This is a genomic window from Niveispirillum fermenti (genome assembly GCF_052474395.1).
The window spans coordinates 1220344-1278014 of record NZ_CP156679.1; the positions used below are offsets into that span (position 1 = coordinate 1220344).

Here is a 57671-nt window from a genome sequence, read left to right on the forward strand (position 1 = left end):
CCACGGCCTGCACGCAATGACCCGTGGCTTCGGTCACCTGGCGGATATCACTGGCCTGGCCGGAAACGGTGGCGATGGCCTCCTCCGTCTGACGGGCCAGGCTGCGCACCTCCGCCGCCACGACGACAAAGCCACGCCCGGCCTCGCCGGCCCGTGCCGCCTCGATGCTGGCATTGAGTGCCAGCAACTTGGTTTGTGCCGCAATCATCTGCACCAGACGGACCACCTCACTGATCCGGGCCGTGGCGTCCGACAGCGAGGCCACGGTTTGCGCCGTCTGCCCGACGCGCAGGGCGACATCGTCGGTCACTTCCGTGCTGCGCTGGACCTGCCCGGCGATGGACTGGCTGGCTTTCTCCAACTGCTCCGTCGCGGCGGCCACGGCCTGGACATTCTCCAGCGCGCAGGCCGCCGACGCCGCCATCACCGATGCCGCCTCGCGCAGGCTGGAAGCCGTGCGGCCAAGCTGGTCGGCATCGGCCGCCATCCGCTCCGCCTCCTCCACGACGCCGGCTACCGTGTCGTCGATATCGCTTTCGATGCGATCGGTCAGCGACAGCATTTCCGCCTTCAGCCGGTTGGCCTCTCCCGTCTCGGCATAGGTGGAAATGGCCAGTTCCATGTCGAGCAGGCTGGCCCGCACGACGGCCCCCAGTGCAGCCCGGGTGCGCGGCCGCGACCAGCCCCGGTCCAGAACGACCGCGAACAATTGCTCCAGGAAATGCGCATAGGCGCCGACATACCAGCGCGGGGCCAGGCCAATAAGGTCATGCGCGCGGCCGACACGCCGTGCCTGCTCGAAATAGGCATCATCGAAGCGGCCACTGAACAAGGCGCCCCAATGCCGTGCCTGTGCCTGGGTCAGGTGCGCCACCTTTCCCGCATCCGCGATCAGGGGTGACAGTTCGGGTTCCTGCGCCAACCTTTCATAGAAATTTCCGGTAATGGCGGGCAGGGCCGCGGCGATATCCGGCCCGATGGCACGCAGCAATTCGCAAGCGTCGCCATCAAGACGGAAGAAGCGTAGGCGTTCCTCGACAACATCCGTGTCGGTCGCGCAATCCTTGGGCATGTCCGGGGCTCCGAAACGGCAAGGTTGGTTTCGTCGCGCGCACCCTATCCACGGGCGGCACCCTGTCGCATTGATACAACGCAATTGTCGATATAGGTTGGGTGGTTAGCATTTTGATTTATATATTCCGTACAAGCCCGGAATATTGACGCATTATTTTCCTGATACAGGGCCAATCATTCCATTGCGGCCCCAAGCTGCAAGCGCAGATCGGCCCTGACAACGTTAACCGGCACTTGCAAATGCCCTTCATTACGTGAAATTTTGGGGTCGGGCCTGCCGGCCCCAAAGCGCCACCTTCGTCCAACAGGTGTTTTATCGTGGCAGACCGCAAGCCGACGATCATTGACGTCGCCCGCGCCGCCGGTGCGTCGATCAAGACCGTTTCCCGTGTCATGAACAATGAACGTTATGTCAGCGCCGAAACACGCGAACGTGTGTTGAAGGTAATGGCGGAGTTGCAGTTCCAGCCCAACAAGTCAGCCCAGAGCCTGAAGGGCGATAAATCCTATCTGATCGCCCATGTCTATGGCGATCCGGGCGGGCCCTATACCGGTCAGATCCAGATGGGCCTGCTGACACGGTTCCGTGACCAGGGCTATCACCTGCTGATCGAGGAGATCGATTATCGTGGCGACGACGTGGAGGAGAGGGTCAGCAAACTGCTGAACCAGTTGAACCTGGACGGCGTCGTCCTGACGGCCCCTGTCACCGACAACGACACCGTTCTGGGCGTCATCGAGCGCGCCGGCATCCCCTATGTCCGCGTCACGCCGCAGCATGAGCGCGCGGGCGGCTCATCGGTGCGCATCGATGAGCGGGCGGCCAGCAACGACCTGACCCTGCACCTGCTGGCCTTCGGCCATCGCCGCATCGGCTTCATCAAGGGGCCGGAACATCATGCGGGCACGCAATTGCGCTATTCCGGCTATTGCGACGCGCTGCGTGAATACGGGCTGGAGCCCGATCCGGAAATCGTCGAGCAGGGTGGGTTCACCTACCGGTCGGCCCTGCCCTGTGCCCGGCGTCTCCTGTCGCTGCCGGAACCGCCGACGGCCATCGTCGCCTCGAACGACGAAATGGCGGCCGGCGTGCTTTCGGTGGCGCATGACCGTGGGTTGTCGCTGCCGGGCGACCTGTCGGTCGTGGGGTTCGATGATATCGAACTGGCCGAGATGGTCTGGCCGCCACTGACCACCGTCAAGCAGCCGATCCAGGAACTGGCCGACGCGGCGGCGGAAATTCTGGTATCCATCCTGACACGCAAGCGGCAGCCGGGGGAGCCGGCGCCGGCCGCCAACCGCGTCCTGCCCCATCACGTCGTCATCCGCCGGTCGACCGCACCGCCGGCCCGGCGGTGAAGGGCCGTCAGAAATCCCGTTCGGCGCGGCAATGGTCGCGCAGGAACTGCGCATGGTGGGGCAGTCCCGCCACCTGCGCCCGCAATAGCGGGGCGGAACGGTCCAGTGTCTCCGTGATCACGCTCATCGGCAGCTTCTCCACCAGGGCCTGATAGCGGGCCGGCCGCACACCCATGCCTTCATAGACCGACTGCCAGGAGGCGGCACCGAACAGTTCGTCCAGGCCCTGGCGCAGGATGCCCGTCGCCTTGAAAAGATCCATGCGGGCACGCAGGCTGGCCGGCACCGGCGTCCGCTGTGCGGCCCGCCAGAAGGGCGTGTCGTCACGACGGGACGTGCAGTAATGCAGCACGATGAAGTCGCGCACCTCCTCATATTCCGCGGCGACGCGGCGGTTGAATTCCACCGCCAGCGACGGATCGCAATCCATGTCCGGGAAAAAGCGCAACAGGTAGTCGACCGCGCGGTAGACCAGATGGATGGCCGTGGATTCCAGCGGTTCGATGAAGCCGGCTGCCAGCCCCAGCGCCACGCAGTTCTTTTCCCACATCCGGGCTCGCATGCCGGTCTTGAAGGGGATGATGGCCGGCTCCGTCAGGGCACGGCCTTTCACCTGCCGCATCAGGGTCGCCACCGCCTCGTCATCGGACAGGAAGCGGCTGGAATAGACATAGCCATTGCCGGCCCTGTGCTGCAACGGGATGCGCCAGCGCCAGCCGGCATCCTGTGCCTGGGACAGCGTGTAGGGGTGGACGTCGGCGTCGTCCTCGGTATTTTCCGTCTGCACGGCAACGGCACGGTCGCACAGCAGTTCCTGCGACCAGTCGACATAGCCGACCCCCAGGGTCTGGCCGATCAGCAAGGCGCGGAAACCCGTGCAATCGACGAAGAAATCCCCGTCGACATTCTTGCCATTGGCGAGATCGAGCCCGGCGATGGCGCCATCGGGCCGGGTGCGGACCCGCGTGATGCGGCCTTCCGTCCTGGTGACGCCACGTTCCTCCGCATACCGCCGCAGATACTGGGCCACGCGCCTGGCATCGACATGCAGGGCGTAGGCCGCCGACGCGATCATCGTGCGCTGCGCCTTGAACGGCAGCATGAAGCGCATCTGGTCGGCCATCAGCGTGGCCGGCGCAAAATCCTGCAATTCCGATGGATGGCCCGCCGCCTTGGCCCGCAGCCAGCATTGGTAGAATTCATGACTGTCGATCAGCCCGCCCAGACTACCGAACGGATGGTAGTAGGTACGGTCCTTGTCAAACCAGTCCTCGAACCGGATGGCCAGCTTGAAGCTGGCATTGGTGGCCTTGATGAAATCCTGTTCGTCGATACCCAGGTTGCGCAGCAGCACGACAAAGGGCGGGATCGTGCTTTCACCGACGCCGATGGTCCCGATCTCATCCGATTCGACCAGTTCGATGGCCGTGCCCGTCCCCTTCAGCATGAAGGACAGCATGGCGGCGGTGATCCAGCCGGCCGTGCCCCCACCGGCAACGACGATCCTGTTCAACGGCTTCATGGCGTTCCCCTTGCCCTCTGTTCTTGTTTAAAGGTCGACCTTGGCATAGCGGTCGATGAATTCCTCATGCGTCGGGCAGTCGGCTACGGCGTCCGCAATGCCCTTGCGCATCCCGGCCAGGCCGCGCGACAGGCTGGGCAGGTCCATCCCGTCGAGCCCCGGATCATAACCGTCGGGCAGGCAATCGAACCCGGCGTAGATGGCGAGCCAGCTTGCCGGCTGGAACATCTCCCAGCGGTATCGGACCATGTGGCCGCGGCGTTTCCACATCTCCACCTTGCCGGCCAGCGTGTCGGGCAGCGCCACCGACCGGCAATCGCGCCAGAATGCCGTGTCGTCGCGCCGGTTCAGCCAGTAATGCAGGATGATGAAGTCGCGGACCCGCTCCATCTCCCGCCGGCTCCAGTCATTATATTCATCGACCAGGAATGGATCGATCTCCCGGGCCGGGAAAAGCTGCTTCAGCTTTTCGATACCGGTTTCGATCAGGGCGATGGAGGTGCTTTCCAGCGGTTCCAGGAAGCCCGAGGACAGGCCGATGGCAACACAATTGCCTTTCCATGCCTGCCGGCGCCGGCCGGGGGTGAAGGTGATGCGGCGGGGCGCCATCTTCAGGTCGGCACCGACGGCCGCCAGCAATTCGGCCTCCGCCGCCGCGTCGCTGATATGGCGGCTGGAATAGACATAGCCATGGCCCGTGCGGTGCTGCAAAGGGATGGTCCAGCGCCAGCCGGCCTTGTGCGCCGTGACGCGCGTGAAGGCCGGTGGCGGCGATGTCACATGGCCCTGTGCCGCCAGCGCCCGGTCGCACAGCAGCCAGTGGCTCCAATCCTCATACCCCGCCTTCAGCGCGCCTTCGATCAGCAGGCCGTGGAAGCCCGAGCAATCGACGAACAGGTCGCCGCGGACCGTGTCGCCATTGTCCAGCAGAAGACCGGTGATGTGGCCGCTGCCGGCGTCCGTTTCCACCTTTTCGATCCTGGCATCGATGCGGCGGACACCGGCCCGCTCCGCCGTCCGGCGCATCAGTTGCGCAAAAAGGCCGGCATCGAAATGCAACGCCCAATCGAACACCGACAGGGTGCTGGGCGGGTTGGGGGACGGGGTCGTGAAGCGCCCGGCCCGCGCCAGCGCCACGGCCAGCGAATAATCGCCCAGGTCCGTCGCCTCCCCCCCGGCGCGCAGGCGCAGCCAATATTGATGGAACGGAATGTTGCGCAGGTCCTGGCCGAAGACGCCGAACGGATGGATGAAGCTGGACCCGTCATGCAGCCAGCCGTCGAACCGGATACCCAGCTTCACGGTGCCATGCGTGGCCTTCAGCACATCCAGATCGCGCAGGCCCAGCGATTGATAGAAGCGGCGGATGGTGGGGATCGTCGCCTCCCCCACCCCGACGGTGCCGATGGCGGAACTTTCGATCAGGGTGATCTTCAGGCCGGAACCGCGGAAATGCTCGGCCAGGGAAGCGGCCGTCATCCAACCCGCCGTGCCGCCGCCGACAATGACCAGGTCGCGGATACGATTGTCGGGCTGCATGGCATTTTCCCTGGCAATGATCGGACAAGTGTAAAGAGGATCGCAGAATAGGAAAAGGCGCCGCCTTGACGTGGATCACGTCCCGACGGCGCCCCGGAATTACGCTAGCCGATGGTTACCACTTGAAGCGGACACCCAGCGTGTAGCGGCTTTCATACTCGTTCTGCCAGACGAACTGGGTTGGTCCCCCTGTGAACTGCACGAAGTAATCCTCGATCTCGCCGGTGACGTTGGAGCCGTTGGCATAGATCGTGATCTGCTCATTGATGTTGTAGCTCAGGTTCACGTCAACGAACTGGGTGCTGCTCTGATAGACCGGGAAGTCCTTGAACACATTCTCAAGGCGCTTGCTGCGGTAGTTATAGGCAACGCGGGCCTGGAAATGGTCGTCCTGGTACCAGCCGACCAGATTGAACTGGTGCTTGGAATTGTCGTTGAACGGCACCTTCTCGCCCGAGGTCAGCGTCTGCTCGCTGGGCGACAGGGTATAGTTGGTATCGACACCGAAGTTGGAGAAGAAGCTTTCATCGTCCAGGAAGTCCTTGAAGGACAGCTTGGCACCAACCTCGACACCTTCCACGCGGCCACCCTCACCCTGTTCCGGGCGGGTCACCGGCACGGTACGGCGGATCACGCCGTCCTGGTCGGGGAACCGGCCGTCAGTTGTGGTGCGGGTGACGACGTAGCTCTTGATGTTCATGCGGAACACGGCGAGGTTCAGCATGCTGGCCCGGCCGATATAATATTCGATGGCCGCGTCCCAATTATCCGAACGCCACGGATCCAGTTCAGGATTGCCGCTGGATTCCGCACTGGTGACTTCGCGGATCTTCGTGCCGTCGGGGCGCACCTCGCCATCCGCCGTATTGATCTTCAACGCCCCGCCATAGCGCAGCAGGTCCAGCGGCTGCATGGTCTTGCTGTAGCTGGCGCGCAGACGCAGGTCGTTCGTGACGTCGTAGGTCGCATTCACGGCCGGCAGATAATCGTAATAGGTGCGGTTGGAGACGACATCACCGGCATCGATATTGGTGTCGCCATAGTTCAGGGTGTCACCCGTGATGTTCTGGCGAACCAGCAGCTCGGTCCGGATGATCTTCAGGCCGGCATTGCCGGACAGGCGGCCCCATTCGAAGTTGGTGTCGATATAGCCGCTGTCTTCCGTCAGGCTGACATCATAGGACTGGCCCGGCAGGATGACGCGGTCGGCACCGCCGAACACCTTCTTGTGGAAGGCGACCGGATCGTCAAAGTCACGCGGATCGATCGCCCAGAAGCCGGGGATGCCCTTCGTGATCGAACCGAGATTATCGACCCAGATAACGTTGTTATAGGTGTCCAGGCGCGTCGGCGCGTTGACCGTATAGCCCTGAAACACCAGTTGTCCGGTCACCGGATCGGGCACGAACTCACCCGCCTGGCACTGGTTCTGGTTCATGACGACGTCGATGGCCTTCCACTGGGCCGAACAGCCCGACGTGTTCGGCTGGCCCTGGTCGTTGACGCCGACACCCTCATAGAAGTTCGAGAAATGGTGGAACTGGGCGATCGAGACCGACCGGTCGCTGCGGCGGATGCCGACATCGACCCTGTTCAGGAATCCACCCAGCGGCTCCTCGAAATCATATTGGGTATCGATGCGGTAGACGTTCAGGTCGGACGTCGCCTCGTTGTTACCTTCCGAGGAGAAGGCGCCGATGGCATAGCTGTCCTTGTTGGCCATATAGTCGGTCAGCGACTTGCCGGCACCCAGACCGCCCGAGATGGGCCGGTCGAAACCGGACCAGACCGGGTGCTTGCCCGAAATATCGTAATGAAGCTGCGGGTTCTGCCCATAGCCCAGCGGATTGGGATCGACATAACGCCCACCCAGGCTGCCAACGATGTCGTTGGTGTAGCGGCCGGGAAATTTCGATGCGATGGCGGCCGGATAGAAGGTACCGCGGGTACGGTCGGCGGCCGTCTGGAACAGGTTGAACCGCCCCGGCGCATACTGCCAGTTCGACAGATCGCCCTGCGCCTGTCCGTTCAGCGACAGACGGTCCGCATCGGCGCGCACGGCACGCGCCTGCACCTTGAGCGGGCCGCCATTGTCATAGTTCAGTTCGAGATTGTAGTTCTTCGATTCCGACTTGTTGACGCGGTTGACGGAGAAGGAGTTCACCCACCAGGCATTGATGTCGTACTCGTCCACCGCCAGCCAGTCACTGCCGGCAACCGGGGTCGAGGATGTGGGGGTTGCCCAGACACCGAAGGCATCGCCCGACCAGCGGTTGGAAATGTTGATGCCGGCCGCGCGGTTATATTCGTCCATCTTCGTGTAGAAGCCTTCGGCCACGAAGGTGAAGCCTTCGCCGAGATCGGCCTCGAACGCGGCGGAAACGGACAGGCGGTCGCGCTCCGTCTCCTTCTTGAAGCTTTCAAAGCCGTGCGGCGAGATGAACTGGTTCGGCGCGGTGCCACCCCAGTCATTGTTGCCCGAGAGGCCGCCCGTGCCGGGCCCCGGTGCCAGACCGGAATAATTGTTGCCCAGGTTGGCCTCGCTGCCGGCGGCGGAAACCAGCACACCGATACGGTCGCCGCGCCAGGCCAGCAGGCCGTTGGCCAGCCAATCCTTCTCCTTCGTGTCCTTGCCGGTCTGCCCCTCAACCGCGCCCGACGCAGAGAAGCCATAGGGCATGTCGGAGGGGCGGCGGGTACGCAGGTCGATGGTGCCGGAAACGCCCGACAGGGCGTTGCGGGTGTCCGTGGTCTTATAGACGACCACGGCGTTCATCAACTGTGCCGGCACGTCGGTCAGGTTGGGCTTCGCTTCGCCCTGGTTGCCGGCCGAAAGATACTGCTCACCATTCAGCATGGTGATGACCTGCGGCAGGCCGCGCACATTCACCGTGCTGCCTTCGCCCGCGTCACGGCGGATCTGGATACCGGGCACGCGCTGCAAGGCGTCGGCGATGGTGACGTCGGGCAGCTTGCCGATATCCTCCGACGAGATGGCATCGACGATGGCCGTCTGGTTGCGCTTCACATCGACCGACCGCTGCTGCGACGCGCGCACGCCGGTCACGATGATTTCGTCCAGCGTGTCCTGCGCAGCCGGCGCGGCCTGTGCCAGGGCGGTGGAAGTCATCGCCAGGGGCGACACCCCCGCGAGCAGAGCCACGGCCAGGCCGCGCCCAAGCATAGAATGCATCCCTGTCAAGAGATCCTCCCTTATAAGCAAAGTATTTCCGTGTGGTTTTTGGCGCCAGCATGCGCAGGGGCGTTCAGACAGAGGCGCCCCGGGGCCTTTGTCTGTTCGGATATTGCCGAATTTGGCTTTCAGAAGCCGATCGTTTCCCCACCCATCACCGGCGTGTTTTCCACACGCTCCCATCCTTGTGTTTCCGAATGTACGGACACCCGCCCTGATGTCAAGCACTATATGTCATCGTTGTCATATGGGGTGACAGCGCAGACATGGACTGTCCCAGGCGGTGAATGGCCTCCCCGTTCCCCGCGAGAAGAAAGCCGGTCCCGCAACTGCACCACGCAGGCGCAAAAACCAATATTTAACAATGTATTAACTGATCAGCAACATGACGCACCCGCGGCGGCGCCAAATTCTGTTGCCCAGATGTCACGCACAGCAAAGGAGATTGTCCGGCTGCGACAGACAGAAATCAGACAACGTTGTCCGTTTTGGCTGACAAGGAGGCCGAGACGATGATATCGTCCTTCTACAACCGTCCGCGACCCATGCCGGACGGACGATCGGGAGGTCGGGGCAGCAGAGCCCCGGGGATGCGCATGACGTCCCGACAGCAATTTTTCCAGGACGGGAAAAGAGCGCGATGCCCATCGATCCTGGCCGACGTCACGCCTTATGAATAAGAAAGAGACCCCAAGAATGCATGACAGAAAGATACGGGCCTTCATGTCCACCCTGATGCTGGCCACCGCGCTTGCGGCGGGTGCCGTCCATGCCGCGGAACCGGCGCCCCCGACCGTCGCCCTGTCGGACCGGCCCTGGATGGATGCCAGCCTGGCCCCAGAGGCCCGGGCAGAGCTGCTGTTGCGCCAGATGAGCGTGGCGGAGAAGAAGACACTGGTCTTCGGCTATTTCGGCTCCCCCTTCAAGGAACGGAACTATACCCCGCCCGCCGGCATCCGCATGGGTTCGGCAGGCTTTGTGCCGGGCATCGACCGGCTGGGCATCCCGCCGCAATGGCTGACGGACGCCGGGCTGGGCGTGGCGACACAGCGCGATTCGACCGAACCGATGCGCGAGCGCACATCCCTGCCCGCCGGCATCGCCACGGCGGCCACCTGGAACCCGGCGCTGGCCAGGCAGGGCGGCGTGATGATCGGCCGGGAGGCAAGGCTTTCGGGCTTCAACGTCATGCTGGCCGGCAGCCTCAATCTGGTGCGCGAGCCGCGCAACGGCCGCAATTTCGAATATGGTGGAGAGGACCCGCTTCTGGCCGGCGTCATCGTGGGGGCCCAGATCGCGGGCATCCAGTCCAACAACATCATCTCCACCATCAAGCATTTCGCCCTGAACGCGCAGGAGACGGGGCGTTTCGTGCTGTCCGCCAACATTGACGAGGCGGCATCGCGCATGTCGGATCTGCTGGCGTTCGAAATCGCCATGGACCGCAGCGATCCCGGCTCCGTCATGTGCGCCTACAACCGCTATGAAGGGCATTACGCCTGCGAGAGCGACTTTCTGCTGAACCAGGTGCTGAAGCGGGACTGGGGCTACAAGGGCTATGTCATGTCCGACTGGGGTGCCGTCCACTCCACGGCCAAGGCGGCCAATGCCGGGCTGGACCAGGAATCGGGCTATGTGTTCGACAAGGAACCCTATTTCGGCCCCGAACTGCTGGGTGCGGCGCTGGCCGACGGATCGGTGCCCATGGAACGGCTGGATGATATGAACCGGCGCATCCTGCATGCGCTGTTTGCCAACGGCGTGTTCGACCATCCGGTCAATGTGGAGGATCACCGGATCGATTATGCGGCGCATGCCGCCATCACCCGCGCCGATGCCGAGGAAGGCATCGTGCTGTTGCGCAACAAGGATGGCCTGCTGCCCCTGGATGCCGGGGCGCGGCGCATCGCCATCATCGGCGGCCATGCCGACAAGGGCGTGATGGCGGGCGGCGGCTCGTCCACGGTATTCGGGCCGGGCGGCAATCCCGTGCCGGGGCTGGGACCGCAGCATTTCCCCGGCCCGGTCGTCTTCCATGCCAATCCACCCCTGGACGCCATCCGGGCCCGCAACGGATCGGCCGCCGTGCGTTTCGATCCGGGCAGCGACCCCGCGGCCGCGGCCGCCCTGGCCGCCGACAGTGATATCGCCATCATCTTCGCCAACCAATGGACGGGGGAGGCCATGGATTTCCCCCTGACCCTGCCCGACGGGCAGGATGCGGTGATCGAAGCCGTGGCGAAAGCCAACCCGCGCACGATCGTCGTCCTGCAGACGGGCGGCCCCGTCTTCATGCCCTGGCTGGACCGGGTCGGCGCCGTCATGGAAGCCTGGTATCCCGGCACCGCGGGCGGAGAGGCCATCGCGCGCGTCCTGTTCGGGGAGGTGGATGCCAGCGGCCGCCTGCCTGTCACCTTCCCGAAAAGCCTGGACCAGTTGCCCCGGCCCAAACTGGACGGTGAGGACCTGCCCCAGGACACGCCATTCGACGTGGATTATCATGAGGGGGCAGCGATCGGTTACAAATGGTTCGACAAGAAGGGCCTGACGCCGCTGTTCCCCTTCGGCCATGGCCTGTCCTACACCAGCTTCGCCTATAAGGATCTGACAGCAGTGCAGGGCGATGACGGCACGCTGACCCTGTCGGGAACGGTCACCAACACGGGCCAGCGTGCAGGCAAGGCCGTGCCCCAGCTGTATGTCGGCCCCCGCGATGGCGGCTGGGAGGCACCGAAACGGCTGGCCGGCTGGCAGAAGCTTGACCTGGCACCGGGCGCTTCGGCCCAATTCTCCGTGCCGGTCGACCCGCGCCTGCTCGCCATGTATGACACGGCCGGGCGGCAATGGGTCGTGACACCGGGCCGCTACCGCGTCTGGCTGGGCGCCTCCGCCACCGACCTGCCCCTGACGGCGGACGTGGTGCTGAAGGGCGCCAGCCTGCCGGCCAGCAAGGCACAATAGGCAGGAGGGCGCGCGGGACGGGTGACGGTGGCGCCATTACCTCACAGGTAATCGCAAGCGCCGGCCCGGCACGGCCATGATGGGCCCATCGCAACCGATGACGATGGAGAAACATCATGGGTATCAACGCCTTCACCCGCCAGTTGCTGCTGCTCGACGCCGGTGCCTGCCTGGGCTCCGGCCTGTTGCTGGTGGCGGGTGCCGGCCTGCTGGAACCCTGGCTGGGCCTGCCGCGCTGGCTGCTGCTGGAAGCGGGGATCGTTCTGTTCCCCGCCGCCCTGCTGGCCGCCTATGCCGGCCGCCGCACCGGGGTTGGCACGGGGCCGGCCCGTGCCATGGTCGTGCTGAACCTCGCCTGGGTCGCCGGAAGCATCGCCCTGCTGGGCCTGGGCTGGACGACGCCGCTGGGAACCGGCTTCATCCTGATCCAGGCCGTAGGCGTTGCCGGGCTGGTGGCCGGCCAGATTCTGGGGCTGCGCCGGTCGGCAGCCGGGCTACGGCCCGCCCCCGCGGCATAGACGGCGGAAGCAAGGGCGGGATCAGGCGTAATGGGCCGCCAGATCGTCAAACAGACGGGCATAGAAGGCGTCGGTATCCTTTACCCGGACCGCCACCTCCACCCCACCGGCGCCGTCCGGCAGCATCAGGCCGGCGCCGAGGCCCGTTCCCTCCTGCACCACATGTGCCTGGGCCCGCACCGTTTCGAACATTTCCGGATAGAACAGGCACGCCACGGCCGTGGGATCATGCAGAAAGGCGCCATCGGTGTGGAATTTCGGCTTGTCCAGGTGGTAGGGGGCGTTCAGCATCAACGCGACCTCCTGCCCGAACAGCGGCAGGGCGCGGGCCCTGGCCAGCCGGGCCGGGTCGCTGACAAGCTGGTGCGTCACATCGGCGGGGGCAAGCAGGACAGGCACCCCGCCGTTCAGCACCGATTGCGCCGCCGCGGCATCCATCCAGAAATTGAACTCGGCCCAGGGGGTGACATTGCCCCGCCGCACGAAATTGGGGGGTAGTGGCGCGAAGGACCCGCCCATGGCCACGATCCGGTCGATGCGGGCATAGGCATCGGGCGCTTCCCGCCGCAGCAGGGCCAGGTTGGTCAAGGGCCCCGTGGCCACCAGGATGACGCTGCGCACCGGATGGGCCCGCAGGGTCTGCGCCATCCAGCCGACCGCATCATGGGATGCCAGCCGCCGCAGGGAAGGCGGCAGGCGCAATTCCCCCAGCCCCGTCTCCGAAAAGGCGCCGTCGCCCGCCGGCGGATCGTCCCGGTCCAGCGGCGCCCGCGCCCCGGCATGGACCGGGATATCCGGCCCGCCAATATAATCCAGGAAGGCCAGGGCGTTTGCAGCCGTCCGGTCCAGGGTCACATTGCCGTTCACGGCCGTGATGCCCAGCACACGCGCCCGCTTCGGCAGGGCCAGCACCCACATCCAGGCCAACAGGTCGTCGGTGCCCGGATCACCATCCAGGATCAGGGAGAGGGGGCTGCCCATGGCCATCTTCTTCGGTTAAGTACCGACCGCCAGCATAGGCCGGCGGGCATGCAAGATAAAGCGGTCAGGCGATCCGCCCGCTATCCGGCGGGCTGCTGCTTGCGCCGCGCCTGCCGGGCGGCATCCAGCCGATCCTGGGCCTGGTGGACCAGCGCGGCCGGGTCGGCCATGGCGGCGTCGAAGATGGCCAGGCCCGCCGACAGGGTGACCTGGCCATGCGGGCTGCGCTGATGGGGCAGGGCCAGCGCCTGCACGGCATCCAGCACCCGGCGCAGCCGTTCCTCCGGATGGCCGGCATCGTTATCGGTCAGGATGATGGCGGCCTGCGCCCCACCCAACCGGTAGACGCGATCCCCCTGCCCCACATGCCGGGCAATGACCCGGAACAGGGTCCGCAGGACCTGATCGCCGGCGGCCGTGCCATAGGCATCGTTATAGGCCTGGAAATGATCGATATCGGCCAGGACCAGGGCGAAGCCTGAACGGGCCTGCCGCCGGCCCAGATCGAAGATGGATTGCAGATCGGACTCGAAGGCACGGCGGTTGTGGATGCCGGTCAGGGGATCGTGCAGGCTCCATTCCTGCAATTGCCGGTGGGCCGCCTCCAGCGCCTCGGTCCGCAGGGTGACCAGCCCCTCCAGCCGGGCGTTGGCATCGCGCACATGCCCGGCCATGGACCGGAAGGATCGGGCCAGCAGCCCGATCTCGTCCCGCGCCTCCAGGGGCAAGGCCTGGGTCCCGTCCGCAACCGCGGCATAATCGCCGGCCGCCACCCGCTCCGATGCGGCCTTCAACTGCAAAATGGGGGCGGCCACCTGCCGCCGCAGCAGGACGAAGACCAGCCCCAGCATAGCCAGGAAATAGGCCGTGCCCATCAGCATGATGGCGCTGGCCGCCTGATGCGCCGTGTCCGCCACCAGCGCCATGGGATAGCGGGCGATGAACCACCAGTCGGGCCCGTCCAGCCGCGTGACCGCCAGATAGGCCTCGTCGTCTTTGTCCACCACGATCCAGACATTGTCGTCGGACGACAGATCGGTCACCCGGCCGGCAATGCTGTCGCGGATCAGGGCATGCGTGCGCAGCAAGCCGGGATCGCCCAGCTTTTCCAGGTTGATGGTGGCCAGTTCCTGCCTCAGCCGGTCCATCCACAGCGGATGGGCCACCAGATGACCGTCGGCCGCCAGCACGAAATTGTAGGAGCCGGGAAGATGATCGGTGATCAGCCGGTCCATCAGATCCTGCACCAGCACATCGTGACCGGCATTGATCAGATGCCGCCCGGCATGGTCGACGGGAAGCTGGTAGGTGACCATCCAGGCCTTGGCCGTATGGTCGTGATAGAGCGGGGTCCAGACGGGCCGGCGCGCGGGATTGGCTTCCTGCAAGGTGGAATTCACGACGGAAAAGGCCGTCATGTCCAGATCGGCCCGCACCTCCAGCCCCCAGGCAAAAGCCGGCCAGTACATGACCATGGCATTTTCCGGCATGCTGACGGTTGTATTGATGAAACGGTTGCTCCAGGCCGGGCCGTATTCACCCAGCAACCGGTATGTCAGCACCATCCGCCGTTGCAGTTCCGGCGATACCGCCCGCAGCTTGTTGCCGATGAAACCCGACATGCCCTGGCGGTAAAGGCCGTCATCATCGATCACCCCATCGAAGAACGGCCGGCGCGTGCGGACCGCGCCATCGGCATCCTTGTAAAAATAATGATCGAACGCCGCCGCCGCCTTTTCCGCAGGCAGGATGGCCGGATCGGTGTAAAGCGACAGGAACCGGTCGCGGAAGGTTTCCATGTTGGCCGCCGCCAACTGGAAGATGGCGCTTTCCGTGCGCCCGCGTTCCAGAAGATGGGCCTTCAGCGTGCCCAGCGCCTCCCGCTCGGTCCGGTCGTAGATCGTGGAATAGCCGATGGCCGTCAGTACCAGAACGACCAGCATCGACCATAAGGCGAGGTGAAGCACAAAACGACGAAGCAGCGAACCGGAAAGGGCCGTCTCTGTTCCGGCCACCGGATCAATTCCCGAACGCTGCTGCACATCGACCTTCCCGGTGTATTCGCGTCGGAAAAGGTTATCGGAGTATGTATTCCAGGGTCAACCCGGACGCACGGGTTGTATCTTCCGGATACTGGGGGGTCAATGGATGGCGGAGCCGCCGGGGGCCGCGGCCTGTCCGTCCGTCAACAATCCCTTTTCGCGGTAGAAGCGCTCAGCCCCTGGATGCAGCGGTACGGCCAGTCCCGACAGGGCCGTGGCCAGTTGCACCGACCGGCCGCGCGGGTGGCCATTATCCAGCATGGACCGTGTCTGCTCATTCCACAGGGAAGCGGTGATGGCATGAACCAGATCCGGTTTCAGGTCACCGCGGACCAGCCATTGCGCACCCACCCCCAGGCTCTGCGTGGCCGGCACACCGTCATACACATCCGCCTCGATCCGGCTTTCGGTGAAGTGCGGCAGACGCTTGACCAATTGAGCCGCCCGCTTGTCGTCGAAGGGCAGCAAGGCGATGGGGACACGCCGGGCCAGATCGGCGACCGAGGGCAAGGGATAGCCCCCGACGATGATGAAGGCGTCCATGTCACCCGCCTCCAGCCGGTCGCCACCGGCCGCCGGGCTGAGATAGAAAGGCTTCACCGTGCGCTCGGACAGGCCATAGCTGGCCAGCAGCGCGCGCGCCGTCACCAGCGTGCCGGACCCCTGTTCGCCCAGCACGACGCGCTTGCCGCGCAGGTCGGCGGGCGTCTTGATGCCGCTGTCGGCCCGCACGACCAGATGGATCGTTTCGGTGTAAAGATTGGCGATGGCCCGCAGATCGGCATAGGGCGCCTTGTCGAACGGACCCTGCCCCTCCAGCGCAGCATGCGCGATGTCGGCCTGCACCAGCGCCGATTCCAGCCGGCGGGATCGCATCAGACTGATATTCTCCACCGCACCCGACGTGGCCTGGGCCACGACGATCAGGCCGGGCACGCCACAGGAACCACCCCGCTCGCACGGGCGGGACCCCGGTGGATTGCTGACGGCATTGGCCAGCAGGCCGCCGATCAGGAAATAGGTGCCACCCGTCGTGCCGGTGCCGATCTGGAAGAAGCGGACCTGCTCGGCCCCCGTATTGGCGATGGACGTGCCCGACAGGGCACCGGCGGCCAACAGGCCCAGCCCGGCACGCAGCAAGCCCCGTCGGTGCAGAACGCCGGTATCGGCGTCACCGGAGGCATCAACGGGCGGGAGGGGTTCGCATCGGGGTCCGGCGGGGGACGGCATGACGGGCACGTCCATCTTGTTGTTGCAGGATGAGAATACCATCGTGCGCCCCGCCGCAGGGGGAAGCAACCGGAACGGGGGCGAAATGGTATAGAATTGGCCGAAAGTCGGGGGCTGTGGCGGATATCCAACGGTTTTGCCACAGACCGGTCACAGAATGGCCTTTCAAAGGACATTCAGCAGCATCAGCAGTCCCACCAGCCCGATCACCACCCCCAATATGCGCGACGCCTTGCCCGCCCCCAGCGGATAGAGCGTCGCCGACAGGCCGACGCCGGCCGTTACCAGTAGAAGGCATCCCGTCAGCATGCCGGGCCAGAACAGCAGATGCCGCGTGACGGGCCCGCCCCATTGCGACAGGCTGATGCCATGCAGGGCACCGACAATGGCAGCCCCGGCCAGACCCGCCAGCCGGGGCAGCGTGACACCGGCGACCAGCAGCCCGCCCAGGACCAGCAGCGACGCTTCCAGCGCCAGCGCCGCATAGGGCACCACCACGCCGGCCCGCGTCAGCAGCGCGAAGCCCAGCCCCGCCAGCAGGGCAGCCACCGTCCCCCCGCCCGGCGTTCCGCGGCCCTGCATGTCGAGCCAGAGTCCCAGCCCCAGCAACCCCAGCAGATGCACATAGGTCAGCAGCGGGCCCGCCAGCCCGGAGGAAAAGCCCTGCGGCACGGAGGCGGCATGCGCCGGCATTGCCACAAGCAGGCAGAGGCAGGCGGGGGACAGGACATGGCGGGCTTGCATCAGAACAGGTCCGTTCAAACGGGCGGAACGGTCCTTGATGACCGGCCGGACCGGCCGGGTCAAGCCTGCGGGCTCAAAGCCGGACCGGCCGGACAGTGTGGCGGTGCAGGCGCGAACGGTCCTGCAGCACCCGGACGCCCGCTGCCACGGCCGGGACGGAGGGCCGATAGTCCAGCGCCAGCAGGATGCGCGACACGGCCCCGTCGGGTCCGGCGAGCGGCAGGCCGAGCCAGGCGGCCTGCACCGTGCGCCCCGCATCCGGGCCGGCCGCGAACTCCTCATATACCGGTGCGCGGCCATGGGCCACGGCCAGCAGGAACCGGTGCGCCGTGTCATAGAGCGCGGGGGGATAGACCTCGTCCAGGAAACGGCCCGTGATGTCACGCCCCGTGGCGATGGCCGCCGCGGAACCCATGAAAAGGCCGAACAGCCGCCCGTGCCCGTCCGCGGGCCCCGCCACAAGCGCCAGATTGGGCAGCAGCGTGCGATCGATGGCGGCAAGGTCCAGCGCCCCGACAAGGGGCAAGGCCGCCCCGCCCGCCGCGCGCCGCCACAGCGCCAGGGCCGCGCGCAGGGGCGGCTGTGTCAGGTCGGCGGCATCGATGGGATCGGCGGATGAAAACATGGGGCCAGGGCTGTCACAGGGGCAAACGGCCCCTGGTTACCCCCGCCGCGTTGCAGGGATATGACGGACGCATGGCGTTATCGCACGCGGGCTGCGCGCATTTTCCGCGCCCATGCCCCCTACCCGCCCGCGCCTTAGCGCGCTATGAAGAACCCGATGGACGGGTGACGGAAGCCGGAGATCGTTGAAATGAAGCTTTATGGTGCGTTGCTGAGCCCCTATGTCGCCCGCGTGCTGCTGGCCGTCCGGTTCAAGGGACTGGACATCCCGCTGGTGCCGGCCCCCGGCGTGGGGCTGAAATCGCCCGAATATCTCGCCATCAATCCCTATGGCAAGATGCCGGCCCTGGAAACCGACGGCACCGCGATCATCGAGTCCGAGGTGATCTGCGAGTTCCTGGACGAGCGCTTCCCCGAGAGGAAGATCCTGCCCGGCGACGATCTGGCCCGCGCGCGGGCCCGCATCATCAGCCGTGCGGCCGATCTTTACATCCTGCCCGCCCTGCTGGGCCTGCTGGGCCAGATGAACCCCGTGTCCCGCGACGCCAGGCTGGTGGCCGAGAAGATGGCGGAACTGAAGCGCGGACGTGACGGGCTGGAAACCTTCATCGACGGTCCCTGGTGCATGGGCACCGGTTTCACCCTGGCCGACTGCGCCATGGTGCCGGCCTGTTTCTTCCTGGAGAAATTCCTGCCGGCCTTCGGTGGGCTGGACGTTTTCGCCGACCATCCGCGCATGGGGGCTGTGTGGCGCCATGCCCAGAACGATCCCATGGTGGCCGACCTGCTGAAGCAGATGAACGGCGCCTTGGATGATTTCATGCGCCGCCGCGCCGCCAACGGCTGATCCCTTCGAAAGAGCCCGCCCGGGAGGTTCGCCGGGGCGGGTGCTGGCACCATTCCGGCCCTGTAAAGCGGCACCAGGCCACCGTTGACCGGCGGTCCTGTTGGGCGCATTTTGCCCGCCTTGTTCCCGCGTTCTGCGGGGACCAGCGATCCAAAGCAACAATCACAGAACAATTCGGAACAAGGACGGGAATTGACCATGGTGAAGCCGGTTAAGCTGGCGGCGGCGACCGCCGCGACCCTTGCCCTGCTGGTGGGCGCGGCCCAGGCGGACGAGGGCATGTGGACCTTCGACAATGTGCCGGCGGCAGCCATCGGCAAGTCGACCGGCTTCACGCCGGACGCCCAGTGGTTGAAGAAGGCCCAGCTTTCCTATGTCCGCCTGGCCGGCGGCTGCTCGGGCAGCTTCGTTTCCGGCGAAGGGCTGGTGATGACCAACCACCATTGCATTTCCGATTGCATCGCCGAACTCTCGTCCGCCCAGAAGGACTATCAGGCCGACGGCTTCCTGGCCCGCAACCGGGCGGAGGAGAAGCAGTGCGCCGGGATCGAGATCAACCAACTGGTCGATATCACCGACGTCACGGGTAAGGTGGAAGCCGCGACCACCGGCAAGACGGGCCAGGATTTCGCCAATGCCCGCCGCACCGTTCTGGCCGATCTGGAAAAGGATTGCGCCGGCGGTGACGACAAGCTGCGCTGCGACGCCGTGACCCTCTACCAGGGGGGCCGCTACAGCCTTTACAAGTACAAGCGCTATCAGGATGTGCGCCTGGCCTTCGCGCCGGAAGCCGCCGCCGCCGCGTTCGGCGGCGATCCTGACAATTTCAACTTCCCGCGCTATTGCCTGGATATGTCGCTGTTGCGCGTCTACGAGGACGGCAAGCCCATCGCCAGCCCCAACCATTTCAAATGGTCCCGCGAAGGCAGCAAGGAGGGCGAGGCCAGTTTCGTCATCGGCAACCCCGGTTCCACCAGCCGCCTGCGCACCATCGCCGAGCTGGAATTCATCCGCGACAATGTCGCCCCGTCCTTCCTGTTCTGGGCGCAGGAGCGCCGTGGCCGCCTGATCGAGTTTGGGCGCGAGAATGATGACCGCCGCCGCGAGGCGCTGGACGACCTTTCCGGCACTGAAAATGGCGTGAAGGTGTGGCGCGGCCGGCAGATTGCCCTGGCCGACAAGGATTTCTTCGGCGCCAAGGTCCGGGCGGAGCAGGAACTGCGCGCCAAGATCGCCGCCGATCCGAAGCTTGCCGCCGAAGTCGGTGATGCCTTCACACAGATCGAGCAGGCCCAGGCCCGCTATGCCCAGCTTTACCCGCGTTTCATCATGCTGGAACGGTCCCGCGCCTTTGATAGCGAGCTGGCCGCCTTCGCCCGCCTGCTGTTGCGCGCCGGGGACGAGCGGGGGCTGCCCAATCCCGAGCGCCTGCGCGAATATGGCGACAGTCGCCTGCCGGCCCTGAAGCAGCGCCTGTCCAACCCGGCCCCGGTGCATGCGGAGCTGGAAATCGCCCTGCTGTCCTTCTCGCTGACCAAGCTGCGCGAGCAGTTCAGTCCCGACGACCCCATCGTGAAGGCCGTGCTGGGCAAGCGTTCACCCGACCAGGTGGCCGAAGCCGCCGTGAAGGGCAGCAAGCTCGGCGACCCCGCCGAGCGCCTGCGGCTGTTCGAGGGCGGCAAGGCGGCCATCGACGCTTCCGACGACCCCATGATCGCGCTGATGAAGCTGGTGGACCAGGCCGCCCGGCAGGCCCGCAAGTCGGTGGAGGAGGAGGTCGACGCCGTGGTGGAGCAGGCACAGGCCCGCATTGCGAAGGCGCGCTTCGCCCTTTACGGCGACAGCATCTATCCCGACGCCACCTTCTCGCTGCGCCTGTCCTACGGCAAGATGCAGGGCTGGACGGAGCCGGACGGCCAGGAGGTGGCACCCTATACCACCATCGCCGGGCTTTATGAGCGCGACACGGGTGCCGCCCCCTTCGCCATTCCGCCGAGCTGGGAGGCCGCCCGCGGCAAGGTACAGATGAGCACGCCCTATAACGCGGTGTCGACCAACGACATCATCGGCGGCAATTCCGGGTCCGCCGCCATCAACGCCAAGGGCGAGGTGATCGGCCTGATCTTCGACGGCAATATTCACAGCCTGTCGGGTGACTACGGCTATGATCCGCGCCGCAACCGGTCCGTGATGGTCGATGTGCGCGGCATGGCCGAGGCACTGCGCACGGTCTATGACGCCAGGCACCTGACCCGCGAGCTGGGCGTGCAATAAGCCCCCAGCGGCCCCGCCGCCGACACCGGACCATGACCTGATATCAAGCCGCCGGGTGACCCCCGGCGGCTTTTTCCGTTGGGCCGGCGGGATTGCGCCTTCCTTATTTATGAAATTTGATTTATTAAATATGACATCGCTGTCTGCATTGGCTTCAATCCCATGCGGACCCGCAAAACGGCGCCCGAAGTCGCCGATAAGGGAAGGAAAAGTCCATGAAGAAGGCAGTTGGGGTCCGCGCCCTTCGGGCATCGCTTATGACAGCGCTGGCAATTGCAATGTCCGCTCCGCTGGCGCTCGGCCAGGCCCATCAGGGGCTGGGGGGAGCGGGCGGGCTGGGACCCGGCGGGTTCGGCCCCTATGATGTTGAATTCCCGGCCGGCGGCGACGGGCTGGCCAAGCCGGTGCGTGACGATCGTGCGCCGGCCCCGGCACCCGTGGCGGCCGGCACCCCCTTCACCCTCTATGGCTGGGTACAGGCGGACGAGGTGGGACGCGGCCGGTCGCTGCTGGGCGGCTTCGCCACCGCCGACGGCACCGCCCCGGCCTATTTCCTGATGCTGGAGAATGGTCGCCCGGCCCTGCTGGCCGGCGACAGGGTGATCAGCGGCGGAAGGGCCCTGTCCCCCGGCCAGTGGGTCTTCCTGGCCGCCAGCTTTGACGGCACGCGCGCCCGCCTGCATGTCGACGGGCGGGAGGTGGGGTCGGGCGCGGCCGCAACACCGGACGCGCTGGCGCAATTCATGCTGGCGCCGCGCCGCAGCCTGACGGCCGCCTTCGTCGCAGGCGATGCCGTGCCGTTCGCGGGGCGGCTGGCCGGCTTTTCCGCCGTGCCGCGTGCCCTGGCACCGGCGGACCTGCGGGCGTTTGCCGATATCCGGCCCGTCCGCGACCTGACCAATTTCGAAAGCGGCGCACCGACCTGGCCCGTACAGGTACGGCAGATGTACGGGCAGATCGCTCCGCAGGACCCCTGGACGCGGCCCAGGTCCCGGACCCCCTTCTCCGCCCCCGTCGCCAAGCCGCTGGTCGCAACACCGGCACTGGCGCCGAAAGCCCCCGGCGAATGGGTACTGGGCGCCTGGAAGCTGGTGGAAGCACCGAAGATCACGGCCCATGGTGCGGCCGTGTCGCAACCGGGCTTCGATGCGGCATCCTGGCATGCGGCAACGGTGCCCGGCACCGTCCTGACGACGCTGGTGGATCGCGGCGTCTATCCCGATCCCGATTACGGCCTGAACAATCTGGCCATCCCGGAAAGCCTGAACAAGCAGGATTACTGGTATCGCACGGAATTTACGGTCCCGTCCGACCAGGCCGGAAAGCACCTGCAACTGTCGCTGAACGGCGTGAATTACCAGGCGGAGGTCTGGCTGAACGGCCACCGTCTGGGCGAGATGAAGGGTGCCTTCATCCGCGGCCGATTCGACGTGACGGGTCTGGCCCGGCCAGGCCAGCCCAACGCGCTGGCCATCCGCATCAGCCCCCCGCCCCATCCCGGCCTGCCGCATGAGGAAAGCCTGACATCCGGCGTGGGGGAGAATGGCGGCATGATGGCGCTGGACGGCCCGACCTTCGTCGCCGCGGAAGGCTGGGACTGGATACCGTCGGTGCGCGACCGCAACACAGGTCTGTGGCGCGACGTCACGCTGACCGCCACGGGCGACCTGCGCCTGGGGGACACCAGGATCGTCACCGCCCTGCCCCGCCCCGATAATTCGGTGGCGGATATCAGCGTCACCGTGCCGGTGGAAAACCTGACGGACCGGACGGTGAGCGCCAGCATCACGGCCAGTTTCAACGGCATCACCGTGACGAAGCAGGCCGCCATCGCGCCGGGTGGCGGCACGATCGCCCTGACGCCTGCGGAGTTTCCCCAACTCGCCATCCGCAACCCGGCGCTCTGGTGGCCCAACGGCTATGGCGAGCCGGCACTGCACCGGATGCAGGTGGCCGTGACGGCGGATGGCCGGCCGTCCGACAGAAGGGAAATCCGCTTCGGCATCCGGCAGGTGACCTATGAATTGTCGCTGATGGACAAGCAGGGACGGCTGCGCCGGGTGGAAGTGGACCTGACGGAAGCCAAGGCGCGCGGGGAGCGCATCATCGATGTGGCCCACGAGGCACTGCGCCGTGTGCCGGACGGCTGGGCCGCCTCCCTTTATCCGGGCGCGGAGAATTCCCCCGCCGTGACCCCGGCGGACGCGGCGGAACTGTCACCACACATGGTGATCAAGGTGAACGGCGTGCGCATCGCGGCCCGGGGCGGCAACTGGGGCATGGATGACTGGCGCAAGCGCGTGGAGAAGGACCGGCTGGAACCCTATTTCCGCCTGCACCGCGACGCACATGTCAACATCATCCGCAACTGGGTGGGCCAGAATACGCAGGAGGAGTTCTTTGAACTGGCCGACGAATACGGCCTGATGGTGATGAACGATTTCTGGGCCAGCACGCAGGACTATCAGCTTGAGCCGCAGGATGTTCCCCTGTTCATGGCCAACGCCGCCGACACGGTGAAACGCTATCGCAACCATCCGTCCATCGTGCTGTGGTTCGGCCGGAACGAGGGGGTGCCCCAGCCCATCCTGAACGAGGCGCTGGCCGACATGATCTTCGATCTGGACGGCACGCGGCATTTCACGGGTTCGTCCAACCGCGTCAACCTGGCCGGCAGCGGCCCCTATAATTACCGCGAGCCCGACAGCTATTTCACCGAGCATGCGCGGGGCTTCTCCGTGGAACTGGGCCTGCCCTCCTTCCCCACACTGGAGGCGTTCAAGGCCGCCGTGCCGGAAAGCGAGCATTGGCCCATTTCCGACACCTGGGCCTATCATGATTGGCATCAGGGCGGGAACGGCGACGTCGCCACCTTCATGCAGGCGCTGGCCACGAAATTCGGCCCCGCCACCAGCCTGGAGGATTTCGAGCGCAAGGCGCAGATGCTGAATTACGAAGGCTACCGCGCCATCTTCGAAGGCTTCAATGCGGGGCTGTGGACACGGCATTCCGGCCGCATGCTCTGGATGACGCAGCCGGCCCGGCCCAGCACCATGTGGCAGATCCTGAGCCACGACTATGACACGCACGGCGCCTTCTACGGCTTCAAGAAGGCATCGGAGCCCGTGCATGCACAGTTGGACCTGCCGGACCATCGCATCACGCTGGTCAACAACACGCAAGTCCCCCGCACGGGCCTGACCCTGGAAACCCGTGTCCAGCCCGTGGGGGCCACCGCCTGGCCCGTGCGCAGCACCGAAGGCATCGACATTCCGGCCGGCGGCGTGGTGCATCCGTTCACGCTGGACCTGGGGGAAGGGTTGGCCCGTGACAGACTGCTTCTGGTCGCGCTGGAACTGAAGGACGGGGCCGGCACCGTGCTGTCGCGCAACGATTACTGGGTCGCCGCCGACGCCCCGGCCCACCAGCGGCTGAACGAATTGCCGCCCATGGCCGTCAGCCTTTCGGCCCAGGGCCGGGTGGACGGCAAGGGTGAAGTGGTGCTGGACGTGACCCTGTCGAACCCCGGCGGCAGCCCGGCCCTGATGGCGAAGCTGACGCCGCGAAAGGCGGATGGCAGCCGCATCCTGCCCGTCTATGTCAGCGACAATTACCTGACCCTGCTGCCGGGCGAGACGCGGCAGGTCCAGGTGACCTATCCGGCCGCGGCCGGCGGGACGGGGGCACCATCACTGGGCCTGCGCGGCTGGAACATCCAGCCCACCAGCGTCACGGTCACCATTCAGCCCTGACGGAAGCGCCAGCCCTGACGGGAACGGCGGTCGAAGGGTGTTCCCCACGACCGCCGTTCCCAGCCTATTCCCTGGTCCGTTCCACCGGGCTGAAACCCACGGGGCTTTCCGCCGCCAGCCAGGCGAAGCTGGCGAAGGCCGCGACGGACTGGTCCAGCTTGCGCGGGTCAACCTTGTCCAGCGTGTCATCGGCCGTGTGGTGATAATCGAAATAGTCAGTGCCATCCAGGCCCAGACCGGCGGTGGCCATGCCGAAGGCCGTGGCCAGCGGTCCGATATCGGGGCCCCCGCTGCTGGGGCCACGTCCCGGCACGATGCCCAGCGGGGACAGGGCCCGGCCGATGGCATCGATGACAGGCCTGGCTTCCGGCCGCACATCGGCGTTGAAGGTGATCACGGGACCGGCACCGAAATCCGCCTCCGTCCCGATCTGGTGCCGCTCCTTGCTGCCCGAAGGGCCGCCCGCACGGGCCGCGGCATAGGCACGGGCGCCGACCAGTCCCAGTTCCTCCGCCCCGAACAGGATGAAGCGGATGGTGCGGCGCGGGGGCTGCGGCAGGGATTTCAGGATGCGGGCCGCCGCCAGGACGATGCCCACACCCGCCCCGTCATCCAGCGCGCCTGTCCCCAGGTCCCAACTGTCCAGATGCGCGGCGATGACGACGATCTCCTCCGGCAGTTCACGACCCCTGATCTCACCCATGACATTGGCATCCGACAGCGGACCCATGGCCTGGCTGGCCAGCGTCAGCCGCACCGTCACCGGCCCGCCCAGCGCCAGCAGCCGGTTCAACTGGTCGGCATCCGGGTTGGACAGGGCGGCGGCCGGAATGGCCGCGACATCGGGAGAATAGCGGGTGGTACCGGTGTGCGGGAACCGGTGGCTGTCCGTGCCGATCGAACGGATCAGCAGCGCCAGCGCCCCCTTGCGCGCCGCCTCCGACGGACCGCGGCCGCGGGCAACGACCGCCTGCCCATAGCCGCCGCCATCCTGCAAGCGCGCCATCTTCTTGTCCACGAATGCGATCTTGCCTTCCAGGCTACCATCGGGCGCCGACAGCAGATCGTCCAGCGTGTCGAACCGTGCGATGGCGCCGGTCACCCCGTCCGCCGGCGTCGCAACGCTGTAGCCCAGCGCCGTGACATGCAGGTGCTGTGGCGCCGGTGACAGGATGGCAGCCGATTCCAGGCCCCGCTCCCAGCCTTCCACCGTGAAGGGCTCAACCCTGACATTGGCAAGGCCCAGTTCCTTGAACCGCGCCATGGCCCAGTCATGGCCGGCCCTTGCCGCCGGAGTTCCGGCCATGCGGGGGCCGACACGCACGGTCAGCGATTCCACGAAATCGAAGGCGCCCGACCCGGCCAGGGCCCTTTCCTGTATCTCACGCGCCACCGCCAGCGTCGCCGGGGCATAGGGACCGGCATCGGCGGCCCGCACCACCGGGGTCCAGGCCAGCATCAGGCCGGCGAGCATCAGGGAACCGAAACGTTTCAACGCACTGCTCCTCCTAAAAGGACGGCCGGGATGCGCCCGGCACCCCGATTTGGAAGCAAGCCTACCCCATGCGGGGGAGGGGATCGAAATCTTTTGCGGGATTGCGCCCCTCCGGCCTCGCCACCATTGATGGCGGGAGCCATGTGGTAACACCCCGCGTCATGCTCTGGCCTTTGGGATAGGGCGTCAAAACCCCTCACAAAAACGCTTGACGCCCATACCGAAAGCGCGCACCATCAAATCGTAACAAAGACATGGAGGGTTGTTTTGAAGATATCGACGCCCCCGACGCAGTGGGCGGCCCAATCCTGAAAGGGTGATCGACTGCGTTCCGTAACCTGGGAGGGTGTGTAAAAGCATGACCCCACCGCAGCAAGACTTTGCGATTACTTGAATTATCGCAGCAACCATCCTGGAACCGCGATTTGACATAGGTCCTGTGGTTCCGGTTTGAAGGATACCCCCGTAGGCGCATCCAGCTACGGGGGTTTTCTTTTGCGCAAAAGAAAATTCTGCCTGCGCCGGTCCCGCTGGCCTCAAGACATCGGGTGAAAGGTGTCGACCTCAAGACGTCGAGGCAAAGCCGTCGGGTGACGGGCGGGCCCGCTCCTGTTCGGGCTTCGACTGTTCGGGCTTCGATCCGCCAGACATATCGTTTAGGCTGCCGCATCCGCCCCCCCCCCCCGGCCCCGATAATCCGACGCCCTGCCTTGAACTTCCTGCGCAAAATCCTGGCCCCAAAGGCTCCGGCCCGCGCCAAGCGCCGCCAGCCCGTCGTGACGCCGCCCCGCACCCTGGCGCTGGACACTGTGCCCGTGCCGGTGGAGGTGCGCGTGTCGGCCCGGTCCCGCCGGCTTTCGATGCGGGTGGACGTGGCGCGCAACATCGTGCGCGTGTCCACCCCGCCGCGCGTGCAGGATGCCGATATCCGGCTGTTCGTGGAACGGCACATGGATTGGCTGCACCAGCGCCTGTCTGCCGTGCCGGACAGGATGCCGTTCCTGCCTGATGCTACCATACCCATCCTGGGCGTGGACCATGTCATCCGCCATGTGCCGGGCGGGCGGCGCACACCGCGACGGGTGGCCCTGGCCGATGGCGGGCATGAGCTGCAGGTGGGGGGAGAGGCCGACTTTGTGCCCCGGCGGGTGGCCGATTACCTGAAGGCGGAGGCCCGGAAGCTGGCCGCGGCCCGGTCGCAGGAAAAGGCAGAACGTCTGGGCGCCCGCGTGGCGGCGGTCAGCGTGCGCGATACGCGCTCGCGCTGGGGGAGCTGTTCACCCGGTGGCCGGCTTTCCTTCTGCTGGCGGCTGATCCTGGCCCCGGAGCCTGTATTTGACTATGTCGTCGCACATGAAGTGGCGCATTTGCAGGAAATGAACCATTCCGCACGCTTCTGGGCCGTCTGTGCCAGCCTGACGAATGGCGATGTCACCGATCACCGAGACTGGCTGCGCACCAACGGCGCCCGGCTGCACCGCTATGGCGGATAGGGTCCGGTACTGGCCGGCGGCACTGGCCGCCCTGGCGGCATTATCGCTACTGACCGGCCTGCCCGCCGTGCCGGGGCATGTATTGGCTGCGGCCCATCGCGGGCTGGTGCTGGAACTGCCCCTGCTGCTGGCTTTACTGGCGCTGCTGCACGTGCGGCCGGGGCCGCGGATCGTCTGGGCCGTAGCCCTGGGCTGCTGGCTGGTCCTGCTGCTGCGGCTGGCCGACATGGCGGCCCTGATGACAGCAGGCCGACGGTTCGAACCCGCGTTCGACCCGGCCCTGATCCCCGCCCTTTGGGAGGTCGCGGCGACGGGACCGGGCACGGTCATGCTGGGGCTGGGGCTGCTGGCGGGCACGGGGGGCCTGCTGCTTCTGTGCCGCTGGCTTTCCGGGCTGCTGCTGCGGCCCTTGCAGGAGAACCGCGGGCGGGCCGGCACCCTGGTGCTGGGCATCGCCTGCCTGCTGGCTGCAATGGCGGGCCCGGGCTGGCTTTTGCAGCCACCCGATCGCGGCCCGGCCGGCGCCATCATCGAACAGGCGGACCGCTGGCGGGAAGCGGCGCGAATGCAGGCACGCATGGCCGCCGATCTGGCGCAGGACCCGTCATCCGGCATTGCGGATGCGGACCTGTTCGCCCTTCTGCGGGGCCGGCCCGTTATCCTGGCCTGGGTGGAGTCCTACGGTCTTTCGGCCCTGACCGACCCACGCCAGGCCGATATCGTGGGTGCCCGGCTGGCGGCGCTGGATGGCATGCTGACCGATGCCGGCTTCCATCGCCGGTCGGGGCTGGTGGACAGCCCCGTCATCGGCGGGCGGAGCTGGCTGGCCCATGGCACGTTGCGCGCCGGCATCCGGCAGGACCAGCCCCTGGCCCAGCGGCTGGTCCTGGATGCGGGGCGCTGCGGCCTGAGCTGCGCCCTGAACCGCGCCGGATGGCGCACCCTGGCCGCCATGCCGGGCCTGTCCATGCCCTGGCTGGAAGGGCCGGCATGGGGCTTCGAGCAGGTCATGGACAGGGCGGCCTTCCCTTATGCCGGGCCTGCCTTCGGCTGGTCACCCCTGCCCGATCAGGCGCTTCTGGCCACGCTGACGCCGGAACGGCTGTTACCGGCCGCGGGGCCCGCAGCAGGGCCGGCCGCAGAGGATGAACGCCCGCTCTATCTTGAAATCGTGCTGACCAGCAGCCACGCACCCTGGACACCGCTGCCGCCCTGGCTGGACGGCAGCGACGGCGCGGCGGATGGCACCGCGTTCTCGCACGCCGACCTGCGCCCGGACTATACGGACATGGCGGGCGGCTATGCCCGCTCGCTGGATTACAGCCTGCGCGCCCTGGGGGACTGGCTGGTCGGACAGGCGCCGCCCGGCGCACTGATCCTCATCCTGGGCGATCATCCGGCACTGGACTGGATTTCAGCCGGCCAGGGACATCGCGTGCCCCTGCACATCCTGTCACGCGACGCCGATCTCTTGCGCCGGCTGGACGGGCTGGACCTGGCGGACGGCATGGTCCCATCCCCCACCGCCGCGGCACTGCCCATGTGGGACATATACCCCCAATTGCTGTCACGCTTCAGCACACAACCCTTGCAACGACGGACGATCCATGCCGACATGCGGGGGCAACCGGGAAGGGGCATGCCATGATCGACAAGCTGGAACTGTTCCTGGCCCTGGCCCGCGCCCGCCATTTCGGCCGCGCGGCGGAAGAAATCGGCGTGTCCCAGCCCACCTTGTCGGCCGGTGTGAAGCATCTGGAGGATATGCTGGGCGTGCCGCTGGTGGTGCGCGGGTCGCGGTTCCAGGGCTTCACGGCAGAGGGGGAACGGCTGCTGGAATGGTCGCGCCGGCTGGTCGGGGACTGGCGGTCCATGCGGCAGGATATCGAGGCGCTGCGCAAGACCGTCTGCGGCCATTTCCGGCTGGCCGCCGTGCCAACCGCGCTCGCCATGGTGCCGAAACTGACCACCGCCGTGATCGACAAGCATCCCGGTGTGGATTTCCTGATCCTGGCATCGAATTCCCAGAAGATCATCGAACAGGTGGAGAATCTGGCCATCGATGCCGGCCTGACCTATCTGGACAATGAACCGGTCGGCAATTTCGTCAAGATACCGCTCTACCGGGAGCGGTATCACCTGATCACCGGTCCGGACAGCCAGTTCTCCGGCCGGACGGAGGTGCGCTGGGCCGAATTGCAGGGCATCCCGCTTTGCCTGCTGTCGCCCGACATGCAGAACCGCCGCATCATCGACCGCGCATTGCACCGTGTGGGCGTGAAGGCGGAGGTGGCGGTGGAAAGCAATTCCATGACGGCGCTGGCCGCGCATGTACGCACGGGCCGGTGGATATCCATCATGCCCACGGTCCTGATGGAGGCCCTGGGCCTGCCCGTGGAACTGGCCGCCATCCCGCTGATCGATCCCGTGATCGAACACACGATCGGCTTGGTGATGATGGACCGGGAGCCCCATTCACCCATGGCCGCTGCCATGATCACGGCGGCCAAGCGTCTGGCGCAGACGCAGGGACACTGAACCGGCCGCCCCATCGACGAACGGCGGATCAGCCCAGGATGCCGTCAAGTGCCGCCAGCAGCTGGTCGCATTCGGCGTCCGTCCCGATACTGATGCGCAGGAAGTCGCCGATGCGGTCCTTGGCGAAATGCCGGACCAGGATGGCCCTGGCCCGCAAGGCGGCAGCCAGATCGGGGCCCGAACGACCCGGATGACGCGCGAACACGAAATTAGCCGCCGACGGCAGGACCTCGAATCCCCGTTTCCGCAAAGCCACCGTCAGCCGTTCCCGGCTGGCCATGATCAGGGTGCGGTGATGATCGAACCATTCCCGATCCAGCCAGGCGGCCGTGGCCCCCGCCAGGGCCAGCCGGTCCAGCGGATAGGAATTGAAGCTGTCCTTCACCCGTTCCAGCGCGTCGATCAGCGGCCGCTGCCCCACGGCAAAGCCGACACGCAGGCCCGCCAGTCCCCGCGATTTGGAAAAAGTGTGGACAACCAGCAGGTTGGGGTATTTGCGCACCAGCGCAATGGCGCTTTCGGCGCCGAAATCCACATAGGCTTCGTCGATCACCACCACCTGGTCGGGATGCTCGTCCAGCAGTGCCTCGATCCAGGCCAGCGGGCGGGCGATGCCGGTGGGTGCGTTCGGATTGGGCAGGATGATGGCGCCACAGGGCTGGCGGTAATCCTCCAGCCGCACCTGGAACCCCTCGTCCAGCGGCACCAGCCTGGCGGTGATCCCGTAAAGCCGGCAATAGGTCGGATAGAAGCTGTAGGTGATATCCGGGTAGAGCAACGGGCCGTCATGGTTCAACAGCCCCTGGAACACATGGGCCAGCACCTCGTCCGAACCATTGCCGACAAACACTTCCCCCACATCCAGCCCATAGGTGCCGGCGATCGCCTGACGCAACGGCAGGCTGGTGGGGTCGGGGTACAGCCGCAGCGCATCACCATTGGCCGCCGCAATGGCGGCGACGGCGCGGGGCGACGGGCCATAGGGGCTTTCGTTGGTGTTCAGCTTCACCAGCCCCGCGATCCGGGGCTGCTCCCCCGCCACATAGGGGCTGAGGGTATGAACGATGGGACTCCAGAAACGGCTCATTCCAGATACCAGCCTGTGGTGACGGGGAACACCGGTTCCCGACCGATGTTCAAAGCCGTGGCAGGATAGGCAGTCGTCACCGCCATTGCACGCGGCGGATTCCGTCCCCCGCCATGCCGCAATGACGCGGCCCCAGCAAGGGGACCGCCAGGACCGGCAATATTTCGACCTTTGCAGCAAAAACATGGTTAACGGCAGCGCCGCATGCATTTCCGATGCACCAACAACATGGGCGCAGATCAATCCACCAACCATAACAATAACCTGTCTGAAAGCCCGGCAAATCGATGCATACCGAGGTAACGATCAGGATGTGCAATCGCTCAACAAAACAATCCCATTGATCAAGGGGGCGTTTCGGAAAACCCTGCAAGGGTGATTGCCCGCTGGAGTTCCCAATGACCCCCCCATTGCCTTGGGACGAGCGCCACGCCGCCGATATCATTCATCGGCACCTGCATCTGGAGGGTCCCACCCTCCCGATCCTGCATGCGCTGCAGGAGGCGTTTGGCTGTGTACCCGATGAAGCCGTGCCCATGATCGCCGACGCGCTGAACCTGTCGCGTGCGGAAATCCATGGCGTGGTCACCTTCTACCATGATTTCCGGCACGAACCGGCGGGCCGCCATGTCATCAAGGTCTGCCGGGCCGAGGCGTGCCAGTCCCTGGGCGCGGAGAAGACGGCAACCGCGCTGCTGGAGCGCCTTGGCATCGGCTGGGGCGAAACGACGGCGGATGGCAATGTGACGGTGGAGGCGATTTATTGCCTGGGCCTTTGCGCCTGCGCCCCGGCCGCCCTGATCGACGGCGACCCGGTGGGCCGGCTGGACGGGGCCAGGCTGGCCGCCGCCGTGGAAGAGGTGCGCTGGTCATGACCCGGATTTTCATTCCCCAGGATGTGGCGGCCCTGGCCGTGGGCGCGGAAAAGGTGGCAAAGGCCATCGCGGCGCAGGCCGGCGACGGTATCACCATCGTGCGCACCGGATCGCGCGGTCTGTTCTGGCTGGAACCGCTGGTGGAGGTGGAAACCCCCGCCGGCCGCATCGCCTATGGCCCCGTGACACCCGCCGATGTGCCGGGCCTGTTTGCCGCCGGCTTCCTGACGGGTGCCACCCATCCGTTGTGCCTGGGACGGACGGAGGATATCCCCTGGCTGGCCCGGCAGAACCGCCTGACCTTCGCCCGTTGCGGCATCATCGATCCGCTGTCGGTGGAGGATTACCGGGCGCATGGCGGCTTCAAAGGCATTGCCCGCGCCCTGGAACTGGGGCCGTCCAACACGATCGAGGAGGTGGTGCGATCCGGGCTGCGCGGGCGCGGCGGGGCCGGTTTTCCCACGGGCGTGAAATGGCGCACCGTGGCAGCATCCCCCGCCGACCGCCGCTACATCGTCTGCAACGCCGATGAAGGTGACAGCGGCACCTTCGCCGACCGCATGATGCTGGAAGGCGACCCGCTGGCCCTGATCGAGGGTATGGTCATCGCCGGCTATGGCGTGGGCGCAAACAAGGGCTATGTCTATTCCCGGTCGGAATATCCGCATGCCAACCACATCTTCGCCCGTGCCCTTTATGTGGCCCGCAAGGCGGGGCTGCTGGGTCCGTCGGTTCTGGGCACGGATTTCGGCTTCGACATCGAACTGCGCGTCGGTGCCGGCGCCTATGTCTGCGGGGAGGAAACGGCCCTGCTGGAAAGCCTGGAGGGCAAGCGCGGCCTGGTGCGCGCCAAGCCGCCTTTGCCCGCCATCAAGGGCCTGTTCGGCCGGCCGACGGTGGTCAACAATCTTCTGTCGCTGGCCACTGTACCCACCATCCTGGCCAATGGAGCACAGGCTTACGCGGATTACGGCATGGGCCGGTCGCGCGGCACCATGCCCATCCAGATCGCCGGCAATGTGAAGTTCGGCGGCCTGTTCGAGGATGCGTTCGGCATCACGCTGGGCGAGATCGTGAACGAGGTCGGGGGCGGCACCCTCACGGGCCGGCCCGTGAAGGCGGTGCAATGCGGCGGCCCTCTGGGTGCCTATTTCCCGCCGTCGCTGTTCGATACCCAGTATGATTACGAGGCGTTCACGGCGCGCGGCGGCCTGATCGGCCATGGCGGGATCGTGGTGTTCGATGACAGCGTCGACCTTGCGTCGCAGGCGCGCTTCGCCATGGAATTCTGCGCCATCGAGAGTTGCGGCAAATGCACCCCCTGCCGCATCGGCTCAACGCGGGGGGCGGAGGTCATCGACCGTATCCGCGCCGGGATCGACGTGGAGGCGAATATCGCCCTGGTGGAGGATCTCTGCCAGACGATGAAATTCGGTTCGCTATGCGCATTGGGCGGCTTCACCCCCTATCCGGTCCTGAGCGCCCTTCACCATTTCCCCGAGGATTTCCGGCGCGGGCATCTGCCCGTGGCGGCGGAATAGGACGGGCACGATGACCCTCATCCACGAAACCGATTTCGGCACCCCCGCGTCGCGCTCTGAGAAGCTGGTGACGCTGACCATCGATGGTCAGTCCGTCACGGTGCCGGAAGGCACCTCCATCATGCGCGCGGCGATGGAGATGGGGACGCAGATCCCCAAGCTGTGCGCCACCGACACGGTGGACGCCTTCGGATCCTGCCGCCTGTGCCTGGTGGAGATCGAGGGGCGGGCCGGCACGCCGTCCTCCTGCACCACGCCCGTGGCGCCGGGGCTGAACGTGAAGACCCAGACCCCGCGCCTGAAGCAACTGCGCAAGGGGGTGATGGAGCTTTACATCTCCGACCATCCGCTGGACTGCCTGACCTGTGCGGCGAATGGCGATTGCGAATTGCAGGATATGGCCGGGGCCGTGGGCCTGCGCGAGGTGCGCTATGGCATGGACGGGGCCAACCATTTCAAGGCCGACAGCCCGCTGTCGATGCCCAAGGACGAGAGCAATCCCTATTTCACCTATGATCCTGCCAAATGCATCGTCTGTTCCCGCTGCGTGCGGGCCTGCGAGGAGGTGCAGGGCACCTTCGCCCTGACCATCGAGGGGCGCGGCTTCGACAGCCGCGTATCGCCCGGCCAGCATGACGCCTTCCTGGACAGTGATTGCGTGTCCTGCGGTGCCTGTGTGCAGGCCTGCCCCACCGCCACCTTGCAGGAAAAATCGGTCATCGAGATCGGGCAGCCGGAACATTCCGTCGTCACCACCTGCGCCTATTGCGGCGTGGGCTGCGCCTTCAAGGCGGAAATGCGGGGTGACGAGCTGGTGCGCATGGTCCCCTACAAGGATGGCAAGGCCAACCGGGGCCATTCCTGCGTTAAAGGGCGGTTCGCCTGGGGCTATGCCACCCACAAGGAACGCATCCTGTCGCCCATGATCCGCGACAGCATCGATCAGCCCTGGCGTGAGGTCGGCTGGGAAGAGGCGATCGGCTTCACTGCCGACCGGCTGAAGAATATCCAGGCCAGATATGGCAAGGACAGCATCGGCGGCATCACTTCGTCCCGCTGCACCAATGAGGAAACCTTCCTGGTGCAGAAGCTGATCCGCGCGGGCTTTGGCACCAACAATGTCGATACCTGTGCGCGCGTCTGCCACTCCCCCACCGGCTATGGACTCAAGACCACCTTCGGCACCTCGGCCGGAACGCAGGATTTCGATAGCGTGGAGGATACCGATGTCGTCATCGTCATCGGTGCCAACCCGACCGACGGGCATCCCGTCTTCGCATCGCGCCTGAAAAAGCGGTTGCGCCAGGGGGCGAAGCTGATCGTCATCGATCCGCGCCGCATCGACCTGGTGAAATCGCCGCATATCAAGGCGGAGGTGCATCTGCCGCTTCGCCCCGGCACCAATGTCGCCATCGTGACGGCGCTGGCCCATGTCATCGTGACGGAAGGATTGGCGGACGAGGAGTTCGTGCGCGAGCGTTGCGACTGGGCGGAGTTCCAGGAATGGGCCGCCTTCGTGGCCGAACCGCGCAACAGCCCGGAAGTGGTCGGGCCGATGGCCGGGGTCGAGCCCGATGCCATCCGTCAGGCGGCAAGGCTGTTCGCCACGGGCGGCAACGGCGCCGTCTATTACGGCCTGGGCGTCACGGAACATTCCCAGGGCACCACCACTGTGATGGCCATCGCCAATCTGGCCATGGCCACCGGCAATATCGGCCGGCCGGGCGTGGGTGTGAACCCGCTGCGGGGACAGAACAATGTCCAGGGTGCCTGCGACATGGGTTCCTTCCCGCATGAATTCTCCGGCTACCGCCACGTCTCCGACGATGCCACGCGGCAGATGTTCGAGGAATTGTGGGGCGTGCCCCTGTCGGGGGAACCGGGCCTGCGCATCCCCAACATGCTGGACGCCGCCGTCGATGGCACGTTCAAGGGGCTCTACGTCCAGGGGGAGGATATTCTTCAGTCCGACCCCAACACCCATCATGTGGCCGCCGGTCTGGCCGCCATGGAATGCGTCATCGTGCAGGACCTGTTCCTGAACGAGACGGCGAACTATGCCCATGTCTTCCTGCCCGGCTGCACGTTTCTGGAAAAGGACGGCACCTTCACCAATGCCGAACGCCGCATCCAGCGCGTGCGCCGGGTGATGGCGCCGCTGAACGGCTATGCCGACTGGGAGGTGACGCTGCTGCTGGCCCGCGCCATGGGGTTCAAGATGGATTACGCCCATCCCAGCCAGATCATGGACGAGATATCCCGGGTCACCCCCAGCTTCAAGGGTGTGTCTTACCAGCGGCTGGAGGAGATGGGGTCCATCCAATGGCCTTGCAACGACAAGGCACCGCTCGGCACGCCCGTCATGCATATCGATGGGTTCGTGCGCGGCAAGGGCAAGTTCGTGATCACGGAGTATATCCCGACGGAAGAACGCACGGGCGCACGCTTCCCCCTGCTGCTGACCACGGGCCGCATCCTGTCGCAATATAATGTCGGTGCCCAGACCCGGCGAACCGCCAACACCGTGTTCCACGGGGAGGACCGGTTGGAGATCCACCCCCATGATGCGGAGAATCGCGGCATCCGCGATGGCGACTGGGTGAAGCTGCAAAGCCGGGCGGGGGAGACCAGCCTGCGGGCGGAAATCACCGACCGGGTGGCGCCGGGTGTGGTCTACACCACCTTCCACCATCCCGACACGCAGGCCAACGTCATCACCACCGACTATTCCGACTGGGCCACCAATTGTCCGGAATACAAGGTGACGGCCGTCCAGGTGGCCCCCAGCAACGGCCCCAGCAAGTGGCAGCGGGAATATGAGGCGCATGCCCAGCGTTCCCGCCGCATCGAAGGGCATGACCCGGCCGAGGCGGCTGAATGACAGGACCGGCGAAACCCCTGAAGCGGCTGGCATGGCGCGACGGCGCCATGCAGGAAGGGACCCGCATCGTGGCCGAAGAGGTGCCCGTGGCCATCGTGCATGATGGCGCCACCTATGCCGTGATGATGGCCAGCCCCGCCGACCTGGAGGATTTCGCCATCGGCTTCAGCCTGACAGAAGGCGTCATCGACGACCGGACGGAGGTGGAGGAGCTGGAACTGGTCGAGACGGAGCTGGGCTGGGTGGCCCGCATGTGGCTGTCCAAACGGTCGCGCAGCGTATTGTCGGCCCGCCGTCGCCGGCTGACCGGGCCCGCGGGCTGCGGCCTGTGCGGCGTGGAAAGCCTGACGGAAGCCGTCCGGCCCGCGCGGCCCGTCGGCCCCGGCCGGCCCCTGACGCCGCTGGCCCTGGCCAGGGGCTTCGACGCCATGCAGACGGCCCAGACATTGGGCCGTCTGACCCGCGCCGTGCATGCCGCCGCCTTTCTGGCCCCGGACGGCACCCTCACCGTGCGCGAGGATGTGGGCCGGCACAATGCACTGGACAAGCTGATCGGCGCGCTGGCCCGGCAAGGACGCAACGCCTGCGACGGGGCCATCCTGATGACCAGCCGCGTGTCGGTGGAACTGGTGCAGAAGGCGGCCATGGCCGGTGCCCCGATCCTGGCCGCCGTCTCGGCACCGTCCACGCTGGCCGTGACGCTGGCCGACGGGGCAGGCATGACATTGGTGGCCGTGGCCCGCGCCGACGGGTTCGAGCTGTTCACGCATCCCCACCGCATTTCGACCAAAGCCGAGGAGCAACCCCGTGTCGCCTGACAAGCTGGTCATGATGGCCAACCAGATCGGCGCCTTCTTCGCCAGCCAGGGCCCGCAAGGGGCCGATGGCGTGGCCGATCATATCAGAAGCTTCTGGGACCCCCGCATGCGAGCCGGAATCTTCGATCATCTCGATAACAAGGGCGGCGAGGGGTTGAGCCCCATCGTCGTCCAGGCGTTGGAAAGCCTGCGACCCAAACCATAAGGAGTGCTCCGTTCCCGTCGCCTGCACTGCGACGATCCTGCCCCCGGGCAAACCCGACCCCGCCCATGGGTATCCGTTCCAGCGTTCTTTCCACCCCCCTTTGACCAGGCGGGGTCCAGGCTTGAGGCGTGGTGAGCGCCCATGCGCTTCGTGTCGCGGCACGCCGCCGCGTCCTGCCGGACCAGGGGTCGAAGAGCATCAGCACGGAATATAAAGACACCGGAAACGCACCCGCGTCTCCGGCTGAAGCTTTTTGTCCAAATTCCCGACCGGCACCAGACCCAAGAAGTGCCGGCATTTGTGCGTCCATCCAGAACCGCCCCTCCAGGGCGAACGAGCAGGAGGAAATGAGGGCATGGTAGCAGCAGACCAAACCCAGGATCAGGGCGCGGGGCAACCCGGCCTGCTTGACCGGGAGCGCATCATCGCGCATGCGGGCTTCAACCGCTGGCTGGTGCCGCCGGCGGCATTGGCCATCCATCTCTGTATCGGCATGGCCTATGGTTTCAGCGTGTTCTGGCTGCCGCTCAGCCAGTCGCTGGGGGTGACGGCACCCCTCGCATGCCCGGCGGATGCCGGTCTGCTGAATGCCCTGTTCACCACCTCCTGCGACTGGAAGGTCGCGGATCTGGGCTGGATGTACACGCTGTTCTTCGTTCTGCTGGGTTCCTCGGCCGCCATCTGGGGCGGCTGGCTGGAACGGGAAGGCCCGCGCAAGGCCGGCTTCGTGGCCGCGCTCTGCTGGTGCGGCGGCCTGCTGATCTCAGCACTCGGCATCTACACCCATCAATTGTGGCTGATGTGGCTGGGTTCCGGCGTCATCGGCGGTATCGGGCTGGGGCTGGGCTATATTTCGCCCGTCTCCACCCTGGTCAAATGGTTCCCCGACCGGCGCGGCATGGCGACCGGCATGGCCATCATGGGCTTCGGTGGCGGTGCCATGATCGGGTCCCCGTTGGCCAACATGCTGATGAATGCCTTCAAGACGGATACGTCGGTGGGGGTGTGGGAAACCTTCGTCGTGCTGGCCCTGATCTATTTCGTCTTCATGATGGCCGGTGCCTTCGGCTACCGCATCCCGCCGCAGGGTTGGCAGCCCACGGGCTGGACCCCGCCCGCACCCAGCACCAACAGCATGATCGCGCATGGCAATGTGCATGTGAAGGATGCGCACAAGACCCGGCAGTTCTGGCTGATCTGGGCTGTTCTGTGCCTGAACGTGTCGGCCGGCATCGGTGTGCTGGGCATGGCGTCGCCCATGCTGCAGGAGATTTTTGGCGGCGCCCTGCTGGGCCGACCGGATCTCGGTTTCGCTGACCTGGATGGCGAACAGAAGAAACAGATCGCCGGTATCGCAGCGGGCTTCGCGGGGCTTCTGTCCCTGTTCAACATCGTCGGCCGCTTCTTCTGGGCATCACTGTCGGACAAGATGGGTCGCAAGATGACCTATCTGACCTTCTTCGCGCTGGGCATCGTGCTTTACGCCTCGGCCCCGTCACTGGCGCATATGGGCTCGAAGATCGGCTTCGTCGTGGCCTTCTGCATCATCCTGTCCATGTATGGCGGCGGCTTTGCCACCGTACCCGCCTATCTGGCTGACATGTTCGGCACGAAATATGTCGGTGCCATCCATGGCCGGCTGTTGACGGCCTGGTCCACGGCCGGCATCGTCGGTCCCGTGGTCGTGAACTATATCCGCGAGGCGCAGATCGCCGCCGGCGTGCCGCGCGCCCAGGTTTACGACTATACGATGTATATCCTGGCCGGCTTCCTGGTGCTGGGCCTGATCGCCAATGCGCTGGTCAAGCCCGTGGACCGTAAGTGGTTCATGAAGGAGGATGACGGGCCGGCACCGGCCGTGGCCGCGGTCACCGGCAACCACAGCGATGTGGGCAGCGGCGGGATCGACACCAAGGTGGTGCTGGCCTGGCTGGCCGTCGGCATCCCCGTCATCTATGGCGTTTACCAGACGATGCAGAGCGTCGTGAAACTGTTCCAGTAGGCCGGGCACCGCCCGTCCCGCTGCGCAATGATCAACCCTGGCCGGCCGGGCCCATCCCGGCCGGCCATTTCATGGAGGCACGGGCCCGCAATGCATGTCGCCACCCTGCTGAAGCCGGAAATGTTCGATGTGGAGATCGATGGAATGGCCGCGTCCATCGCCGGGCTTTTCCCGGACTGGCACGTGCATGACCGGTTCGGACTGGTGATCGACGAGGCGTTCGGCGGCATCGGCGCCACGCATCTTCTTCAGGCCGCCATGACGGCCTTCTATGCGGTCAGACCTTCCCGTCGCGACATCGTCTATCCGGAGATTTATGCCTTCCATGTCGGCCGGGGGCATGGGGCGCACGCACCTTATGATTTCTGGCCCGCACGGCGGGAGGTGATCCTGACCACAACGGACCCGCGTGATGTGCTGGATGCCATCAACGACCGGGGCATCACCCGCCTGGCGGTGCCCGACCGGCCGCCGGCCGCCGTCGAGCATCGGCCGAAAGAGGGGGAGGCCGCACAGGATCGCATCGCATCGGCCTTCCTCTATAGTGCCACCGGGCGCGTGGCGGCGCCGGACGTCACCATCACGGGCCGGGACCGGCGGACGGAGTTCAACCCGAACCAGACGCTGCGCCCCCTGGCCCGGCCCCGGCCACCTGCCGAGGCCGGACGCCCGATGCCGGCATCCGCCCGCCCGGTCAAGGAGGCGGACGACAGCTACACACGCTGGCTTGTGGAGCGCGATGGCGACGTCAGTGATGCGGATCGTGCCCGCGCCCGGTCACGGCGGGAGGATTTGAAACAGGATGGCCTGGCCCGCGAGACATACCGTCGCATCAAGGTGGAGGATGCGCTGCTGCGTCTGGCACCGACCGGTGCGGCGGGGTGACCATAGGACCTTTTGTCCGCTTGACCGGATGCCCGCAAAGCCGATGAAATGCGCACACCCGCCGCATGATCCGGCGTCCCATACCCCCATTGGGAGGACCTGTTGATGAAGTCCCTGTTCGCCGCCCTTGCCCTGACGGGTGTCGCCGTGCTGTCCGCCGGCACTTCCATGGCCCAGGACGCCGCCAAGGGCGAGGCCGTGTTCAAGAAGTGCATGGCCTGCCACCGCGTCGGCCCTGACGCCCGCAACCTGGTCGGCCCCATCCTGAACGGCATCGTCGGCCGCACAGCCGGCAAGGTGGACGGCTACAAATATTCGGAGATCAACCACAATGCCGGCGAAGCCGGCCTGGCCTGGACGGAGGAGGCCCTGCTGGATTATCTGGCCGATCCCAATGGCTATCTGAAGAAGTTCCTGGCCGACAAGGGTCAGTCGGACAAGGCCGTGGGCGCCACGAAGATGGCCTTCCGCCTGCCCAACGAACAGGAACGCCGCGACGTGATCGCCTTCCTGAAGACCAAGTGACGGCCGGCCGGCCGGGGTGCGACCCGCCCCGGCCGGCACAACCGCGTCAGGCCATCAGCGCCACAAGTGCGGCCCGCATGTTGGCGGGCAGGCTGGTGGGCTTGCGATTATCCCGGTCGACATAGACATGGATGAAATGACCGGCGGCCGCGGCCAGTTCCGCCCCTGACTTGAAGATCCCCACCTCGTACCGCACGCTGCTGTTGCCCAGGTGGCCGACACGGATGCCGATTTCCAGCCGGTCGGGAAAGGCGACGGAGGCGAAATATTTACAGCCCGTCTCCACCACCAGGCCGATCACGCCGCCCCGATGGATGTCCAACACGCCGCGTTCGATCAGATAGCCATTCACGGCCGTATCGAAATAGGAATAATAGGTCACGTTGTTGACGTGGCCATAGATGTCATTATCCATCCACCTTGTGTCCAGCGTCCGGAAATGCGGAAAATGATCGCGCGATGGCGGTGTCGGCCGGGCCATGGATTCTCGCTCCCCCTTCAGTCTGTTCGTCTGGCTCAGGATGCAGGCCGCGCGCGGCGGATCAAGCCCTCCTGCGCGGCACTGGCGATCAGCCGTCCCTGACGGTCGAATATCTGGCCACGGTTCAGGCCGCGGCCCTGACCGGCCCAGGGGCTGTCCATGCTGTAAAGCATCCAGTCATCGACCCGGAAATCCTGGGCATGAAACCACACGGCATGATCCAGGCTGGCCGATTTCGCCGTCCGGCCCAGCCAGCTTATCGCATGCGGCAGCACGGCGGTCCCCAGAAGCCCCATGTCGGTGATATAGGCCAGGGCCACCCGATGCAGGTCCGGATCGTCCGCCAGCGGGGAGACGACGCGGAACCAGAGATGCTGTACCGGTTCGCGGGGCACGGGCCGCGTCGGGTCCACCGGATCGACAAGGCGCAGTTCCACCGCGCGGCGATGGGCCAGCAGCGCCCGTGATTCCGGCGGCAGCCGTTCCGCCACCGACATGAAGAAGGCATATTCGCTGGGCAGGTCCTCCGGATGGGGGACCTGGGGCATGGCATCACGCTGATGGTTGCAACCCTCTTCCGGCACCTGGAAGGAAGCCGTCAGCGTCAGGATGGGCACGCCGCCCTGCAGCGCCTCCACCCGGCGGGTAGCGAAACTGCGGCCGTCATAATCGCGGTGGACCCGGAAATCAATGGGATAATCCTCGTCCCCGCCGCGCATGAAATAGGCATGCAGCGAATGGACGCTGCGGACAGGGTCGACCGTGCGCATGGCCGATGCCAGGGCCTGGGCCACCACCTGGCCGCCGAACACCCGACCCTTGCCGCCGATCAGGCGGGAGCCCTGATACAAATCCCTTTCCAGTTCCGTGACCGTCAGCAGACGGGTCAGGCGGGCCACCAGTTCCTCCGGCGGAATGGCGTTGTAGTCCTCGATCATCGCGGGACCTTTCTCTCTTCTGCACTCGATCCGCCTCCCACTATTTTAGCCGGCGCCTGTGCTGGCAAGGGGGCAGCCATCGCGATGGCGGCATGGGAGAAATGCGGGTAGAAGGACATCCGGATATGCCGCCCGGAGAAAGCCGCCATGGATCTGCTGACCATCCACCGTGATGCCCGTCCACTGATCGATGGGGCGCCGCCGGTGTCGGCATTGGGCTGGGGCATGTGGCGCTATCATGGTGACGACCTGACCGGCGCCACGCAGCGTGCCATGGCGGCGCTGGAAACCGGCATCACCCTGTTCGATACGGCCGATATCTATGGCGTGGACCATGCCGACGGGTTCGGCGCGGCAGAGGCGTTGCTGGGCCGCGTGCTGGCCGCCAATCCCGGCCTGCGCAACCGGATTGTACTGGCCACGAAGGGCGGCATCCTCCCCCCCATCCCCTATCATGCACGGGCCGGCCGGCTGGTCGCGGCGTGCGAGGCATCGCTGAAGCGGCTGGGCGTGGACGTGATCGACCTGTATCAGGTCCACCGCCCCGACTTGCTGGCCCACCCGGCAGAGGTGGCCGCCGCCCTGGACCGGTTGCGCCACGACGGCAAGATCAAGGCGGCCGGTGTGTCCAACCACACCACGGCCCAAGTGGCGACCCTGGCGGCCCACATGCCCTTCCCCCTGGTATCCATTCAGCCGGAATTCTCGCCCCTGCATGTCGATCCGCTGCTCGACGGGGTTCTGGACCAGGCCATGGAACGCAATCTGGCCGTGCTGTCCTGGTCGCCGCTGGGGGGCGGCCGGCTGCTGGGCGGGCTGGACGATGCCCGGGCACTGGCGGTCGCCGCCGCCCTGGACGCCATCGCCCTGCCGCAGGGTGCCAGCCGCGCCGCGGCGGCCTATGCCTGGGGCATGGCCCACCCGGCCCGGCCCATACCGCTGATCGGCAGCCAGAACCCGGCGCGCATCCGCGCGGCCGCGGAGGCCTTCACCGTGGCGATGACCGGCGCCCAATGGTACGCCGTGCTGACCGCGGCTCTGGGCAAGCGCCTGCCCTGACCACCGGTGGCCCGACCGTATCGGACATCAAAGGCTGGCGCGATAGGCGCGCCAGCCGCCGAACCCCGTGATCTCCGTCGCGCCGGCCAGGGCATGCCCCTCGCAAAGGAAACCCGTCACCTGCCGCCCGTCGGACAGGGCGACCTTGCCGACGCCCAGCGGTGCCGGGATACGGGCGACGAAGGCCGCGAAGGCGGACGGCGGCAATGCCCATTCCTCCGCCAGGATGCCCGGCCCCCGAAACCCCGGATCACGGATCAGCCCCGGTTTGGGCGGCACCGTGCCGGCAAGGGCGTAGAACCGGTAATCGGGCGCGGTCCGCACCGCCCCCAGCAGGATGCCACCCACCCCCGTCAGTTCGGTGTTCAATGGCATCCCCGTCAGATGCGCCCCCACCACCAGGATGGGAAGATAGGTGGGTGGTGGAACAATCTTGAGCGGATACGTGACCGGAGACGATTTTGCATGTAGACGGTCACCAATATTGGCCAGATCATTATCCGTGAAGGCGGGCCCGACGAGGGTCACCCCGAAGGGCAGGCCATTGGGCCGGAACCCGGCCGGCACGGCGACCGCCGCACAATCCAGCAGGTTCACGAAATTCGTATACCGCCCCAGATTGCTGTTCAGGCGCACGGGATCGGCCAGCATGTCGGACAGCGTGTAGATGGTGGGTGTGGTGGGCAGCAGCAGCAGGTCCAGGTCCGCCCACATCCCGGCAATGGTCTGGGCGTAAAAAGCCAGGGCATATTGGCCGACAAAGGCCTCGATCGCGCTTTTGCCGGCAGCCCCCTGGATGATGGCACGCACCGTCGGGTCCATGGCATCAGCCTGCACCTCCACGAATTCCTCGATCGCCGCCAGCCGTTCCGCCACCCAGGGACCGCCATAGAGCAGATGGGCGCATTCCCGCAGCGGCGCATAATCGAAGGGAACCGGGATGCCGCCCAGGGCCGTCATGTTCGCCACAGCGGCATCGTAAAGCGCCTCGGCCGCGTCATCGCCCAGGAATACCTTTTCCGCCCCCGACAACACGCCGAAGCGGAACCCCTCCAGGCGCAGCGGCCTTGCCTGTGCGGGGCGGGAGAAGGGATCGGCCGCGTCGAACCCTTCCGCCAGACGGCGAACCAGTTCACCATCGGCCACGCAATGGGCCAGGACGGTCACGCAATCCTGCGACCGGCAGGCCGGCACAACCCCCGCTGCGGACAGCAGGCCCTTGGTCGGCTTGATCCCCACCAGATTGTTGAAGGCCGCCGGCACCCGGCCGGACCCCGCCGTATCGGTGCCCAATGCGAAAGCGACCTGCCCGCGTGCCACCGCGACGGCCGACCCGGAACTGGACCCGCCGGAGATATAATCACCATCGAACACGCAGCGCGGCGCGCCATAGGGGCTGCGTGTGCCGTTCAGGCCGGTGGCGAACTGGTCCAGGTTGGTCTTGCCGACCAGGATGGCTCCGGCCGCCGTCAGCCGGGCCACCACATGCGCATCATCGGCCGGGTCATAGGCGAAGGCGGGACAGGCGGCCGTGGTGGGCAGGCCGGCGGCATCGATATTGTCCTTCACCGCAAACGGAATGCCCCAGAGCGGCCGCGAGGGGTCATAGCCCCCCTTGGCCAGTTCTGCCGCCCGGTCGCGCAGCGTCTCCGGCGGCACGGTGGAAATCCAGGCCGCAGGGTCGGGATTATTGGCCAGGCGGTGCAGAACCTCCTCGATCACCGTGACCGGGCTGGCATCGCCGGCACGGTAGAGCGCAGTCAGGCCGTGGATGGTCAATTTCTCCGGCAACATCAGGCAACCTCCTCCAGAATGGCCACGGTCTGGCCGGCATTGACGGTGCGGCCCGGCTTCACCGTCACCTCGCGCACCCGGCCGGCTGTTGTGGCCTTCACCTCCATCTCCATCTTCATGCTTTCCAGGATCAGGATCGTATCGCCGGGCAGCATCTGTTGCCCCGGCTCGACCATTATCTTCCAGACGTTACCGGTCACGCTCGTTTCAACCGCGGCACAGCCCTCCGGCAGGGTTCTCTCCTCGGTGGCCGGTGCGCCGTCGTCGCTGACGAAACTGTCCAGGCCGCGGGCCTTCCAATCTTCCCGCTCTGCCTCGAATGCCGCCTGCTGGCGCGCCTTGAAGGCATCGATGCTGCTGGCATTCTCGGCCAGGAAGCGCAGATGGGCGGCATACTCCAGTTCCGTCTCCTCGATGCGAACGGTATAGCGGCCATGGGGGAAGGCTTCCCGCGCCTCGGCCAGTTCCTGTTCGCTGACGGGGAAGAAGCGGATCTGGTCGAAAAAGCGCAACAGCCAGGGCTTGCCTGGCTGGAACGGTGTGGTGCTGCGCCAACTGTTCCAGACCTGGATGGTGCGCCCGAAAAGCTGGTATCCGCCCGGCCCTTCCATCCCATAGATGCACATATAGGCACCACCGATGCCCACGGCATTTTCCGGCGTCCAGGTCCGGGCGGGATTGTATTTGGTGGTCACCAGCCGGTGGCGCGGGTCCAGCGGCGTGGCCACGGGCGCCCCCAGATAGACATCGCCCAGGCCATAGACAAGATAGCGGGCATCGAACACGATGCGCCGGACATCCTCCTGGCTGTCCAGGCCATTGATGCGGCGGATGAATTCGATATTATCGGGACACCAGGGCGCATCGGCGCGGACCAGTTCCTGATACTTGGTCATGGCCAGCCGCACCTGCGGATCGTTCCAGGACAGCGGCAGATGCACGATGCGCGACGGTACCCTGGCCTGCTCGACGGAGCCCAGCCCGGCCTCGATCTCCGCCAGAACATCCAGAAGGACGGACGGCGTCAGGCGGCCACTGTCGAAATGCACCTGCAGGGAACGGATGCCCGGCGTCAGATCGATGATGCCCGGCAGGGACCGGTCACGCAATGCGGCTACAAGCAGATGTACCCGCAGGCGCAACCCCAGGTCCAGCACCATGGGGCCATATTCGACCAGCAGATAATCGTCCCCCGCCCGGCGATAGACGACGGGCACCGCCCCGTCGATCCTGGCCAGGATGGGTGACGGGATGGGAGGGGTGCGGGTGGGGGGTTGCACCACCCCCCCGGCAGGGGCGGCACCGGGCACCGCAGCCGCCACGAACCGCACCTTGTCCCCCGGCCGCAACTGCCCGACCTTCCACATGTCCTCCTTGGTCACCACCACGGGACAGACGAAGCCCCCAAGGCTGGGACCGTCGGGGCCCAGAATGATCGGCATGTCACCCGTGAAATCGACGGCGCCGATGGCATAGGCATTGTCGTGGATGTTGGATGGGTGCAGGCCCGCCTCCCCACCATCGGCGCGCGCCCATCGGGGACGGGGACCGATCAGGCGAACGCCCGTGCGGGCCGAATTGAAATGCACCTCATATGTCGCGGCGAACAGGTCGGCAATGTCGCCTTCCTGAAAGAAATCGGGCGCCCCATGGGGACCGTAATGCACGGACAGTTCCCATTCATGGGTCAGCACCGGCAGGTCCGCCGCCACGGCCACCCCGATGGGCCGGCCGGCCAGAGCCAGCGTGTCGCCAGCCTTCAGGCACCCTGTGGCATGGCCACCGAAACGGCCCAGCGCGAACGTGGCCTTCGATCCCAGATAGTCGGGCCCGTCGAAGCCGCCGGCCACCGCCAGATAGGTCCGCTGCCCCGGCCCCTGGATACGGCCTAGCGCCAGAACCTGCCCGGCCGTGACCGGTACGGGCACACCATGGGCGATCGGGACGCCATCCAGCGTCGCGCTCATCATCGCCCCTGCCAGGGCGATGGTCGCGCCGGCATTGAAGCGCAGGGTCGGTCCCGTCAGGGTGCATTCAAGGGCGGCCACCCCCTCTTCATTACCCAGCAGGCGGTTGGCCAGGCGGAAGGACCGTTCATCCATGGGACCGGACGGCGGCACGCCAACATCCCAATAGCCCAGCCGGCCCGGCCAATCCTGGATTGAGGATTGCGCCCCCGGTGCGATCACCTCCACCGTGGCGGGGGTGAAGGGAAAATCCTTCAGGACAGAGGTGGCGACCTTGCCCTGACGGAACAGGTCCGATCCGATAATGGCCCGCAGATAGGACAGGTTCGTCTCGATCCCCGCCACACGCGACGCCGCCAGCGCCGCGGCTAGGCGGTCGATGGCCGCATCGCGGCTGTCGGCATGCACGATCAGCTTGGCCAGCATGGGATCATAATGGGCCGTCACCTCCGTGCCCGTCGCCACCCAGCCATCCACGCGGATATCAGCGGGGAACGACACTTCCGTCAGCAACCCGGTGGAGGGTCGGAAATCAGCGGCCGCGTTCTCGGCATAAAGCCGGACCTCGATGGCGGCCCCCGCCGGTGTCAGCGCGTCCTGCGCCGGCAGGGTGAAGTCACCGGCCGCCTGCCGGATCATCCATTCCACCAGATCGACGCCGAATACCGCCTCCGTCACGGGGTGTTCGACCTGCAGGCGGGTATTCACCTCCAGGAAATAGACCTCGCCACGCGCCACATCATAGATGAATTCCACCGTGCCGGCCGAGGCATAGCGCACGCTTTGCCCCAATGCCACGGCGGCGGCGCGCAACTGTGCGCGCACGCCATCGGGCAGCCCGGGGGCCGGTGTCTCCTCTACGACCTTCTGGTTGCGGCGCTGAAGCGAGCAGTCACGCTCGCCCAACGCCACGACACCGCCCCTGCCATCCCCGAAAATCTGCACTTCCACATGCCGCGCCTCGGCCACGAACCTTTCCAGATAGACGCGGGCATCGCCGAAGCTGCTGGTCGCCATGCGCTGCACGGCGGCGAACCGGGCCGCCAGTTCGTCGGCATCGTGGCAAAGCTGCATGCCGATGCCGCCACCGCCCGCCGTGCTTTTCAGCATGACGGGAAAGCCGATGCCCGCCGCGGCCACCTGTGCCTGCTCCACATCATCCAGGATATCGGTGCCGGGCAACAGTGGCACGCCGGCCGCCCTGGCCAGCGCGCGCGCCGTGTGCTTCAGACCGAAGTCGCGCAGATGTTCCACCCGCGGACCGATGAAGGCGATCCCCGCGGCATTCAGCCGTTCCACGAAGCCGGCATTTTCTGACAGGAAGCCATAGCCGGGATGCACGGCCTGCGCCCCTGTCGCCCGGCAGGCGGCAAGCACGGCGTCGATATCCAGATAGGATTGCTTGGCCGGGGCCGGGCCAATGGGCACCGCCTCGTCCGCCGACAGGACGGGAAGCGTGAACCGGTCGGCATCCGAATGGACGGCAACCGATGCAATGCCCATGCGCCGCAGGGTCTTGACGACCCGCGCGCAGATCTCGCCACGATTGGCGATCAGGACCTTGGTGAACATGGGGTAGAATCCTCGGGGGGCTCTGGCGCCGCCCCGGCCCTTCGCCCACCCGTCGGATGGAGGGAAGGACCGGGGGAGCGCCCAGGTCAGGCGGCTGGCGGAAACGGGCAGGCCGGCGGCCTCACCCCTCCCAAGCCAGCACCCGGATCGGCGTGGGATCGAAGCCGTTGCAGGGGTTGTTCACCTGCGGACAGTTGGAAATGACACAGAGCAGGTCCTGGTGAGCCACCAGTTCCACATAGTCCCCGGCCGACGAGACGCCGTCGGCGATGGCCAGCGTCCCGTCGGCATCGATGGGAACGTTCATGAAGAAATTGATGTTGGGCACGATATCGCGCTTGCCCATACCGTGACGGGTCACGGCAATGAGGAAGTTTTCCCGGCAAGCATGCATATACTTGGTATGATGCCCGAACCGGACGGTATTGCTTTCGCAGGAACAGGCACCGGCCGACGTGTCGTGGCGCCCGCAGGTGTCGGCGATGATGGTGGCCAGTATCGTGCCCCGGTTGGAATAAAGCGCCGATCCCGGCCCGATATAGGGCGTGCCCTGGGCCAGCACCGTATCCTGGGCGCTGTAGCGCTCGGCATAGTCGGCCAGGGAATAGAACAGGGTGTCGACGGCCTGGCAGCCCTCGCTGTCCACGATGCGCAGCACCTGCCCCTTGCGCACGACACCCGACCAGGGATGCTCGGCAGGTACGATCTGGTCCAGGATGGCATCGGCCGGATCGCGATCCGACAGGACGGGGGTGAAATCGCTGTTACCGGTCATGGCTGTCCCTCTCCCGCTCAGGCCGACAGGAAGGCATCGGTATTGACGAAACCCCGCACGGCCTCTGCCGTCGCCATGCGGCAGAGGTCATCGTCGCCGGCCGGTGCCGCTTCATGGATGACCAGTTCGACAGGAAGGGGCGTGACCGGTTGCGCCAACGGATGCGGCGTGTTGGAAACAGCCAGGATCAGGTCCATCTCGGCGCGCAGCGATACGAAGTCATCCTTTTGCACCGCATCGGCATCGAAGGTAAATCTTCCGTCACCGGTGACGGATGTGGGTGCGAAGAAGGTGATGCAGGGGGGGATGTCGCGCTGGGTCAGGCCGTGCTTGCCCGCAGCCAGCACGAAATTGTCCCGCGCGTTGCGTATGCCGCTGTCGGGACCATAGGTGCGAGCGACGCTGGCCGGATTGGACCCGCCGACCACGCTGTCATGCCGGCCGCAGCTATCCTCCACGATGGAGAGCAGCACCCGTCCCATGTCGGAAAACAGCACCCTTCCCTTGCGCATCTCCGCCGTCCACTGGATCTTGATCGTGTCGGCATGGTTGAAGCGTTCCGACGTGTCGGCCAGGTTCCAGGCCAGCAGCGATACGCCCGGCGTGGCGCCCGGGTTGGTGATGCGCAGCACCCGGCCCCGGCGGATGATGCCGGTCCAGTACCAGCCGCCCGGCAGGGTCTCCCGCAGATGGATGGCAGCGGCATCGGGCAGCGGCAGGTCGCGCGGGCTGGGCGGGGGCAGCACCAGCGGGGCGCGGCCGGCGGCGGCGGATTTCAGTTCCAGGTAACGGGCACGGTTGGCCGCGATCTGTTCGGGTGTCTGGCGGGGCATGTCCGCTCCCTCTCACGCTGCGTCGGCCGGGTCGTCCCGGTCTGGTTGCCCTTCGCTTGCGGCCAGGTCGTCCCGGCGGGGCGGTTCGGGGTCTTGGGCCAGGTCCGGCCGGCCGGCGATGCGGCGGGGCCAGACCTCGATATCGTTGGTGATGCCGGCACCGTAGCGCAGCCGTTCCTCCGGCAGGTTGCGGCGGCGATCGAAGGCGATGACCCGGGTACCCAGGTGGAAGGCTTCCGACAGGTCATGGGTGACCATGACCACCGTCATCGGATGCTCATGCCAGAGCTGGCGCATCAGTTTGTGAACCTCGGCGCGGATGCCGGGGTCCAGCGCGCCGAACGGCTCGTCCAGCAGCAGCACCTTGGGTTTGGCGATCAGGGCCTGGGCCAGCGCCAGCCGCTGCTGCATGCCGCCGGAAAGCTGGGCCGGATACTTGTCCAGCGCGTGGGACAGACCCACCGCCGCCAGCAGGGCCACGGCCTCTTCCCGCGCCCGGACCCGGGCCCGGCCGAACAGGCGGCCCAGCAGGCCGCCGGCCTTCAATTCCGCCCCCAACAGCACATTGCCCAGCACCGTCAGGTGCGGGAACACCGAATAGCGCTGGAACACCACGCCCCGATCGGGCCCGGGCTCGGGCGATACGGGCCGGCCGTCGATCAGGATCTCCCCCTTCGTCGCGGTTTCCTGCGACAGGAGCATGCGCAGGAAGGTAGTCTTGCCGCAGCCCGACGGACCAACCAGCGCCACAAAGGAACGGGGCGCTATCTCCAGGCTGATCCGTTCCAGGACCACCTGCTCACCATATTCCTTCCAGACATCGCGGACGCTGATGGCGGTCATGCGGCTGCCCTCGCATCCTGAAACCAGGGGAAGGCGCGGCGCTGCAGGACACGCAGGCCCAGATCCATCAGGAAACAGAGCAGCGTGATCCAGGCGACATAGGGCAGGATGACGTCCATGGCCAGATAGCGGCGCACCAGGAAGATGCGATAGCCCAGCCCCGCCTCGCTGGCGATGGCCTCGGCAGAGATCAGGAACAGCCAGGCCGGCCCCAGGTTCAACCGCACGCTGTCGATCAGGCGCGGCACTATCTGCGGCAGGACAACACGGATGGCAACGGTCCAGCTATTGGCCCCCAGGGTCTGGGCCTTGATCAGTTGCTGACGCGGCAGGTCATCGATCTTCAGCATCATGTCGCGGATCAGGCAGGGCATCACGCCGATGACGATCAGCGTCACCTTCGACGCCTCCCCCAGCCCGACAACGATGAACAGGATGGGCAGCACGGCCAGCGGCGGCACCATGGACAGGACCGTCACGAAGGGCGACAGGGCGGCCCGGACATGCGGCAGCAGCCCCGCCGCCATCCCCACCAGCAGCCCGCCCGCAGAGGCGATGGCGATGCCGGAAAGCAGACGCAGCAGCGAGGTCCCCGTATCCAGCCACAGCAGGATGTCGCCGGTGCGGCGGTCGGGCGTAAAGGCCATGCGGTCGATGGCATCGGCGAAGGCGGCCAGGCCCGGCAACAGCTTGTCGGACGGGTTTTCGGCCAGCCTTACCGCCGATCCGAACGCATAGGCCACCAGCACGGCCACGAAGGGCAATGCCGCCAGCAGCATCCAGCTTGCACGGTCGGGCCTTCGGTTGATCAGGCGCATGGGGCAACTCCCTTGCACGCCCCCGCCACCGACCCGGCGACAGGCCGGAACCGGTGGATCAGGAACGCCTTGGGCGGGTTTGCGTCGTCAAACACCGCGGAGAGAGGGGGTTCACACCCCTGGAAACCCGGCATCGGCCGGTGTGGCACGGGCAAGCGGTCAAAGCGTCCCGTCGGCAGCGGCAGCCATATAGGTGTCGGTGAAGCGGAACTTCACGAACCTGTCGCTGCCATAGAGGGACCCGTCGGGGAACTGGATGCCGATGGCCTCCGCCGATGGCGCACCATTGCCCAGCAGACCATGGTCGAACAGGAAGCCGGCCACCTTGCGCATGGTCGATTTCGGCTCCGCCCCCCGCACGAAGGCCAGCGCCTCCGCCGGCTTGTAGAACATGCGGGTGGCCTCCAGCTGCGCCTCGTAACCCTTCTGGTCGGTGCCCGATGCCTTGCCCATGGCGGCACGTGCGGCCGCACCGGCCGGGGTCTGGGCCGACATGATGGCCATCGTTTCGTACCAGATGCCGGCCAGCGCCTTGCCGAAAGCCGGATTGTCGTTCAGCACGCCGGTATTGACGACGGTCAGGTCCATGATCTCGCCCGGAATGCGGCTGCTGTCGAACACCTTGCGGGCATCCGGCTGGGCCATGATCTCCGCCACCAGGGGGTTCCAGGTGACGACCGCCGTGACCTGCGGCGTGGACCAGGCGGCCACCATGTCGGCATCGGAGGTGGAGACGACGGACACATGCTCCCGCTCCGTCAGGCCGGCACTTTCCAGCGCGCGGGCCAGCAGATAGTGGGACACGGAAAATTCCACAAGGTTGACCTTCCGGCCCTTGATGCTGGCCAGATCCTCCCCGCCCTTCAGGATCACGGCATCATTGCCGTTGGAGAAGTCACCCACGATCACGGCCGTGGTGTCCACACCGCCGGCGGCGGGAATGGACAATGCATCCATATTGGTCAGGGTGACAGCGTCGAAACCGCCGGCCGTGTACTGGTTGATGCTTTCCACGTAATCGTTGAACTGCACCACATCGATGGTGATGCCGTACTTGTCGGCCCATTTCTTCACGATGCCGTTCTCGTCGGCATATTGCCAGGGCATCCAGCCGACATAGATCGACCAGGCCAGCTTGAAATCCTTCTTCGGCGCGGCAAGGGCCGGTGCGGACAAGAGCGAGGCGGCAATCAGCCCGGCGGTCAATTTTCCAAGGAAGCGGCGCGTCTTCATCATCCAACCCCTTATGGTTCCAAACCGGTTTGGGGGGTTGGCGGAGACCGAACGGGGGCGCCAACCCTCCTCGATCTCCCGGGCTTTTATCCCGCCGTGTACCCGGCCGGGCCAGCAGGCTGGCGGTGCCGGGCGGCAGCTCTCGGACCAGTCACCGCCCCCATAACGGGCACGGCCGGAACCCTAGCCACCATGCTTGTTGTATCAGCAAGCACCGTGCCAGCCCGAAGCGGCCTGTTCCCCCGCCCACGGCCGCGCCAATGCCCAGCTTTCAGGCATTCGGGTCAGGCAATGCGCCCAATTCGCGGGCACCCTCTGTTGCAATGCGGGACAGTTGACAGCAACCCCGCTTTGCGTCATTGCCACGCCGTTGCAAGCCCCTTCCGGAGCGTCACCCCGTGCTTGAACGTTTCATCGAACGCACCCTTTACGCCAGCCGCTGGCTGCTGGTGCCGATGTATCTCTGCCTGGCCGTCGTGCTGATCGCGTTCACGCTGCGCTTCGTCATGGAGCTGTGGCACCTGTTCGACTATGCGCTGTTCGGGGAAAGCGAGGCGGACCTGATCCTCGCCGCGCTGGCCCTGGTCGACCTGACCCTGGTGGGCAGCCTCGTCGTCATGGTGATGATCAGCGGGTACGAGAATTTCGTGTCGCGTATCGAACTGGGCGAGAATGACGAGAAACTGTCATGGCTGGGCAAGCTGGACAGCGGCACGCTGAAGGTCAAGGTCGCGGCCTCCATCGTCGCCATCTCCTCCATCCATCTGCTCAAAAGCTTCATGGATGCGGACAAGGTCACCAATGACAAGCTGATGTGGCTGGTCATCATCCATCTGACCTTCGTGGCTTCCGCCTTCCTCATGGGCCTGCTGGACAAGATGACCAACGGCAAGCCCAAGCCCTGACGGGGAAGCGGGACAGCCGGCCGGGTCGGGATCAAGATAATCCTCCCCCATCGCATACATTTTTACTAAAATGCCCAAACTCAAGTGAATGCGGGTTTCGCGTCGGGGGGGCGCTACATGGTTTTGCGGATGGCGGTCGGGGCGCTGATCATGACCCTGGCCATCCTTTGGGTGCCACCGGGTATGGCCGGTGATGCGCCGCTGATTTTCGCCTATGGTGACCATAACGAGGCGCCGTTCGCCATCGTCCGGGAGGAAAGGCTGGAAGGCGGCTTCCTGCTGGAATTGGGGAACGAACTGGCGGCCCGGCTGTCGCGGACCCCGGTCTACCGTTTCGTGCCGCGCAACCGCATCCAGGGCGAGTTGCAGGCGGGCACGGTGGATGCCTATTGCCTGGCCGCGCCCGAATTCTACCCGGAGCTTCCGGCCGACCATTTCTCCCGTCCCCTGTTTCAGGATCAGGATATCATCGTCATGGCCCGGCATATCCAGGGGCCGCCTGTTCTGGACAGCCTGCGCGGTGCCCAGCTTGGCACCGTGCTGGGCTACCGGTATCCGCCCGCCGTGGAGGAGCGGTTCCGCACGGGCGAGTTGCGGCGGGTCGATGCACGCAATGCCGAAACCAACATGCGCAAGCTGGCCGGCGGACGGCTGGACGCCATCATCCTCCCCCGCCTGGGCTGGACCCATGCCCTGGCAGGGGAACCATCCCTGGCCAGCCATGCGCGATCCGACGTCATCACGGTGGCCACCCGGCAGCGCTCCTGCCTGATCAGCCCCGCCAGCGCCCTGGCCGTTCAGGACCTGAACGACGCCATCCTGTCGATGATGTCCGACGGGCGGCTGGATATGCTGCTGGCCACCTGGGGTCTGCGTGCCGGGCTTGCACAAGGGGGCGGCACCCGGCAGGAGGCACGGGCCGGCCGATGACAGCCTTCAGCATTGATCAGAACCGACGGTCCTGATCAATACTGCCCGCATGCCCGGGCGCCGCAAGCCGCGGGATGGCGGCGCCCGGCGCTTCGTGGTGCCGAAAACCTTGACCATCGGTCAAGATTTTCGGCCGCTGCTATCAGTCCAGCAGGCCGTCGATATCCGTCATCAGCCGCCGCCGCCGCTGCACCACGGGAACGGCGGGCTCCTCCGTAGCAGCGGGCGGCGGGCTTTCCAACAATGCCTGTACCGCAGTCCGCACCTCTTCCCTTCGGGAAGCGGGAACCCAGAATTCCAGCCTGACGAGCCCGGCCGCCTTGCGGCGGGCCCGGGCCCGGATCTGCCTTATCGCGTCGCTCATAAGCCTCGTCCTTCGCTTGGCCGCCAGATTAGTCAAGCCGGCGGTTGCTGGGAATAGCGGTGGGCGACCATCACCCATACCGGGGGCGCACCCCCAGGTTGCGAGATCAATCCATGACCGGCGCATGCCCCTGCCCGCCTTCGTTCCGCGCAGGGCGCAGCAGCAGGACAAGGGGGATTGCACACAGGGTAACGATCATCATCATCTTGAAATCATTCAGATAGGCGATCATTGCCGCCTGCTGGTTGACCATCTGGTCCATCGCCGCCAGCGCCGGCGGGGCGGCCTGCCCCATCTGTACCAGGCGGGCATCGATGGCGGGATTGAACGGCGAGATATGGGCCGCCAGTTCCGCATGGTTGACCTGGGTGAAATGCGCCAGGGCGGAGATCACGACGGATACCCCCAGACTGTTGCCCAGGTTGCGGACCAGACTGAACAGGCTGGCCGCATCCACCCGGTCGGCCGGTGCCAGGGTGGCGAATGCGATGGCGCTGAGCGGCACGAAGACCAGCCCAAGGCCCAGGCCCTGCACAAGCCCGCTGACAATGATCGGCGTGCTGTCCATGACAATGGTGAATTGCGTCATCATGTGCAGCGACCAGGCCGTGAGCAACAGCCCGACCAGAATCAGCAGGCGGGCATCGACGCGATGCACCAGCCGCCCCACCAGCAGCATGGAGATCACCACCCCCAGGCCGCGCGGCGCCATGACCATGCCCGTGGTGATGGTGGGATAACCCATCAGTCTTTGCAGCATGGGCGGCATCAGCGCCATGGCGGCCAGCACGATGACCCCGACCACGAAGATCACGATCAGGCCGGCCACCAGATTGCGGTCCCGGAATAATCTCGGTTCCAGAAAGGGCTGGCGCGCCGTCAGCATATGCACGCCGAAACCCCAGAAGGCGGAAATGGAAATCCCCAGCTCGATCCAGATTTCCGGCGATGCGAACCAGTCGAGCTGCTCGCCCCGGTCCAGCATGAGCTGCAGGGACCCGACAGCGATGGACAGCAGGCCGAAACCCACGAAATCGAACCCGCGCCGCCGCGTGGCCGACGCCGGCATCCAGGCGAGGATGCCCAGGAACGCCAGGATGCCCACGGGCACGTTGATGTAGAAGACCCAGCGCCAGTTGAAGCTTTCCGTCAGCCAGCCGCCCAGAGTGGGGCCGATCACGGGGCCGATCATGATGCCGGCCCCCCACATGGCCATGGCCTGGCCGTGGCGTTCCTTGGGATTGATGTTCAACAGGACCGTCTGCGACAGCGGCACAAGGGCCGCGCCGAAAACCCCCTGCAGCAGGCGCCAGACAACCATCTCCGTCAGGCTGCCGGCCGTGCCACACAGCATGGAGGCGACGGTGAAGCCGGCTACGGACACCAGGAAAAGCGGCTTGAGCCCGATCCGGTCGGCCAGCCAGCCGGTCACCGGCGTCATGATGGCCGAGGCCACGATATAGGATGTCAGCACCCAGGTGATGCTGTCCTGGGCCGCACCCAGGCTGCCCTGCATGCTGGGCAGAGCGACGTTCGCGATGGTCGTGTCCAGCACCTGCATGACCGTCGCCAGCATGATGGCAATGGTCAGCAATCCTCGCCGGACAGGGGCCGCCGCTTCTTCTACGGCTGCCATGATGTCACCGTTCCGTCGCCTGGGCCGCGCGGAAGCCGGGCAGGCCGCGCGCCTGACCCGTATCGATCTCCACCGTGGCGGACAGGCCGGCCCGCAGGGGGACACGATCCCCGTCGGCAAGCAACAGGCGCACGGGCACGCGCTGCACGACCTTCACCCAGTTGCCCGTCGCGTTCTGGGCCGGCAGGATGGAGAATTCCGACCCCGTTCCGGCCCCGATGCTGGCGACATGCGCCGTCAGCGTGCGGCCGGGATAGGCATCCAGCACCACGGTGGCCGTCTGGCCGGCGGTCATGTGGGTCAGGTCGGTTTCCTTGACATTGGCCTCGATATAGGTGGCCTGCGTCTCCACGATCGACAGCATGGCCAGGCCCGGCAGGGCGAACTGCCCGACGCGCAGCCGGTCGGTCTGGCTGGCAATGCCATCCGACGGCGCGCGGACGGCGGTGCGCTCCAGGTCCAGGGCGGCGCGATCGCGGGTGGCGAGCGCCTGCATCACCATCGGATGGCTGTCCGTG

Annotated in this window: 43 protein-coding genes and 1 riboswitch (2 of these 44 only partly in view); of the genes, 20 read left to right on the top strand and 23 right to left on the bottom strand. The window is 66.0% G+C overall.

What is annotated here, in order from left to right:
- A protein-coding gene (locus ABC728_RS09580; RefSeq protein ID WP_416620286.1) for a protoglobin domain-containing protein crosses the window boundary here: on the bottom strand, positions 1–1072 show its 5' portion. It extends 590 nt beyond the left edge of the window; 1072 of the gene's 1662 nt are visible here — the first part of the coding sequence; it begins with the start codon at positions 1070–1072; its stop codon lies off the left edge, out of view.
- Between the two features lie 320 nt (positions 1073–1392).
- Between ABC728_RS09580 and ABC728_RS09585 the strand changes: the two genes are divergently transcribed.
- Entirely contained in the window at positions 1393–2433 is a 1041-nt protein-coding gene (locus ABC728_RS09585; RefSeq protein WP_416620287.1) for a LacI family DNA-binding transcriptional regulator, read from the top strand.
- 7 nt (positions 2434–2440) lie between these two features.
- On the opposite strand, the gene ABC728_RS09590 is transcribed toward ABC728_RS09585, so the two are convergent.
- From ABC728_RS09590 to ABC728_RS09600, 3 genes are all read right to left on the bottom strand, one after another.
- On the bottom strand, positions 2441–3955 hold the full coding sequence (locus ABC728_RS09590; RefSeq protein WP_416620288.1) for a tryptophan halogenase family protein: 1515 nt from the start codon (positions 3953–3955) through the stop codon (positions 2441–2443).
- Between the two features lie 27 nt (positions 3956–3982).
- Entirely contained in the window at positions 3983–5494 is a 1512-nt protein-coding gene (locus ABC728_RS09595; RefSeq protein WP_416620289.1) for a tryptophan halogenase family protein, read from the bottom strand.
- A gap of 115 nt (positions 5495–5609) precedes the next feature.
- Positions 5610–8678 carry a TonB-dependent receptor gene (locus ABC728_RS09600; RefSeq protein WP_416620290.1) on the bottom strand — a complete coding sequence of 1023 codons (3069 nt, stop codon included), beginning with the start codon at positions 8676–8678 and terminating at the stop codon, positions 5610–5612.
- Between the two features lie 705 nt (positions 8679–9383).
- Between ABC728_RS09600 and ABC728_RS09605 the strand changes: the two genes are divergently transcribed.
- Entirely contained in the window at positions 9384–11648 is a 2265-nt protein-coding gene (locus tag ABC728_RS09605) for a beta-glucosidase (RefSeq protein ID WP_445376363.1), read from the top strand.
- Positions 11649–11764: 116 nt separating this feature from the next.
- Complete coding sequence (locus ABC728_RS09610; RefSeq protein ID WP_416620292.1) at positions 11765–12166, top strand: hypothetical protein; 402 nt, start codon at positions 11765–11767, stop codon at positions 12164–12166.
- Positions 12167–12187: 21 nt separating this feature from the next.
- On the opposite strand, the gene ABC728_RS09615 is transcribed toward ABC728_RS09610, so the two are convergent.
- The 5 genes from ABC728_RS09615 to ABC728_RS09635 form a co-directional block, all read right to left on the bottom strand.
- A complete protein-coding gene (locus tag ABC728_RS09615) occupies positions 12188–13147 on the bottom strand; it encodes a nucleoside hydrolase (protein ID WP_416620293.1) in 960 nt (319 codons plus the stop codon).
- An 80-nt stretch (positions 13148–13227) separates the two neighbouring features.
- Positions 13228–15189: a GGDEF domain-containing protein gene (locus ABC728_RS09620; RefSeq protein ID WP_416620294.1), complete on the bottom strand. Its 1962-nt coding sequence runs from the start codon at positions 15187–15189 to the stop codon at positions 13228–13230.
- A 99-nt stretch (positions 15190–15288) separates the two neighbouring features.
- A complete protein-coding gene (locus ABC728_RS09625) occupies positions 15289–16461 on the bottom strand; it encodes a TAXI family TRAP transporter solute-binding subunit (protein ID WP_416620295.1) in 1173 nt (390 codons plus the stop codon).
- Positions 16462–16584: 123 nt separating this feature from the next.
- Positions 16585–17163, bottom strand: coding sequence for a HupE/UreJ family protein (locus ABC728_RS09630; RefSeq protein ID WP_416620296.1), 579 nt, complete (start codon positions 17161–17163; stop codon positions 16585–16587).
- 73 nt (positions 17164–17236) lie between these two features.
- On the bottom strand, positions 17237–17788 hold the full coding sequence (locus tag ABC728_RS09635; protein WP_416620297.1) for a PAS domain-containing protein: 552 nt from the start codon (positions 17786–17788) through the stop codon (positions 17237–17239).
- A gap of 189 nt (positions 17789–17977) precedes the next feature.
- Here ABC728_RS09635 and ABC728_RS09640 point away from each other — a divergent pair, with 189 nt between their 5' ends.
- The 3 genes from ABC728_RS09640 to ABC728_RS09650 all read left to right on the top strand — a co-directional run bounded on the left by ABC728_RS09640 (position 17978) and on the right by ABC728_RS09650 (position 24660).
- Positions 17978–18634 (top strand): glutathione S-transferase family protein, encoded by a 657-nt coding sequence (locus ABC728_RS09640; protein WP_416620298.1) that lies wholly within the window; start codon positions 17978–17980, stop codon positions 18632–18634.
- 198 nt (positions 18635–18832) lie between these two features.
- Positions 18833–20908 carry a S46 family peptidase gene (locus tag ABC728_RS09645; RefSeq protein WP_416620299.1) on the top strand — a complete coding sequence of 692 codons (2076 nt, stop codon included), beginning with the start codon at positions 18833–18835 and terminating at the stop codon, positions 20906–20908.
- A gap of 278 nt (positions 20909–21186) precedes the next feature.
- The gene (locus ABC728_RS09650; RefSeq protein WP_416620300.1) at positions 21187–24660 is read left to right on the top strand and encodes a glycosyl hydrolase 2 galactose-binding domain-containing protein; all 3474 of its coding nucleotides are present in this window, start codon (positions 21187–21189) and stop codon (positions 24658–24660) included.
- Between the two features lie 64 nt (positions 24661–24724).
- On the opposite strand, the gene ABC728_RS09655 is transcribed toward ABC728_RS09650, so the two are convergent.
- Positions 24725–26155 carry a M20/M25/M40 family metallo-hydrolase gene (locus ABC728_RS09655; protein ID WP_416620301.1) on the bottom strand — a complete coding sequence of 477 codons (1431 nt, stop codon included), beginning with the start codon at positions 26153–26155 and terminating at the stop codon, positions 24725–24727.
- Positions 26156–26865: 710 nt separating this feature from the next.
- Here ABC728_RS09655 and ABC728_RS09660 point away from each other — a divergent pair.
- The 3 genes from ABC728_RS09660 to ABC728_RS09670 are packed head-to-tail and all read left to right on the top strand — an operon-like array spanning position 26866 to position 30186.
- Entirely contained in the window at positions 26866–27648 is a 783-nt protein-coding gene (locus ABC728_RS09660; RefSeq protein WP_416620302.1) for a M48 family metallopeptidase, read from the top strand.
- Positions 27638–29296: a hypothetical protein gene (locus ABC728_RS09665; protein ID WP_416620303.1), complete on the top strand. Its 1659-nt coding sequence runs from the start codon at positions 27638–27640 to the stop codon at positions 29294–29296. The genes ABC728_RS09660 and ABC728_RS09665 overlap by 11 nt, the downstream gene beginning before the upstream one ends.
- Entirely contained in the window at positions 29293–30186 is an 894-nt protein-coding gene (locus ABC728_RS09670; protein ID WP_416620304.1) for a LysR family transcriptional regulator, read from the top strand. The genes ABC728_RS09665 and ABC728_RS09670 overlap by 4 nt, the downstream gene beginning before the upstream one ends.
- Before the next feature lie 28 nt (positions 30187–30214).
- On the opposite strand, the gene ABC728_RS09675 is transcribed toward ABC728_RS09670, so the two are convergent.
- The gene (locus tag ABC728_RS09675; protein WP_416620305.1) at positions 30215–31273 is read right to left on the bottom strand and encodes a pyridoxal phosphate-dependent aminotransferase; all 1059 of its coding nucleotides are present in this window, start codon (positions 31271–31273) and stop codon (positions 30215–30217) included.
- 398 nt (positions 31274–31671) lie between these two features.
- On the opposite strand from ABC728_RS09675, the gene ABC728_RS09680 reads away from it, so the two are divergent.
- The 8 genes from ABC728_RS09680 (at position 31672) to ABC728_RS09715 (ending at position 41005) form a co-directional block, all read left to right on the top strand.
- Positions 31672–32148 carry a formate dehydrogenase subunit gamma gene (locus ABC728_RS09680; protein ID WP_416620306.1) on the top strand — a complete coding sequence of 159 codons (477 nt, stop codon included), beginning with the start codon at positions 31672–31674 and terminating at the stop codon, positions 32146–32148.
- On the top strand, positions 32145–33689 hold the full coding sequence (locus tag ABC728_RS09685; protein WP_416620307.1) for a formate dehydrogenase beta subunit: 1545 nt from the start codon (positions 32145–32147) through the stop codon (positions 33687–33689). The genes ABC728_RS09680 and ABC728_RS09685 overlap by 4 nt, the downstream gene beginning before the upstream one ends.
- 10 nt (positions 33690–33699) lie before the next feature.
- Entirely contained in the window at positions 33700–36570 is a 2871-nt protein-coding gene (gene fdhF / locus ABC728_RS09690; RefSeq protein WP_416620308.1) for a formate dehydrogenase subunit alpha, read from the top strand.
- Entirely contained in the window at positions 36567–37388 is an 822-nt protein-coding gene (fdhD, locus tag ABC728_RS09695) for a formate dehydrogenase accessory sulfurtransferase FdhD (RefSeq protein WP_416620309.1), read from the top strand. The genes fdhF and fdhD overlap by 4 nt, the downstream gene beginning before the upstream one ends.
- Positions 37378–37593, top strand: a complete 216-nt coding sequence (locus ABC728_RS09700; RefSeq protein WP_416620310.1) for a formate dehydrogenase subunit delta — start codon at positions 37378–37380, stop codon at positions 37591–37593. Before fdhD ends, ABC728_RS09700 begins: the two co-directional genes overlap by 11 nt.
- Positions 37594–37948: 355 nt before the next feature.
- A complete protein-coding gene (locus ABC728_RS09705; protein ID WP_416620311.1) occupies positions 37949–39595 on the top strand; it encodes an OFA family MFS transporter in 1647 nt (548 codons plus the stop codon).
- Positions 39596–39685: 90 nt separating this feature from the next.
- Entirely contained in the window at positions 39686–40480 is a 795-nt protein-coding gene (locus ABC728_RS09710) for a hypothetical protein (RefSeq protein WP_416620312.1), read from the top strand.
- Between the two features lie 105 nt (positions 40481–40585).
- Positions 40586–41005, top strand: a complete 420-nt coding sequence (locus ABC728_RS09715) for a c-type cytochrome (protein WP_416620313.1) — start codon at positions 40586–40588, stop codon at positions 41003–41005.
- 46 nt (positions 41006–41051) lie between these two features.
- Here ABC728_RS09715 and ABC728_RS09720 read toward each other — a convergent pair whose 3' ends face one another.
- Both ABC728_RS09720 and ABC728_RS09725 read right to left on the bottom strand, forming a co-directional pair.
- Positions 41052–41486, bottom strand: a complete 435-nt coding sequence (locus tag ABC728_RS09720) for an acyl-CoA thioesterase (RefSeq protein ID WP_445376364.1) — start codon at positions 41484–41486, stop codon at positions 41052–41054.
- Between the two features lie 35 nt (positions 41487–41521).
- On the bottom strand, positions 41522–42424 hold the full coding sequence (locus ABC728_RS09725) for an acyl-CoA thioesterase (protein WP_416620315.1): 903 nt from the start codon (positions 42422–42424) through the stop codon (positions 41522–41524).
- Between the two features lie 147 nt (positions 42425–42571).
- On the opposite strand from ABC728_RS09725, the gene ABC728_RS09730 reads away from it, so the two are divergent.
- Positions 42572–43483, top strand: a complete 912-nt coding sequence (locus ABC728_RS09730) for an aldo/keto reductase (RefSeq protein WP_416620316.1) — start codon at positions 42572–42574, stop codon at positions 43481–43483.
- Between the two features lie 27 nt (positions 43484–43510).
- Here ABC728_RS09730 and atzF read toward each other — a convergent pair whose 3' ends face one another.
- The 7 genes from atzF to ABC728_RS09765 all read right to left on the bottom strand — a co-directional run bounded on the left by atzF (position 43511) and on the right by ABC728_RS09765 (position 53321).
- Positions 43511–45277, bottom strand: coding sequence for an allophanate hydrolase (atzF, locus tag ABC728_RS09735; protein WP_416620317.1), 1767 nt, complete (start codon positions 45275–45277; stop codon positions 43511–43513).
- Positions 45277–48816 carry an urea carboxylase gene (gene uca, locus ABC728_RS09740; RefSeq protein ID WP_416620318.1) on the bottom strand — a complete coding sequence of 1180 codons (3540 nt, stop codon included), beginning with the start codon at positions 48814–48816 and terminating at the stop codon, positions 45277–45279. The genes atzF and uca overlap by 1 nt, the downstream gene beginning before the upstream one ends.
- Before the next feature lie 121 nt (positions 48817–48937).
- A complete protein-coding gene (locus ABC728_RS09745; protein ID WP_416620319.1) occupies positions 48938–49591 on the bottom strand; it encodes an urea amidolyase associated protein UAAP2 in 654 nt (217 codons plus the stop codon).
- A gap of 17 nt (positions 49592–49608) precedes the next feature.
- Complete coding sequence (locus ABC728_RS09750; RefSeq protein ID WP_416620320.1) at positions 49609–50424, bottom strand: urea amidolyase associated protein UAAP1; 816 nt, start codon at positions 50422–50424, stop codon at positions 49609–49611.
- A 12-nt stretch (positions 50425–50436) separates the two neighbouring features.
- On the bottom strand, positions 50437–51267 hold the full coding sequence (locus ABC728_RS09755; protein ID WP_416620321.1) for an ABC transporter ATP-binding protein: 831 nt from the start codon (positions 51265–51267) through the stop codon (positions 50437–50439).
- Complete coding sequence (locus ABC728_RS09760) at positions 51264–52085, bottom strand: ABC transporter permease (protein WP_416620322.1); 822 nt, start codon at positions 52083–52085, stop codon at positions 51264–51266. The genes ABC728_RS09755 and ABC728_RS09760 overlap by 4 nt, the downstream gene beginning before the upstream one ends.
- Positions 52086–52244: 159 nt before the next feature.
- Positions 52245–53321, bottom strand: a complete 1077-nt coding sequence (locus tag ABC728_RS09765; RefSeq protein ID WP_416620323.1) for a putative urea ABC transporter substrate-binding protein — start codon at positions 53319–53321, stop codon at positions 52245–52247.
- Between the two features lie 70 nt (positions 53322–53391).
- Positions 53392–53516: riboswitch (guanidine-I (ykkC/yxkD leader) on the bottom strand.
- 257 nt (positions 53517–53773) lie between these two features.
- On the opposite strand from ABC728_RS09765, the gene ABC728_RS09770 reads away from it, so the two are divergent.
- Positions 53774–54223, top strand: a complete 450-nt coding sequence (locus ABC728_RS09770) for a TIGR00645 family protein (RefSeq protein WP_445376408.1) — start codon at positions 53774–53776, stop codon at positions 54221–54223.
- A 117-nt stretch (positions 54224–54340) separates the two neighbouring features.
- The gene (locus tag ABC728_RS09775; protein ID WP_416620325.1) at positions 54341–55153 is read left to right on the top strand and encodes a substrate-binding periplasmic protein; all 813 of its coding nucleotides are present in this window, start codon (positions 54341–54343) and stop codon (positions 55151–55153) included.
- 142 nt (positions 55154–55295) lie between these two features.
- On the opposite strand, the gene ABC728_RS09780 is transcribed toward ABC728_RS09775, so the two are convergent.
- From ABC728_RS09780 to ABC728_RS09790, 3 genes are all read right to left on the bottom strand, one after another.
- Positions 55296–55517, bottom strand: coding sequence for a hypothetical protein (locus ABC728_RS09780; RefSeq protein WP_416620326.1), 222 nt, complete (start codon positions 55515–55517; stop codon positions 55296–55298).
- A gap of 106 nt (positions 55518–55623) precedes the next feature.
- Positions 55624–57153, bottom strand: a complete 1530-nt coding sequence (locus ABC728_RS09785) for a DHA2 family efflux MFS transporter permease subunit (RefSeq protein ID WP_416620327.1) — start codon at positions 57151–57153, stop codon at positions 55624–55626.
- 4 nt (positions 57154–57157) lie between these two features.
- Positions 57158–57671, bottom strand: the final stretch of a protein-coding gene (locus tag ABC728_RS09790; protein ID WP_416620328.1) for an HlyD family secretion protein. The gene runs 560 nt beyond the window's last position; the window shows 514 of its 1074 coding nt (coding positions 561–1074); its start codon lies beyond the right edge, outside the window; it ends in the stop codon at positions 57158–57160.

Bases quoted from the DNA above. Each gene is read 5' to 3' on its own strand.
- ABC728_RS09590 (WP_416620288.1), bottom strand. From the start codon at position 3,955: ATGAAGCCGTTGAACAGGATCGTCGTTGCCGGTGGGGGCACGGCCGGC.
- ABC728_RS09595 (WP_416620289.1), bottom strand. From the start codon at position 5,494: ATGCAGCCCGACAATCGTATCCGCGACCTGGTCATTGTCGGCGGCGGC.
- ABC728_RS09600 (WP_416620290.1), bottom strand. From the start codon at position 8,678: ATGCTTGGGCGCGGCCTGGCCGTGGCTCTGCTCGCGGGGGTGTCGCCC.
- ABC728_RS09605 (WP_445376363.1), top strand. From the start codon at position 9,384: ATGCATGACAGAAAGATACGGGCCTTCATGTCCACCCTGATGCTGGCC.
- ABC728_RS09610 (WP_416620292.1), top strand. From the start codon at position 11,765: ATGGGTATCAACGCCTTCACCCGCCAGTTGCTGCTGCTCGACGCCGGT.
- ABC728_RS09615 (WP_416620293.1), bottom strand. From the start codon at position 13,147: ATGGGCAGCCCCCTCTCCCTGATCCTGGATGGTGATCCGGGCACCGAC.
- ABC728_RS09625 (WP_416620295.1), bottom strand. From the start codon at position 16,461: ATGGTATTCTCATCCTGCAACAACAAGATGGACGTGCCCGTCATGCCG.
- ABC728_RS09630 (WP_416620296.1), bottom strand. From the start codon at position 17,163: ATGCAAGCCCGCCATGTCCTGTCCCCCGCCTGCCTCTGCCTGCTTGTG.
- ABC728_RS09635 (WP_416620297.1), bottom strand. From the start codon at position 17,788: ATGTTTTCATCCGCCGATCCCATCGATGCCGCCGACCTGACACAGCCG.
- ABC728_RS09640 (WP_416620298.1), top strand. From the start codon at position 17,978: ATGAAGCTTTATGGTGCGTTGCTGAGCCCCTATGTCGCCCGCGTGCTG.
- ABC728_RS09645 (WP_416620299.1), top strand. From the start codon at position 18,833: ATGGTGAAGCCGGTTAAGCTGGCGGCGGCGACCGCCGCGACCCTTGCC.
- ABC728_RS09650 (WP_416620300.1), top strand. From the start codon at position 21,187: ATGTCCGCTCCGCTGGCGCTCGGCCAGGCCCATCAGGGGCTGGGGGGA.
- ABC728_RS09665 (WP_416620303.1), top strand. From the start codon at position 27,638: ATGGCGGATAGGGTCCGGTACTGGCCGGCGGCACTGGCCGCCCTGGCG.
- ABC728_RS09670 (WP_416620304.1), top strand. From the start codon at position 29,293: ATGATCGACAAGCTGGAACTGTTCCTGGCCCTGGCCCGCGCCCGCCAT.
- ABC728_RS09675 (WP_416620305.1), bottom strand. From the start codon at position 31,273: ATGAGCCGTTTCTGGAGTCCCATCGTTCATACCCTCAGCCCCTATGTG.
- ABC728_RS09680 (WP_416620306.1), top strand. From the start codon at position 31,672: ATGACCCCCCCATTGCCTTGGGACGAGCGCCACGCCGCCGATATCATT.
- ABC728_RS09685 (WP_416620307.1), top strand. From the start codon at position 32,145: ATGACCCGGATTTTCATTCCCCAGGATGTGGCGGCCCTGGCCGTGGGC.
- fdhF (WP_416620308.1), top strand. From the start codon at position 33,700: ATGACCCTCATCCACGAAACCGATTTCGGCACCCCCGCGTCGCGCTCT.
- fdhD (WP_416620309.1), top strand. From the start codon at position 36,567: ATGACAGGACCGGCGAAACCCCTGAAGCGGCTGGCATGGCGCGACGGC.
- ABC728_RS09705 (WP_416620311.1), top strand. From the start codon at position 37,949: ATGGTAGCAGCAGACCAAACCCAGGATCAGGGCGCGGGGCAACCCGGC.
- ABC728_RS09710 (WP_416620312.1), top strand. From the start codon at position 39,686: ATGCATGTCGCCACCCTGCTGAAGCCGGAAATGTTCGATGTGGAGATC.
- ABC728_RS09715 (WP_416620313.1), top strand. From the start codon at position 40,586: ATGAAGTCCCTGTTCGCCGCCCTTGCCCTGACGGGTGTCGCCGTGCTG.
- ABC728_RS09720 (WP_445376364.1), bottom strand. From the start codon at position 41,486: ATGGCCCGGCCGACACCGCCATCGCGCGATCATTTTCCGCATTTCCGG.
- ABC728_RS09725 (WP_416620315.1), bottom strand. From the start codon at position 42,424: ATGATCGAGGACTACAACGCCATTCCGCCGGAGGAACTGGTGGCCCGC.
- ABC728_RS09730 (WP_416620316.1), top strand. From the start codon at position 42,572: ATGGATCTGCTGACCATCCACCGTGATGCCCGTCCACTGATCGATGGG.
- atzF (WP_416620317.1), bottom strand. From the start codon at position 45,277: ATGTTGCCGGAGAAATTGACCATCCACGGCCTGACTGCGCTCTACCGT.
- uca (WP_416620318.1), bottom strand. From the start codon at position 48,816: ATGTTCACCAAGGTCCTGATCGCCAATCGTGGCGAGATCTGCGCGCGG.
- ABC728_RS09745 (WP_416620319.1), bottom strand. From the start codon at position 49,591: ATGACCGGTAACAGCGATTTCACCCCCGTCCTGTCGGATCGCGATCCG.
- ABC728_RS09750 (WP_416620320.1), bottom strand. From the start codon at position 50,424: ATGCCCCGCCAGACACCCGAACAGATCGCGGCCAACCGTGCCCGTTAC.
- ABC728_RS09755 (WP_416620321.1), bottom strand. From the start codon at position 51,267: ATGACCGCCATCAGCGTCCGCGATGTCTGGAAGGAATATGGTGAGCAG.
- ABC728_RS09760 (WP_416620322.1), bottom strand. From the start codon at position 52,085: ATGCGCCTGATCAACCGAAGGCCCGACCGTGCAAGCTGGATGCTGCTG.
- ABC728_RS09765 (WP_416620323.1), bottom strand. From the start codon at position 53,321: ATGATGAAGACGCGCCGCTTCCTTGGAAAATTGACCGCCGGGCTGATT.
- ABC728_RS09770 (WP_445376408.1), top strand. From the start codon at position 53,774: ATGTATCTCTGCCTGGCCGTCGTGCTGATCGCGTTCACGCTGCGCTTC.
- ABC728_RS09775 (WP_416620325.1), top strand. From the start codon at position 54,341: ATGGTTTTGCGGATGGCGGTCGGGGCGCTGATCATGACCCTGGCCATC.
- ABC728_RS09780 (WP_416620326.1), bottom strand. From the start codon at position 55,517: ATGAGCGACGCGATAAGGCAGATCCGGGCCCGGGCCCGCCGCAAGGCG.
- ABC728_RS09785 (WP_416620327.1), bottom strand. From the start codon at position 57,153: ATGGCAGCCGTAGAAGAAGCGGCGGCCCCTGTCCGGCGAGGATTGCTG.